The sequence below is a fragment of the Streptomyces sp. bgisy027 genome, from assembly GCF_057710365.1.
In genome coordinates, this window is record NZ_JBYIVZ010000037.1 from 55,480 (window position 1) to 103,162 (window position 47,683).

Here is a 47,683-nt window from a genome sequence, read left to right on the forward strand (position 1 = left end):
CAGTCCCCGGTAGCCCCCAGCAGCCCCCAGTAGCCCCTAGTCCAAGATCCCCAGCTCGCTGTCCGGGCGGCAGAACGCGCACGGTTCGATGTTGGGGTCGGTCAGCGCGGCGCGGGCGTCGTGGTCGCCGATCCGGTGCGGCGTGCCCTCGATCATCGTGCAGTCGCCGGTGTGGATCACGGCGGGCTCGGGGCCGTTCGGTGTGCGCTTCTGCTGGACGACGAAACCGGTCGTCTGCCGCATCTCCCGGGAGGGCGCGAACGGCGAGAGGCCCGCGGGCGCCTGCCGTGGCCGCTGCCGAGGGGACTTCGAGGGCCGGGAGGACTTCGGCGGCTCGGGGGCCTGTCGGTTCTCGACGCGTGTCAGCGCCGCCCGGACGGCTTCACGCTGAAGGTGCAGGTAGATGCCGACGGTCTCGTGACCGGCGATCTGTTCGTCGAGGTACGCGAGGATCGCCCGCAGCCGTCGTGCGTCAGGCGGTAGCTCGGCCATGGCCCGCGGCGCCCTCGTGCGGGATGCGGCCGGTCACCGCCGGCTCCTTCCTCCCCGCCCCAGGTTCCGCAGTTGCGCCCATGCCGCCGGTGTACGGCCGCCCTCCCGCCAGTACGGGTGGAAGAGCACCTCCGTCGAGAGCCGGTACAGGCGGCGGCGCAGCTCGGTCCGGCCCGGCCCGTCGGCAAGCCGGTGGTACGTGGCGCTCCACTCCTGCTGTGCCTGGACGAGGTCGTCGGGGAACGATCGCATACCCCGATTCAATCATGTGTTCGATTTTCTACGCCATCGCAGACCCTCACCGCCCACCCATGCGCGTGTTGAGCCGGGCCGCCTGCCGCGTCAGATAGTCGCGTTCGGCCAGGTTGGCGGCCTTCTGCGCGGCCTCGGCGTAGAGGCGGGCCGCCGTCGGCAGATCGCCGGCGCGTTCGTGGAGGTAGGCCTCGGCCGCGGTGCGCCGGGGCAGCGACGCGTCCAGTGGCGCCAGTGCGGCGAGGCCGGCGCGCGGGCCGTCCGCCTCGCCCACGGCGACTGCGCGGTTGAGGCGGACCACGGGGCTGTCGGTCAGGCGCAGCAACTCGTCGTACCACTCCACGATCTGCACCCAGTCGGTCTCCGCCGCGGTCTGCGCGTCCGCGTGCAGCGCCGCGACGGCGGCCTGGGCCTGGAACTCGCCCAGCCGGTCGCGGGCGAGGGCGGCCTGGAGGATGCCGACGCCCTCGGCGATCAGGGTGCGGTCCCATCGGCCGCGGTCCTGCTCCGCGAGGGGTACGAGGCTGCCGTCGGGCGCGGTCCGGCCTGCACGTCGGGCGTGGTGGAGCAGCATGAGGGCGAGCAGGCCCGCCACCTCGGGGTGGTCGATGGCGGCCGCGAGCTGCCGGGTGAGCCGGATGGCCTCGGCGGCGAGGTCCACGTCGCCGGAGTAGCCCTCGTTGAAGACCAGGTAGAGCACGCGCAGCACGGTGGCCACGTCACCGGGCCGGTCGAACCGCACGTCGGAGACGGTGCGCTTGGCCCTGCTGATGCGCTGCGCCATCGTCGCCTCGGGCACCAGGTAGGCCTGGGCGATCTGGCGGGTGGTGAGCCCGCCGACCGCGCGCAGCGTGAGCGCGACCGCGGACGACGGGGTCAGCGACGGGTGGGCGCACAGGAAGTAGATCCGCAGTGTGTCGTCCACCCCGGTCACGGGCCCGGGTGCCGGTTCCTCGTCGACGAGGTCCTCACGTCGGCGCCGGGCGGCGTCCGCCCGGTTCGCGTCGAGGAACTTGCGCCAGGCCACGGTGACCAGCCAGCCCTTCGCATCCCGCACGGGGTATCCCCTGCCCGAAGAACTTGGGGAGGGGTCGGCCGGCCACACGCGGACCGCCTCGACGAGCGCGTCCTGTACGGCGTCCTCGGCCGCCGCGAAGTCGGCTCCGCGGCGGACGAGGATGCCGAGCACGCTCGGCGTGAGGCTCCTGAGCAGGGCCTCGTCGATCTGCGTCACTTGAACGTGCACTCCGTGGTGCCGGCCTTGGCGCCGAGGAACGGGCGTACCTCCAGCCACTCGTGGATCGGCTTGCCGCCCGCACCGGGGGCCGCCGACAGTTCCCCGGCAAGTTCGACGGCGCGCTCGTGGCTGTCGACGTCGATCACCATCCAGCCGGCGATGAGGTCCTTGGTCTCGGCGAACGGGCCGTCCGTGACCGGCGGACGTCCCTCGCCGTCGTACCGGATCCACGACCCTTCGGGGGAGAGTGCCTGGCTGTCGACGAACTCACCGGTCTTCTCCAGCCGGGCCGCGAAGTCGTTCATGTACTGCACGTGGGCCGAGATCTCCTCCGGCGTCCACCGGTCCATGGGCACGTCGTTGACCGATGCCGGAGCTCCCCGGTAGTGCTTCAGCAGCAGGTACTTGGCCATCGTCCTTCTCCTCGGTGCGGGTGCGACCCATTGTGGTCGCGTTCACCTCCGGGACGGAGCCGGGCGCGGGTTCTCGACATCGCCGCCGAAAGAATCTCCACCCGTTCTCCGACCGCCCGCAGAGCCCCTAGGAGCGGGCCCGGCCGAGGACTCGGTCGCGCAGTACCGGGAGTTCGGTGCGGATGCGGGCGACCTCGGTCATGTCGAGGTCCGCCGTCACCGTCTCCTCCTGCTCCGCGGTGCGGGCCTCGGCCAGGACGGTGCCCCAGGGGTCGACGATCGCGCTGTGTCCGCCCTGCCACATGCCGCCGTGCTCGCCGGTCGCGCAGCAGGCGAGGAGGAACACCTGCTCCTCCAGGGCCCTCGTGCGGGTGAGGAGCCGCCAGTGGGCGAGGCGGGCCGCAGGCCATGCGGCGGGCACCACGACCACCTCGGCGCCGGCGTCGAGCAGGGCCCTGAAGAGTTCGGGGAAGCGGAGGTCGTAGCAGATGGCGAGGCCGACCGTGCCGAAGTCGGTGGGCACGGTGACGACGTCCTCGCCGCCGCCCATCATGGTCGCCTCGCCGGTGTCGAAGCCGTAGCGGTGGATCTTGCGGTAGTGGCCTCGCAGCTCACCGGCCGGGTCGAAGAGGAGAGCGGTGTTGTAGAGCGTCCCGTCCCGGTCCCGCTCGACGATCGAGCCGGCGTGCAGCCATGCGCCGGCCTCGCGGGCGGCGGCGGACATGGCCTCGGCGGTGGGGCCGTCGACCGCCTCGCAGTCCGCTCCCCAGCGGTCGTAGGCCCATGCGCCGGCCGTCCACAGCTCGGGAAGGACCACCAGGTCGTCGCCCTCGCGGCCGCGGACCAGCGAGGCCGCCCTGCGGCGCCGCTCGTCGGCGGATTCGGACGCGTCCACGGACAGCTGGATCAGCGACGCACGCATCGCCGTCACCTCCGAGACCGTTCACGCACGGTTCGAGGAAACCCTCTCCCACGAGCGTACGGAGCCTCACGCACATCCCGCGCCCCGGACGCCCCCTCCGCCCCGCCCGGTCGGTGTGCACCGAGCCCGCGCGCTTGTCGGATGCTGCTGCTTTCATGGGGGCATGGCCAGAACCAGCGTCGTCGTGGAGCGGCGTATCGCCGCAGGTCAAGGAAGTGTGTGGGAGTCCCTGACCGATCTGAGGGGCATGGTGCACGTGCTCAGTGGCGTGTCGGGCGTCGAGGTCCTCACCCAGGGGGCGTTCGGCGTGGGCACGCGGTGGCGGGAGACCCGGCGGATGTTCGGCAAGGAGGCCACCGAGGAGATGTGGGTGACCCTCTGCGAACCGCCGGAGCGGTATGTGGTGGAGGCCGATTCGCACGGCACCCACTACGTCTCGGAATGGGCCCTGCGGCCGGAGGGGCCGTCGGCGACGACGGTCCGGATGACGTTCACCGGCGTGACCTCCGGCGGCGTCGCGGGAGTCCTCGCGAAGCTTCTCGGCAGCCTCGGCTCCCGGGCCGTGGCCAAGGCCATCGCGAAGGACCTGGACGACATCGCCGCGGCGGTCGAGGGCCGCGCCCGCTGACCGGCGCGGTCAGGCCGACGCGCCGGTCCCCGCCTTCGTGGCGTCCGCTCCCCAGCTCGCCAGCAACCGCAATGCCTGCGCCGACGGCGAGCCCGGTTCCGCGTGGTACGTGATCAGGGTCTGTCCCGAGCCGTCGGTCAGGCGGAACGACTCGAAGTTCAGGGTCAGCTCCCCCACCAGGGGATGCCGCAGGGGCTTGACGCCGTAGCTCTTCTCCTTGACGTCGTGGACCGCCCACAGCCGCCGGAACTCCTCGCTCTTGACGGAGAGTTCACCGACCAGGGCGGACAGCCGCGGGTCGTCCGGGTGGCAGCCCGCGTCCATGCGCAGGAAGGCGACCATGTCGGACGCCTTCTGGTCCCACTCCACGAACAGCTCGCGGTACTCCGGCCGCAGGAACACCAGCCGCGCCCAGTTCCGCTCCTGCGCCGGCAGCTCCGACCAGTCGCCGAAGACAGCCGCCGCCATCCCGTTCCAGGCGAGGATGTCGGAGCGCCGGCCGGAGATGTACGCCGGGACGCCGTCGATCGAGTCCAGCAGCTGCCGCAGCACCGGCCGCACCTGCTCCGTGCGGGCCACCGGCTTCTTCTTGTGCCGCTTCGGCTTCGCCAGGTGCGTGAGGTGCGCGTGCTCGGCGTCGCTCAGGCGCAGCGCCCGCGCGATGGCGTCGAGGACCTCCGCCGAGACGTTGCGCCCGTTGCCCTGCTCCAGGCGCGTGTAGTACGCCACGGACACCCCGGCCAGCTGTGCCAGCTCCTCGCGCCGCAGGCCCGGCACCCTGCGGTGCCGCCCGTAGTCGGGCAGGCCGACGTCCTCCGGCTTCAGCCGGGCCCGCCGGGTGCGCAGGAACTCGCTCAGCTCCGCGCGCGGGTCCAGGCCGGCCCGTGGGTCGGCGGCGTTGTCCGCTGCGGGTCCCGTCGGGGAACCGGGCCGTTCGTCCATGCTTCGAGTATTCCTCGTCGTACGCACACCAGCCTGTCCCCGTCAGTGGTAGGACCCGCCTGCGTACGTACGACTGAGGTCTGGGTGGCCGCGGGCCTCTTCGGCAGGGTGAAAAACGTGCCCGGACGGAGAGCAGGACCAGAAGGCAGCCGGGCGCGAAACCCCCGCTAGGAGAACCCCGGCATGACCACCGTTGCCGCATACGCAGCTCCCGCCGCCAAGGCGCCGCTGGAGCGCACCACCATCGAACGCCGTGAGGTCGGCGAGTTCGACGTCCTGATCGACATCAAGTTCGCCGGTATCTGCCACTCCGACATCCACCAGGCCCGTGAGGGCTGGGGCGAGGCGACCTTCCCGATGGTCCCCGGCCACGAGATCGCGGGCATCGTCTCCGAGATCGGCCCGGGTGTGACGAAGTACCGGGTCGGCGACCGCGTGGGCGTCGGCTGCATGGTCGACTCCTGCCGTGAGTGCGAGAACTGCCTCGCCGGCCTGGAGCAGTACTGCCTCAAGGGCAACATCCAGACGTACAACGGCGTCGGCAAGGACGGCGAGCCGACCTACGGCGGCTACTCGCAGAAGATCGTCGTCGCGGAGAGCTTCGTCCTGCGCATCCCCGACGGCCTGTCCCTGGACGTCGCCGCGCCGCTGCTGTGCGCCGGCATCACCACGTACTCCCCGCTCCGCCACTGGAACACCGGCCCCGGCAAGAAGGTCGCGATCCTCGGCATGGGCGGCCTCGGACACATGGGCGTGAAGCTCGCGCACGCGCTCGGCGCCGAGGTGACGGTGCTGTCGCAGTCCCTGCGCAAGAAGGACGACGGCCTGAAGCTGGGCGCCGACCACTACTACGCCACCAGCGACGAGCAGACCTTCCGGGAACTGCGCGGCCGCTTCGACCTGATCCTGTCCACGGTGTCGGCGCCGCTGAACCTGGACCAGTACCTGTCCCTGCTCAAGACGGACGGCGCCTTCGTGAACGTCGGCGCCCCCGAGGAGCCCGTCGCGCTCAACCTGTTCTCGGTGATCATGGGCCGCAAGACCCTCGCCGGATCCGGCATCGGCGGCATCCGCGAGACCCAGGAGATGCTGGACTTCTGCGCGGAGCACGGCATCGGCGCCGAGATCGAGCTGATCGGCGCGGACGAGATCAACGACGCCTACGAGCGGGTGCTCGGCAGCGACGTGCGGTACCGGTTCGTGATCGACACCGCGACGATCTGAGTCCGCGACGACGGCCGCGTTCGACACGGCCGTCCCTGACCGAGGGCCCCGGAGCCGCACTGCTCCGGGGCCCTCTCGGCGGTCTGGGACGCCACGGACCCGCGGCCGAGTACCTCAGGAGTAGCGCCGCCCCCGCCCTGCGACCGATGTGCCGTACGGCGCTGCGGCCTAGCGTGAAGGGCGTAGGAGCCAGTCCGAACCGTGCACCGCGAGGAGGCAGCCCCGATGACCGTCCAGCTCAACCACACGATCGTCGCCGCGCGCGACAAGAAGGAGTCGGCGACGTTCCTGGCCGGCATCCTGGGCCTGGAGGTGAGCCCGCAGTACGGTCCCTTCATCCCGGTCGAGATCCCGAACGGTGTGACCCTGGACTACCTCGACTCACCCGGCGCGATCACGCCGCAGCACTACGCGTTCCTGGTCTCGGAGGACGAGTTCGACACCATCTTCGGCCGGATACGGGAGGCCGGCCTGACCTACTGGGCGGACCCGTACCACCGCCGCCCCGGCGAGATCAACCGCAACGACGGGGGCCGCGGCACCTACTTCGACGACCCGAACGGCCACCACCTGGAGATCCTGACGAGGCCGTACGGCAGCGGCGGCTGACGCACCCGGCGCCGCCCGCCGCCCGCCGTACCGTCAGCCCTGGTACGGCGGAGCCGCCCCCCAGTTCCACCTCGGCACCGGCTGCTCCGCCGGAGGCACCGCGTCCGGGCCCGAGAAGTACACCGCGAGGCGGGTCCCCCACTCCACGTACGCCACGAACGCCGAGCGGAACTCCGCGTCCGTCGGGAGGCCCGCCTCGTCGGCGGCGTCCTGGATGAGGTTGACCCACCGGCGGCGCTGGGGCTCGGTGATCCCGCGGCCCATGTGCTTGGCGACCATGTGGCCGTGGCCGCCCTGGGTCTCGGAGTAGGCGGGCGGGCCGCCGAAGACCTCGCCGAGCCACAGCGCCACATGCTCCGCGTGATGCGGGTCCAGGCCCTCGAACAGCGGGGCCAGGAGGTCGTCCTTGAGCACCTTGTCGTAGAAGGCCGAGGTCAGCCGGGCGAATGCCTCCGCGCCGCCCGCCCAGGCGTACAGCGTGGGCACCGCGGCGCCCGCGCCGCGGACCGCCGTCGGTTTGTAGTGGCGCATCTCCTCGATGTGCGTGATGTACGGGCGGATCTCGGCGAGGAAGTCGGGGAACAGCTCCGACTTGCGGAAACCCTCGAGGTGATCCTCCGTCGACGTCCACGTGATGCGCAGGACGAAGTGCTCGAAGTCCTCCTCGCAGCGGGCGAGTTCGTAGTCCGTGCAGTGCGGCGAGGCGGCCAGCCGGGCCGCGGCGCGGGTGTAGGCGGCGAGGAACTCCGCCGACTTCTGCTCGGGGATGCGGTACCTGACGTATTCGATCGTGTGAGCCGTCATGGCCTCACCGAAACACGAAATCCGAACGGACGCTCGCCCTCCGCCGACTCTGCCGCCGCCGGGTCCTCAGGACCGGCGCGCGCACGCGAAAGCCCCGCCGGAAGCAGCGCCTCCGGCGGGGCCTTCTTCACTCGGGTGTACGGCTACTTGCCGTAGTACGCGTTGTAGACCGAGACCGTCGCCTTGTTGCCCTTCTTGTCGGCGACCTTGGCGTGGAAGGAGATCCCCTTGCCCTCGGCCGGGTTCCTCACGGTGATCTTTCCGTCCTTGACCTCGATCTTCTTCCAGGTCTGGCCGTAGTCGTACGACACGTACACGTGCAGCGACTTGAGCTCGGCGCCCGCGGCCGCGCCCACGACGGTGACCGGGAACGTCGCCTTCTTGCCGGCCTCGACCCGGCTGTCCAGCCCGGTCTTCGCGCCGAAGCGGACCGTGGAGGCCGGGAGCCTGACCTGCTCGGCCGCCGACCTCTTGGAGCGGAAGGTCCAGCTCGCGTCGATCCGCGTGGAGGCGGCCGCGACCTTGACGCTGCGCTTGACCGAGGTCGTCAGCTTGTACTCGGCGTCCCCGGCCGGCACACGGAACATCTGCTCACCGAACAGCGGGTCGTCGTTGGTGGCGAGCCTCGTGCCGTTGCGGTACAGGCTGGTGCTGACCGCGCTGAACTCGGACGAACCCGCGTGCTTGCTGCCGTCGGCGAACAGCGGCAGGAAGCCGTAGAGGTCGTTGCCCTCGCGGAAGAGCCCGAAGTCCTTGTTGATGTGCGGGCCGAAGACGGCCGTGTTGAAGGTCTTCGTGTAGCTCTGGCCCGCCTTGAAGGTCTGCGGGTTGCCCAGCGTGTAGTACGCGTCGATGATCGGGAAGCCGTCCGCGTCCACTCCGGCGTGCTGCTCGAAGTCGAACGTCCACTGGATCTTCTCGGACGTCGACAGGTACAGCGTCCGCGCCCCGGTCAGCTTCTGCTCGATCGGCGAGCCGAACACGACGTCGTCGGGGAACACACCCAGCGGGAGCAGCGCGCCGGTCTTGTTCGACGACGAGGCACCCAGGTTGTTGGTCACCTTGGCGAGTTCGGCCGCCTTGAAGTGGCGGACCTTGTCGCCCTGGATCTTCTTGACCTTGGCGGTGGTGGCGACGTCGTACTCGGCGCCGGCGCCCTTGGTCCACTGGCCGTTCCAGGTCTGGGTCAGACCGGTCGGGACCTCCGGGCCGAGGTGGGCCATGCGCAGGTTGGCGTAGGAGTCGAGGCCGACGCCGATGCCGATGCCCGCCGGGTCGTAGAAGTAGTTGCTACTGGCGATGACCTGCTTGGCCCGCGCGTCCGGGACGGTGATGTCGGCCGACTCCGTGGTGCGGGCGTCGATCGTCACGGAGGTGTTCCTGGTGACGTTCAGCTTCGGCTGGACCAGCCAGTCGAGGCCGCCTTCGAGGTTCACCCAGTCCTTGGCGATCCAGGCGTCCAGCAGATACGAGCCCTTGGGCAGCCGCATCCTGGTGACGCCGGACTCGGCGAGCGGAACCTGGTAGCCCCGGTTGGCCGCCAGGCCCGAGAAGCCGAGCAGGGCGGTGTTGTACTCGGGGGCCGGCTTGCCGTCGCGGCCGATGTGCTTGACCGTGACGTCGTACGACTCCGGCTCACGCTGCACCGCGGCGCCGGTGCGGACGCTCTGGCCGCCGCCCGTCGCCGTGACGTACGCGGAGTAGGCGCCGTCGAGCGTGCCGCCCAGCTTGGTGTCGACGGTGAAGCCGACGGAGGCCCTGCCGCCCGCCGGGACCGTCACCTTCGTCGCCGCGAGCTTGAAGAAGCCCGCGGGAGCCGCCTGACCATTGGGGTTGGTGGCGGTCGCGGCGAGCCGGAGCGTGACGTCCTTCGTGCCGAGGTTGCGGTACGTCAGCTGCTTGGTGACGGGCTTGTCGTCGGTGTGCGGCCACTGCTGGATGCCGAAGCTCACCGACCCCGGCTCGGCGATCACGGACTGCTTGATGGCCTTGTCGACCTGGATGCGGCCCGAACCCTGCTGGAACGGCGTGTACTTGCCGCCCTTGGCGGAACCGGTCAGCGCGCCCTTCAGCTCGGCGTACGTCCAGTCCGGGTGCTGCTGCTTGAGGATCGCCGCGGCGCCCGCGACATGCGGGGTCGCCATGGACGTGCCCTCGATGGTCAGGTAGCCGGGCGGGTTCTCGCCGACCTCCTGCTCGATGAGGCTGCCCTTGGCGGACGCCGCGGTGATGGCCACGCCCGGCGCGGTCACGTCCGGCTTGATCGCGCCGTCGCCGACCCGCGGGCCGGTGCTGGACCAGGGCGCGAGCGCGTCCTTGTCGTCGACGGCGCCCACGGTGAGCGCGGCCTCGGCGCTGCCGGGCGAACCGACCGTCTCCGGACCGGAGTTGCCTGCCGCGACGGCGAACAGGATGCCCTTGTCGGCGGACAGCTTGTTGACCGCCGCCTCCAGCGGGTCGATCTCCGGCGTGTCCATGCCGCCGAGGCTGAGGTTGACGACCTGGGCGCCCTGCTCGGCGGCCCACTCCATGCCGGCGAGGATGCCGGAGTCGTCACCGGAGCCGGTGTCGTCGAGGACCTTGCCGTTGAGGATGTCCGCGCCGGGCGCGACGCCCTTGTACTTGCCGCGGGACCCGGCGGGAGATGCAGCGCCGGTGCCGGCCGCGATGGACGCGACGTGCGTGCCGTGCCCGACCTTGTCCTGGGCGGTGGCGGCCGGCGTGAAGTTCTTGGCCGCGATCACCTGGCCCTTGAGGTCCGGGTGGGTCGCGTCGACGCCGGTGTCCAGGACGGCGATCTTGACGCCCTTGCCGTCGTAGCCGGCCGCCCATGCCTTGGGGGCGCCGATCTGCGGCACGGACTTGTCGAGGCTGGCCTTGCGGACGCCGTCCAGCCAGATGTGCGCGATGCCGGAGGCCGTCCGGTCGCCGTTGGTGAGCGCGTCCCACAGCTCGGGCGCGTCCCGGTGCGGGGTCTGCACCGCGTCCGCGTTGAGGGACTTCAGGGTCCGGCGCAGCTTGCCCGCGTCACGGACGTCGGCCTTGGCGCCGGCCGCGGCGCCCTGGTAGCCGACGATGACCTTCAGGCCCTTGGCCTGGGAGGCGCGGGTCGCGGACCTGCTCAGCTCGGTGATGTCGAAGAGGCGCTGGTCGAGCCTGCCGCCGGCGAGCAGCCGGGCGGCGTCGGCCGGGATCACGAGGGTGTGTCCGTAGGCCTGGCGTATCTGTACGGGTATGCGCTCGCGCCCCTTCGCCCGCTCCAGGCCGACCACCCGGCCCCTGGAGTCGACGGAGACCCGGTCACCCGTGATCAGGGTGATGCGGTGGGGGGACGTGAGGGAGGCGGCGGCGCCGGTGGGGCGCTGCTCCGGTTCGGCCGACGCCGGGCTGGTCATTCCCGCGGCGAGGGCGACGGCGACGGCTGTGGCGACCGTGGCCGCGCCGGCTCTGTTGAATTTTCTGCGCAAGTTTCCCCCTTGCAGAAGGTCCGGGCGAAGTTCCCCGTTCACCCGGCCGGGGGTGGTCCCGTGCGCATGCGCGTCACCCCCCGGAATACGCAGTATGCCGAGGGGTGATCAGGCTCCTCAATAGAGGAGAGGAGAAGGAGAAGCGCGCCTGCCCTCTGTTACGCGACGGCGCGAACTCCGTTACGCAGTCGCGGGGTTACGCCCCCGCGTTCTCCTTGACACTGATGCGGCCCTTGCGGATGGTGGCCAGCCGCGGGGCCTTCTTCGCGATCGCGGAGTCGTGGGTGACCATGATGAAGGTCAACCCCAGTTCCTTCCACATGCGTTCGAGTACGTCCATGATCTCGTCGCGCATCGACTCGTCGAGGTTTCCGGTGGGTTCGTCGGCCAGCAGCACCTTCGGTTCCTTGACGAGTGCGCGGGCGATGGCGACGCGCTGCTGCTGGCCGCCGGACATCTCGGACGGCAGATGAGTGAGGCGTTCGCCGAGGCCGACCGACTTCAGTGCCTCGGCGGCCCGTTCGCGCCGCTCCTTCGTCTTCAGGCCGAGCGGGACGAGGGCGGTCTCGACGTTCTCCTGGGCGGTGAGGGTGGGGATGAGGTTGAAGGACTGGAAGACGAAGCCGATGCTTTCGCTGCGGACCCTGGTGAGTCGTGCCTCGGGGAGCTTGGCCAGGTCGGTGCCGTCGAGGACGACTTCACCGGAGGTGGGCCGGTCGAGGCCGCCGAGCATCTGGAGCAGGGTGGACTTGCCACCGCCGGTCGGGCCCTGGATGACGAGCCGGTCGCCGTCGGCGATGGTGAGGTCGACACCGTCGAGGGCGTTGATGGTCTCCTTGCCCCGGGTGTAGCGCTTGGTGACGTTTCTGAGTTCGTACATGGTGGGTGGCTCCTGGGAGAGGTTCCGGGTGGTGCGAGTCGTTCTCGGCCGCGGGCCGATGGGGGCTGGTCGCGCAGTTCCCCGCGCCCCTGAGGGCGTTGCGGCGACGCGTCCGCTACTCGACGCGCCTGAGCGCGTCCGCCGGCCGCAGCCGCGACGCGCGCCAGCCGCCGAACGCGCCGGCGATCAGGCCGCCGGCCACCGCCAGGCCCACTGCCAGCGCGACCGTCGTCAGGCTCACCGGCGCCGTCAGCGCGACGTCCAGCGTCGAACTCGCCGTCTGCCGCATGGGCCCGCCGCCACCGAAGCCGCCGCCACCGGGTCCGCCGCCCGCACCGCCGCCACCGCCCAGCTGTGCCTCCAGGGTCGGGCTGATCGCCGTGACCGCGTACGCGCCGGCCAGTCCGACCGCGATGCCCAGCGCGCCGCCGAGCAGCCCGTTCACGATCGCCTCGCCGACCACCTGCCGGGTCACCCGGCCCGACTTCCAGCCCAGCGCCTTGAGCGTGCCGAACTCCCGCACCCGGCGCGAGACCGCCGAGGAGGTGAGCAGGCCGGCCACCAGGAAAGCGGCCACGAGCACCGCGATCGACAGCCACTTGCCGACGCTCGTCGCGAGGGAGGAGGCCGTGGACAGGGAGCCGGACACCGTGTCCGCGAGGTCCGCGGAGGTCGTCACCGTCGTACCGGAGATGTTCTTCTGGATGGCCGACTTGACGGAGTCGATCCGCTGGGAGTCGGTCGCCTTGACGTAGATCGTGGTGACCTTGTCCTTGGCGTCGGCGAGCGTCTGCGCCTGCTTCAGCGGGATGTACAGGTTGGCGGCCGCGTCCCCGCTGTCCGGCGTGGCGATGCCGATGACCTTGAACTTGGTGCCCTTGACCGTGACGGTCGAGCCGACCTTGAGCTTCTTCTCCTTGGCGTAGGACGTGTCGGCGACGACGACCTTCGCGTTCGTCTCCGTCGACTTGAACGTACGGCCGCTGGTGATCTTCGACGAGGTCAGCGGGCCGAGCGCCGGCTTGGTGACGTCGGCGCCGTAGACGGAGTAGTTGTTGACGTCGAAGTCGGCGCCGCCGCCGCGTACTTCACCCTGCGGCTGCCCGGTGCCGCCGGCACCCCCGGGGCCGCCCTGCTGGCCGCCGCCGCTCTGGTCCTGCTGGAACTGGCCGCGCGTGAACTGCCCGCTGACCTTGATGACCTGGAGGCTCAGCCCGCCGACGGCGTCGGAGACCCCGCTCTGCGAGCCGACCTCGGTGACGGTCGAGCTCGACAGCGTCTGGAAGCCCTGGACCATGACGCGGTCGGTGGACTGCTCCTCGTCGGAGCCGTCGGCCTGCGCGTCGAACTGGAAGCGCGGACGCTCCGAGGAGCTCGCCGCCGGTTCGGCGGCCTTGGTGACGGTCATGTCCGTGCCGAGGCCGTACAGCGACTCGAGGACCTTGTCCTGGGCCTTGCTCATGCCGGAGGACACGGAGGTGACCACGATGACCAGCGCGATGCCCAGCGCGAGTCCGGAGGCGACGACGAGGGCCGCCTTTCTGCGGCGGCGCAGCTCGCGCCTCAGGTAGGTGAAGAACATGGGCCGCAAGTTAAGGACGGCTCGTGATGAAGGGATAAGGCCGAAATAAGAGATGGATGAGAAGGCTGGGGCCGCCCCCGGAAACACCGATGCCGCCCCTGGGGGCGGCATCGGTCAGCTGTGCACGAGCTGTGGCGCGGCTACGCGCCCGGGTCCGGGTCCGGTCAGACGGCCGAACCGGCCTTCCACTGCGCCCAGTCCATGTTCCAGCCGTTGAGGCCGTTGTCCGGCGCGATCGTCTTGTCGCCGGTGTTCTGGACGACCACGACGTCACCGACGATGGAGTTGTTGAAGAACCAGTAGCCCGCGGTGCCCTTGTCGTTGGCGCCCTTGGTGTCGGACAGGCCCACGCAGCCGTGGCTGGTGTTCACGCTGCCGAAGATGGACTTGGCACCCCAGTAGTTGCCGTGGATGAAGGTGCCGGAGCTGGACAGGCGGATGGCGTGCGGCACGTCCTTGATGTCGTACTCGCCCTTGCCGTCGTCGTCCGTGAAGCCCACGGTCGCGCCGTTCATGCGCGTCTCCTTGAACTTCTCGGACATCACCATGACGCCCTGGTAGGTCTTGTTCTCCGGGGACCCGGCGGAGATCGGGATGGTCTTGACGGTCTTGCCGTCCTGCGTGACCTTCATCTGCTTGGTCTTCGCGTCGACGTAGGAGATCTGGTTGCGGCCGATCTTGAAGGTGACCGTCTTGGCCTGGACGCCGTACACACCCTTGGCGCCCTCGACGCCGTCCAGGGCCAGCTTCAGGGTGACGGTCGAGCCCTCCTGCCAGTACTCGTCGGGCCGGCAGTCCATGCGGGTGTCGTTGAACCAGTGGCAGGCGACTTCCTGGCCGCTGGTCGAGGTGACGGTGACGCCCTTCTGGACGTCCGCCTTGTTGCTGATCGACTTGTCGAAGTTGATCGAGACGGGCATGCCCACGCCGACCGTGGAGCCGTCCTCCGGCGTGAAGTAGCCGAGGAAGCTGTTGTCCGGGGAGACCGTGGTGAAGGAGGCGTTCTCGTGGGCCTCCAGGCCCTTGGAGTCCTTCGCCGTGACCGCGACCTTGTAGGTCGTGGAGCGGTCCAGCTGGGCGCTGGGCTTCCAGCTGGTCCTGTCGGCGGATATCTGGCCCTCGACGGCCTCGCCGTCGGCGGTCTTCATCGTCACCTCGGTGAGCGAGCCCTTGCTCACGGTGACGGCGGAGCTGTTGATGGAGGCGTTGTCGCTGCCGTCCTCCGGCGTGATCTTGATCTGCGCCTCGGAGGTCTTCTTGGCCGCCGCCTCGTCGACCTTGGCCTGCGAGGTGTCGTCATCGCTCGCGGAGGCGTCACCGCCGCTGGAGCAGGCCGAGAGCACCAGGACACCGCCGAGCAGTGCGGACGCGACCGTCAGGCCCTTGCGCCGCCTACTGTTCGTCATCACACGCTTCTCCATCTTCCCCGAATCCCCAAAAAGCCCGAGAGTCCCCGTAAGAATCTTCAACGCTACGACCGGTTCGTCCCGTTCCCCATCCCTTGGATGTGTGGGGCACACCACGTTCGTCGTGGCGGGTGGTGCGGATGTCGGTCAGTGCGCCCCATGAGACGACGAAACCCCGGGCGGCGGTTGCCGTCCGGGGTCACGAATTCCCCAAGACGTCTCAGCCGACCCGCGCGGCCCCTTCGCCGTCGAAGTCCTCCTCGCCATCATCCTCGTCGAGATCCCAGTCCGGCGAATCCGGGTCGTACTCGATGCGCTCGCTGGACCAGGAGGCCTGGACGAGCTCGACACCGGGCACCTCACTGACCAGGTCGAACGGATCGACCAGATAGGCGAGGGCCTCCGCAGTGTCTTCCGTCACAGCGCTTTCGGCGTGGACCCGTTCGTCGACCGGCACGGTGCTGTCGCCGGCGATTCGCGCCAGCGCGGCCGTGGTGACGGCATCCGCGTCGTCCACTTCGAGGACGAGCTCAACGCGAAGCCGCACAAAACGTGATGTTTCTGGAGTACTCATGCCCGGAGAGTACGACTCATTTCTCCCGTGACTTTCCCGTGACCCGCGACTTTCACTAACATCGCCCCACACGGCCAATTCGCCAGCACCACAAGGGGATCGATATTCCGTGCCCGCCGCTCACCGATCGTCGTCCACCGCACGCCGATCGCTGCTGACCGCCACCGCCGCGGGTGCCCTGCTGGGCGCCCTGTGGTTCGTTCCCTCGGCCAACGCGACGGGCGACGAGCCGACGAGAACGGATCCCTCGGCGACGCCCACCACGCAGGTCACCCAGCAGGCACGGGCCGCCTCGGAGAGTACCGACGGCAGCACCGCGGACGACACCCGGCTCGCCGACACCGGAAGCTTCGACACCACGCCGTACGTCGTCGGCGGCACGCTCTTCCTGTCCCTCGGCGCGGGCTTCATCGCCTACTCGGTGCGCCGCGAACGCCTCGGTTTCTAAATTCGTTTGACGCCCCGTTGACCTGGGCTTCATAGTCCGCCCATGAAGAGATCATCGGGCGTGCGTGCAGCCGCCACGGTTGTCGTGAGCGCGCTGTCGCTCGCCCTTGTCACGGGCTGCGGGGGTGACTCCGGCGGTTCCGACGCGAAGGCGCTCAGTGCCGCGGAGCTGAAGAAGTCGATCATCGCCCAGGGCGATGTCGAGGGTTACAAGGTGGACGCGTCCGGCAAGCAGCTGCCGAAGTCCAAGGACCAGGTCAAGAGCGGCGAGGAGAAGTGCGCGCCGCTGGCCTACGCCATGGGCGGCCAGGCTCCGGGCGAGGCCGCCTCGGAGACGTCCGTCATGGTCACGCAGGACAAGAAGAAGCCCACCGACACCGCCTCCAAGTCCCTGGAGGACCTCTCGGAGAGCGACATCGAGGACTCCATCACCAGCGCGATGGACATGACCCTGACGGTCGTCGGGCTCTCCTCGTACGACGGTGACAGCGCCGAGAAGACCTTCAAGTCCGTGTCGGACGCGGTGCAGAGCTGCTCCGGCGGCTTCCCTGTCACCATGCAGGGCACCGACCAGAAGGTCACCGGGATCGCCGCGGAGAAGGCGTCCGGCAGCGGTGACGAGTCGGTCGGGTTCACCGCGAAGAGCGACGCGGAGGACGGCGACGTGGCCACCACGCACGTCGAGGTGGTGCGGCACGGCAGCACCATCGCCACGTACTACACGATGAACCTCGGTCTGATGATCACGGACAAGCCGTACGACGTCCCGGCCGCGGTCATCGACGCGCAGACCGCCAAGCTGAAGTAACCCGCACCCGCCGAACCGGGGCCCTGTCGGTCGTACGACAGGGCCCCGTCCAGGTCACCGGAGCGGTCCGGTGACCTTCTCGGCGGAGTTGACGAGCTCCCCGGCCCGCACGAACGCCTCGGCGGCGGCGAGGTCGGGCGCCAGGAAGCGGTCCGGGCCCGCGCCCCGGACGCCGGCGGCCCGCGCGGCGTCGATGACCGCCTGCGAGGCCGGAGCGGGGGCGAGACCCTCGCGCAGTTCTATGGCACGGGTGGCGGCGTACAGCTCGATCGCGAGGACGCGCGTGAGGTTGTCGACCACCGTGCGCAGCTTGCGGGCGGCGGACCAGCCCATGGAGACGTGGTCCTCCTGCATCGCCGACGACGGGATCGAGTCGGCGGAGGCGGGCACGGCCAGCCGCTTCAACTCACTGACCAGCGCGGCCTGCGTGTACTGGGCGATCATCAGCCCGGAGTCGACACCCGCGTCGTCGGCCAGGAACGGCGGCAGGCCGTGGCTGCGGTTCTTGTCCAGCAGCCGGTCGGTGCGGCGCTCGGCGATGGAGGCGAGGTCGGCGGCGGCGATCGCGAGGAAGTCGAGGACGTAGGCGACGGGCGCCCCGTGGAAGTTGCCGTTGGACTCCACGCGGCCTCCCCCAGTGCCGAAAGCCTGGGAGGTGCCCCCAGGCAGCACGACCGGGTTGTCGACGGCGGAGGCGAGCTCGCGCTCGGCGACGAGCCGGGCGTGCGCCATGGTGTCCCGCCCGGCACCGGCGACCTGCGGCGCACAGCGCACGGAGTACGCGTCCTGCACGCGGGGCGCGTCGTCCTGGTGGTGCCCGGTCAGCTCCGAACCCTCCAGCACCGCCAGCATGTTGGCGGCGGAGGCGCCCTGTCCGGGGTGCGGCCGGATGGCGTGCAGTTCGGGCGCGAGGACCTTGTCCGTGCCGAGCAGCGCCTCGAGGCTGAGGGCGGCGGTGATGTCGGCGGACTTGTAGAGGGTGTCGAGGTCGGCGAGGGCCATGACCAGCATGCCGAGCATGCCGTCGGTGCCGTTGAGGAGGGCGAGCCCCTCCTTCTCGCGCAGCTCGACGGGCGCGATGCCGTGCGCGGCGAGCAGCTCGCCGGCGGGCCGCACGACCCCGTCCGGACCTTCGGCGTCCCCTTCGCCCATCAGGGTCAGCGCGCAGTGCGAGAGGGGGGCGAGGTCGCCGGAGCAGCCGAGCGAGCCGTACTCGTGGACGACGGGTGTGATGCCGGCGTTGAGCACGTCGGCCATGGTCTGCGCGACCTCGGGCCGCACGCCGGTGTGTCCCGAGCAGACGGTCTTGAGCCGCAGGAACATCAGGGCCCGGACGACCTCCCGCTCCACGCGCGGCCCCATGCCCGCGGCGTGCGAGCGGACGATGTTGCGCTGCAGCTGGGCCCGCAGCTCCTGGCTGATGTGCCGGGTCGCCAGGGCGCCGAAGCCGGTGGAGACGCCGTAGACGGGATCGGGCTTGGCCGCCAGCGCGTCCACGATCTCGCGGGCCGCGGTGAGCGCCGCGACCGCGTCGGCCGACAGCTCGACGCGGGCCCCGCCCCGCGCCACGGCAAGAACGTCGGACGCGGTGACCCCGGACGTCCTCACCACCACAGTGTGCATATCCATATTCAGGAGCGTACGCAGTGAAGACGAAGATGTCACTAGTGGGTGAGCGGTACACCCCTTACAGCGCCGGGCGCGCACAACCGCGGGCGTCCGGCCGTGGCGCCGGGGCGCAGGACCACGGGCGTCCCGCCGGTGTCACGGGAGGCGGCCCCGGAAGCGTCGCCGCTCCACGGCGCCCTCGCCCGACGGCTCCGCGTCGGCGAGCCGCACCACCGGGTCGTCCTCGCCCTCCCGCCCCGCCACCACGGGCCGGTCCGCGCGCACCGCCTTGGCCTGGTACTGGGCCGCGTCGGCGAGCCGGAACAGCCGCCGGGCGGAGCGCACAGGCCCGATGGGGTCCTCGGTCGACGCGACCCCGCACGCCACTCCCTCGCCCAGCTCCAACTCCGCGGCGCGGCGGCACAGTTCGTCCGCGGCCTTCACCACGTCATCGGCCGGCGACCCGATGACCAGCAGACAGAACTCGTCGCCGCCGAGGCGCGCGGCCAGGGCGCCCGGCAGCATCGCGCCGCACAGCGACAGCACCGAACCGAACCGCTCCAGCAGCCGGTCCCCGACGGCGTGCCCGCGGGTGTCGTTGACGTGCTTGAGTCCGTTGAGGTCGCAGACCACGAGGCTGACGACGACGCCCTGGTCGCGATGACGCTCGATGGCCTCCTCCAGCCGCACATCGACGGCACGCCGGTTCGCGAGCCCGGTCAGCGCGTCGGTGAACGCCAGCCGCCGCGCCTCCTCCAGCCGCTCGCTCTGCGCCAGCCCGGCGGCCACGACGGAGGCGAGCACGGTCGCGAAGTCGGCGTCCCCGCGGTCGAAGACCGGCACCCCGGCGGACCGGGCGACGTACAGCTCGCCCCAGGCCCGCCCGTTCAGCACGATCGGCGCGACCACACAGCAGCCCCGGCCACGACGGCGGAGGGCGGCGACCCGCTGATGGCAGTACCCGGGCTGTCCGGCGGCGGGGCCCGCGGCCGTCTCGACCCAGGCGTTGGGCTCACCGCCGGCGACCCAGCGCTCGTGCAGGAACTCGGTGATCTCCGGGAACTGGTGCACGGGATAGGTCTCGTCGCCCGGGAACTCCTCCTCCCCGCGGGCACGGTCCCCCACGTTCACCAGCACCCGCAGCCGCCCGAGCTCCCGCTCCCACACCGACAGCGCGGCGAAACTCCCGCCCAACGCCCGGCACGCCCCGAGGGCCGCCGCCCGCCAGGACTCGCGCGGGGTGTGTGCCGCCGCCATCCCCTGCGCCAACGCCACCACGGCCGTGAGCCGTCCGTCCTCACCCATCACTCCAGGTTAGGGAGTTTTGCCCAGATTTGGGACGTTGGCGTGGCGAACGGGGAGGTCACGGGCGGACGGAGGGCCACCAGGCGGAACTCGTCACTCCCCGGGCCACTCGGCCTTCCGCTTCTCGTTGAAGGCGGCCACACCCTCCGCCCGGTCGCCCGAGAAGGCCGTGGCGCGCCACGCCGCGTCCTCGACCTCCAGGCCGGCCCGCAGATCCAGCCCGTGCCCGAGGCGCAGGGCGCGCTTGGCGGCACGCAGGCCCACCGGCGAGTTCGCCGCCATCCGGGACCCCAGCGCCAGGGCCTCCTCCCGGTCGCGCCCGTCCTCCACGAGCACGTCCACCAGCCCCAGCTCCCGGGCCTCGGCGGCCTCGACCCGGCGCGCCGTGAAGATCAGCTCCGCGGCCCGCGCCGCCCCGACCCGGCGGGGCAGCAACTGCGTACCGCCGCCGCCCGGAATGACGCCGACGGACACCTCGGGCAGCCCCACCACGGCCGTGCCGTCGGCGACGATCACATCGCACGACAGCGCCAGTTCGAAGCCACCGCCCAGCGCGAAGCCGTGCACGGCCGCGATCGTGGGCACCGGCAGCTCCAGCACGCCGGTGTAGGCACCCCGCGCGACCGGTCGCTGGCGCACCAGGTCCGCATCACTGAAGGAGTTCCGCTCCTTCAGGTCCGCCCCGACACAGAACGCCCGCTCGTGCGTCGAGGTCAGCACCACCACGCGTACGCCGCGGTCGGCGCCGAGCGCGGTGCAGGCCGCCGCGATCGAGCGGGCCATCTCCGTGGAGACGGCGTTCATGGCCTTGGGCCGGTCGAGGGCGAGCTCCGCGACATGCCCGGCACCTCCGGCACCCCCCGCACCGTGTCGCCGCACCAGCACGAACTCCCCGAACCGCTCCTCAGTCATGACGCCCTCCGGTTAACGCGGGTTAACAACACTCGCCCCGATCATCGCAGCCGGGTCCCTCGGAGGAAAGAGCCACCACGACCGCCAGTCCTGTCCAGGCCCGACACCCCGTTCGAGTGACATCCCACCCAACCCCCACCCGATCACCCATGCCACCGCATAACGTGCGCGACGCCACGGCGCATCGGGGGCGCGAGCGCAAGACGTCACGGCGCATCGGGGGCGCGAGCGCAAGGGGAGGGGCGAGATGAGCGGAACAGCACGAGGTCCGAGAACACGGGAGAAGGCAGGGATCGCGGAGACCACAGCGACCGCGCAGACCCTGCGGGCCGGGACCGGGTCCGCCGCGGAGACCCGGCGGCAGGCACAGCGGGCCGTTGCAGAGGCTCGCCGGCAGGAGGCCGCGGCTGCCGCAGAGGCTCGACGCAAAGAAGCCGGGACCGCCGCGGAAACTCGGCAGCAGGCACAGCAGGCCGCTGCAGAGGCTCGCCAACAGGAGGCAGCGGCTGCCGCGGGAGCCAGACGCAAGAAGGCCGGGACCGCCGCGGAAACACTGCGACAGACACAGCAGGCCACCACGAAGACGCGACCGCGACCCGCCGCGGCTGCCGCGAAGGTGGGACCGAAGACGACCGGGACCGCGGCACAGGCTGGGCGGGAAGTGCGGGAAACCCCTGCGGAGGCCCCACCGAACGCCCCCGCCGCCACCCGTCTCTTCGGCCCCCGCGGCCGGCACCGGCGTCCCCGCCCCCGCAAGGTCCTCCTCGCGGCCGGTGGCCTCGCCCTGGCTGCCGGTGCCCTGAGCCTCGTACGCATGTCACCGGACTCCGGTGTCAGCGGCCTCGGCGCGGCGGAGTCGGATCCCGCCCCGGCCCCCGGAACGGACGCGGAACCGGACCGCTCGTCGAACGCCGCCAACCTCACGCCGGACGCGCCGAAGGCGTCCCCGTCGGCGACCTCGGCCATGGGCGGACTGGGCACGGCACCGACGACGGACTCGATCGTCGTACCGACCCCGGCTCGGACCACGACGACGACCCCACCGCACCTCCCGGGCGGTGTCCCGGCGCCCACGCAGCCCGCCGCCCAGCCGGGCAAGTCGACCACCGAATCACCGACGACGACCCCCGGGGCACCCCGCCCGACCTCACCCGCTCCCGAGACAACCGCCCGACCACCGACGAGCCCGACCCCCACTCAGCAGCCCCAGCCCGACGACAACTCCGTCTGCATCCCGATCATCGGCCTGTGCGTGGACCCACTACCCTCTGCCGACTGAACCGCCCGGACTGCAACACCCCCTAGGGGCGCGGGGAACTGCGCGACCAGCCACGACGGGCCCGCGGCCACAAGACAACCGCAACACACCCCAGGGGCGCGGGGAACTGCGCAACCAGCCACGACGAGCCCGCAGCCGCCCAACGACACCCACCCATCCCCGCGACCCTCACCCCCGCGGCGCTCACCCCCGCGACGCTCACCCCCGCAGCGCTCACTCCCCGTCCGAGGAAGCCCTCCGGGTCAGCAACCACGGCTCCACGACACCCAGCCCACGCACCGGCCGCTGCCACATCGGCTGAAGCGCGAAGCGGTACACCGGAGGCTCCTCGCCCTCCTTCTCGGCCGTCGCCGCGGCCTCGGCCGCCTCCGCCTCGGACGCCGGCGCCTCACCCGTTCGAATCAGGTCCTCCGCGAACGCCGTGTCGACGAGGACGGCGTCACGAGGGGCTATCGACGTCAGCCGGGAGGCGAGATTCACGGTCGTACCGAACACATCGCCCATCCGGGTGGTCACCGTGCCGAACGCGATGCCGACCCGCAGCTCCGGCATCGTCTCGTCGCCCGCCATCGTCTCGATCAGACGCAGCGCGATCTCGGCCGCGACCCCGGCGTCGTCGGCCGCGTACAGCACCTCGTCGCCGAGGGTCTTGATCAGCCGTCCGCCGCGCGCGGCCACCAGGTCGGCCGCCGTGGTCTCGAAGGCCTCGACGAGCTCACCGAGTTCCTCCTCCTCCATGCGCCGGGTCAGCCGGGTGAAGCCGACCAGGTCGGCGAAGCCCACGGCCAGACGCCGGTCGACCATCTCCTCGTCGTCGGCGGCCTGGATGACCCGGCCCGCCGAGGCGGCGAGCTGGCGCCGCCAGACGTAGACGAGGAACTCCTCCAGCTCGGGCAGGAGCAGCTCGATGATCGGGTACGTCACCTCGGTGCGCGTCATCCCCGGTTCCGGCGGCTCGGTCAAGCCCTCCAGGAACGAGTCGATCTGCCACTCCGCCAGCCGGGCGGTGGTCTGCCCGGTGGACCGCGCCACCTGCACGGCCATGGCCTCGCTGAGCAGCCCCGCCTCGACGAGACCGGCCAGGCGCCGCAGCGCCAGCACGTCGGCCTCGGTCAGCGCCTTGGCCTGCCCGATGTCGGCGAAGCCCATCGCCCGCCAGAAGCGCGACGCCAGCTCCATGGAGACGCCGGCGCTGCGGGCCGCCTGAAACGGGGTGTAGCGCCGCTCAGCGCCGAGGATCAGCTGCTCCAGACGCAGGGCGAGCGGATCCTCGCCGGTATCGGCGGGCTGGGGGTCCCCCCGGTCGAGCGGAGTCGAGACTGGGGGAGGGTCCACCCGGCCGTCCGCGCCCGTGCCGGAGCCCGAATCGTCGACGGTCACGCCTAGCTGCCCTTCCGATCTGCCGCGGTCGGTCATCGACCGGCCCTTCACTTTACGGCAGGTGTGGGCCAGCTCACTCCGTAAGGGAAAGCCCACAATGCCGTACTACCGCTGGTGAGGTGCCCGACGCGGGTGCGGGGCCGCGTCCCCGCTCACGGGACGGGCCACGGCCGGCAGCCGCACGCCGGCCGCTCCTCACGCCGGCCGCAGATGCACGATGTCTCCCGCCCCCACCGGCTCCTGCACGCCCTCCTCCGTCGCCAGCACGAGCCGTCCGTCGCCGTCGATGGCGACCGCCTCCCCGGTGATCGACCGATCACCCGGCAGCTCGGCCCGCACCGTCTTACCCAGCGTCGCGCACCCCGCCGCATACGTCTCCTGGAGCCCGCTGACCAACGGGTCCCCCACGGCTGCCCGCCAACGCCCGTACCAGTCCTCCAGGGACCGCAGCATCCCCCGCAGCAGCGGATCCCGGTCCGTGCTCGCCGCGCCGGCCAGCACGAGGGAGGCCGCCTGGGGCACCGGGAGCTCGTCCGCGCGCAGGGTGACGTTGATGCCGACGCCGATGACCACGCCGGCCTCCCCGGCCCGCTCGGCCAGGATGCCGCCGGTCTTGCGTTCCTCGCCGCCGACGGTCACCAGCACGTCGTTCGGCCACTTGAGTGCCATGTCGACGCCGGCCGCCCGGGACAGCCCGGTCGCGACGGCGACCCCGGTGAGCAGCGGCAGCCATCCCCACCGGGTCACCGGCACCTCGGAGGGGTTCAGCAGCACGGAGAAGAACAGCCCGGAGCGGGGCGGTGCCGTCCAGTCGCGGTCCAGGCGGCCCCGTCCCGCGGTCTGCTCCTCGGCGACCAGGACGGTGCCCTCCTCCGCCTTGCCCGCGGTCGCCAGGTCCACGAGGTCGGTGTTGGTGGAGCCGGTGCGCTCCACCACCTCCACCCGGCGCCACAGGCCACCCTCCCGGACGAGCCCCCGCCGCAGCGCGGCGATGTTGAGCGGTGGCCGTTCCAGATCGGACCAACGGCTGTCGTCTGATGCATCTCGCGGCGTCATGCAACCCACCCTAGGTGTGGTAAACGCCGCACTGCCGATTGATAGGCACCCCACTACTCTACGGATGAGTAACCGTCCCCCCTTTTGAGCAGGCAGGGAGCCACATCCCGATGTCCGAGCCGGAAGAGCGTCACGAGATCCAAGGGACCCCTGGGATCGACATCCACACCACCGCGGGCAAGCTCGCGGACCTCCAGCGCCGTATCGAGGAAGCGACGCACGCCGGCTCCGCACGCGCCGTCGAAAAGCAGCACGCCAAAGGCAAGTTGACGGCCCGTGAGCGGGTCGAGCTGCTTCTCGACGAGGGCTCCTTCGTCGAGCTCGACGAGTTCGCCCGGCACCGCTCCACCAACTTCGGCCTGGAGAAGAACCGCCCCTACGGCGACGGCGTCGTCACCGGCTACGGCACCGTCGACGGCCGTCCCGTCGCCGTCTTCTCCCAGGACTTCACCGTCTTCGGCGGCGCGCTGGGCGAGGTCTACGGCCAGAAGATCGTCAAGGTGATGGACTTCGCGCTGAAGACCGGCTGCCCGGTCATCGGCATCAACGACTCCGGCGGCGCCCGCATCCAGGAAGGCGTGGCCTCCCTCGGTGCCTACGGCGAGATCTTCCGCCGCAACACCCACGCCTCCGGTGTCATCCCGCAGATCAGCCTGGTCGTCGGGCCCTGCGCGGGCGGCGCGGTCTACTCCCCCGCCATCACCGACTTCACGGTCATGGTCGACCAGACCTCGCACATGTTCATCACCGGCCCGGACGTCATCAAGACGGTCACCGGCGAGGACGTCGGCTTCGAGGAGCTCGGTGGCGCCCGCACCCACAACTCGACCTCCGGTGTGGCACATCACATGGCCGGGGACGAGAAGGACGCCATCGAGTACGTCAAGCAGCTGCTGTCGTACCTGCCGTCCAACAACCTCTCCGAGCCCCCGGTGTTCGAGGAGGAGGCGGACCTCTCCCTCACCGACGAGGACCGCGAGCTGGACACGATCGTGCCGGACAGCGCGAACCAGCCGTACGACATGCACACGGTGATCGAACACGTCCTGGACGACGCCGAGTTCTTCGAGACGCAGCCGCTGTTCGCGCCGAACATCATCACCGGCTTCGGCCGGGTCGAGGGGCGCCCCGTCGGCATCGTCGCCAACCAGCCGATGCAGTTCGCGGGCTGCCTGGACATCGACGCCTCCGAGAAGGCCGCGCGCTTCGTGCGCACCTGCGACGCCTTCAACGTCCCGGTCCTCACCTTCGTCGACGTCCCCGGCTTCCTGCCGGGCGTGGACCAGGAGCACACCGGCATCATCCGGCGCGGCGCCAAGCTGATCTACGCCTACGCCGAGGCCACGGTCCCGCTGATCACGATCATCACGCGCAAGGCCTTCGGCGGCGCCTACGACGTCATGGGCTCCAAGCACCTGGGCGCCGACATCAACCTCGCCTGGCCCACCGCCCAGATCGCCGTCATGGGCGCCCAGGGCGCGGTCAACATCCTGCACCGGCGCACCCTCGCGGAGGCGGAGGCGAGCGGCGCGAACCCCGAAAACGCCGAGGCGGTGCGCGCGCGGCTGATCCAGGAGTACGAGGACGCCCTCCTCAACCCCTACGTGGCGGCCGAGCGCGGCTACATCGACGCGGTGATCATGCCGTCCGAGACCCGCCGCCACGTCGTGCGCGGCCTGCGTCAGCTGCGTACCAAGCGGGAATCCCTGCCTCCGAAGAAGCACGGCAACATCCCCCTCTAGGCCCGCTGGGAGCCGCCATGAACATCAAGGTCCTACGGGGCAACCCGACAGCGGAGGAGCTGGCCGCCGCACTGGCGGTGGTCCGCGCCCGCGCCGCGGCGGAAGCAGCCCTTCCGCCCGGCGCACCCAAGCCGCGGGACGGGTGGTCGGACCCGTCCCGCATCGCACGGCAACGACTGCCGCAACCGGGCCCGACGACGTGGGCTCGCACCTACTGGCCCGGCTAGAGAGCGGTCGCCAGAACTTCGGCCATCACCTCGTACCCCGCGTCGTTGGGGTGCAGGTGATCGCCGAAGTCGTACGCCGGCCCGAGCCGATCCGGATCCCCCGGATCGGCCAGCGCCCGGTTCAGATCGACCACCGCGTCGTACTCCCCGGCGCACCGGATCCACTCGTTGAGCTCGTGGCTCACCTTGGCCGCGTGCTCGCCCCAGTGGTCCGAGCCCCCGAACGGCAGCAGCGTGCCGCCGATCACCCGCAGCCCGGCCGCCCTGCCCTGCCGCAGCAACTCCCGGTGCCCGGCGATCAGCTCCGCCGTCTCCAGCACCGGCGCCGGTCTGTACGTCGGCTGCTCGTCCGTCTCGCTGAAGCCGATGTCGTTCAGCCCGAGCAGAACGACCAGCGTGTCCACCCCGGGCATTTCGAGGACGTCCCGGCGCAGCCGTCGGACGCCCCCGTCGCCGTACCAGGCCGAGTCGTTGAGCAGCAGGTTCCCGCCGATGCCGGCGTTGAGGACGGGCCGCCCGGTGCGCCGGGCGAGCGTGTCGGACCAGCGCCGGTCCGCGCCCACCGTGGAACCGAACCCGTCCGTGATCGAGTCGCCGAGGAGCGCTACGGCGTCCGTGCGGCCGGCGTCGGTCTCCACCGCCGACAGGAAGTACCAGGACTCGCTCACGGCGTCGAAGCCCTCACCGCCGGACGCCCGCGACAGGTCGCCCTCGCCCCGGTGACCGGGCGCGAAGGCCTGCGCGTGGAAGGTCGCGGGACCGGTGGCGGCTTCGAAGTACAGCGTGACGGCCACCGGCTCCCCGGCGGCGACGGCGAGCCGTACGGCGTCGCTGACGAGCTCGCCCCGCGCCGGTATCGCGGCTCCCGCGGCGCCCCCGAAGGTGAGCGGTGTCAGCGACCCCGGCCGTACCGCCGCTCCTCCTCCCGCGCGCCCCACGCTCGCGCCCGCGACCCGGACCGGCGATTCGCCGTACGCGTTGGACAGCCGTACCCGTACCAGGCCGCCGCCCGCCGACAGCCGGACGACCTGCCGCAGCGACTGGCGCCAGAAACCCTCGCGGGACCAGTTGGGCGTGAAGCCCTCGCTGGGGCGCTGAGGTGACGCGGTCCAGGAAGCGGTGAACATGACACACCCTCCAAACGGAACTGAAGCCCCATTAATTAATGGAATCGTAGCACCGTTTACGGTGAAGTTGAGTATGCGTACTCAGGCGCCGCCCCGGATCCCCGACCGACGATGGAAGGCATGCTGTGGTCCGACCCCGAGAACGAGCCGCCCAAAGAACTGCGCGACATGCAGGAGATGTTGCGGCGGCTGGGCGTTCTCATGGCGCTGGCCATGGTCCTCACGATGATCGTGCTCGGACTGAGGTGAGACCGGCCGGGCCCGCCGATACGCTGACGGCATGACTGATCAGCCCCGCCGTCGGCTCGTCCTCGCCTCCCAGTCCCCCGCCCGCCTCAATCTGCTCCGGCAGGCGGGGCTGGCCCCCGAGGTCATCGTGAGCGGCGTCGACGAGGACGCCGTGAGCGCACCCACCCCCGCCGAGCTGGCGCTGGCCCTGGCCGAGGCGAAGGCCTCCGTCGTCGCCGCCCGGCCCGAGATCAAGGGCGCCATCGTGATCGGCTGCGACTCGGTCCTCGACCTGGACGGCGAGGCCCTGGGCAAGCCGGCCGACGCCGAGGAGGCCACGTCCCGCTGGAAGTCGATGCGCGGGCGGGCCGGCACGCTCCAGACCGGCCACTGCGTCTACGACACGCTCAGCGGCCGGTACGCCTCCGCCACCGCCTCCACGGTCGTCCGCTTCGGCGAGCCGACCGACGAGGAGATCGCCGCGTACGTCGCCTCCGGCGAACCCCTCTACGTCGCCGGGGCGTTCACCCTGGACGGCCGCTCGGCGCCGTTCATCGACGGCATCGACGGCGACCACGGCAATGTGATCGGCATCAGTCTGCCGATGGTGCGGCGCCTGCTGGCCCAACTGGGCATCGGCATCACGGAGTTGTGGGAGCCGGCGGAGGGGTGACGGGCGAGCCGCCGGCCGGGGGGCTCCCCGCCGGGGAACCGTCGGCCGGGGAGCCGTCGCCGCCCTTGCCTCCGTCGGGCGCGGCGTCGGCGGGCCGCCCGGGCGCGGCCTGGCCGTCGTAGGTCATCAGCAGCAGCACGACGAGGCCGAGCACGGCGATCATGAACACGAACGCCGTCCAGCCCACCAGCCCCCAGGCGAACGCGCCCAGCAGACCGTGCACCACGGCCGCGCTGATCAGCAGGATGCGCCCGAGGCCGGCCGGTGCGCGGTCGCGCAGGGCGACCAGCAGCGCGACCAGAGCGCACAGCGCGAAGTAGCCGCCGAAGACCAGGCCGCCGACCTTCGAGGACACCGACATCACGTCAGGATCCAGACCCGCCAAGGACATGTCCTGCCGGTCCACGACGACGCCGAGGAACCAGTTCAGCGCGGCGATGCCGAACGCCTCCACGAAGAGCACGACCGCCACCACCCACGCCACCGGCCTGCGCACCACCGGTCCCACCCACTTCCGAGCCGTTACCCCAAGTACGCCCACCCGCCGCCCGACCACCACCCCTCAAGGGAGGCCCTTCGGGCCGCAGCGCTTGATTCAGCATCGCGAACGCTACTAACGGGTAAACCCCGGGACAAGGGTTCGGGAGACAGCAAAGATGCATTGGGCCATTCGTAGGGATTCCACAAAGAAACCGAGTGGCCCGCAGCACGTGATGACAGAGACCTTGACCACAGAGGGGAGCTAGGGTTTTCCGGGAGAGACCTGCGTACCGTGGCGCGACAAGGGATTTCGCAGGTCGGGCGAGCCTGGAATCACGCTCCGTGTGGGCAAGCTCACCACTGGGGACGGGTCGAAGTGTCGTGTCGGCAGTCCCTAAACTCGGCTTGTTTCAAGGAGGGAGCCTCAATCGTGCGCAAGGTGCTCATCGCCAACCGTGGCGAAATCGCTGTCCGCGTGGCCCGGGCCTGTCGGGATGCCGGGATCGCGAGCGTGGCCGTCTACGCGGAGCCGGACCGTGACGCTCTGCATGTCCGCGCCGCGGATGAGGCGTTCGCCCTGGGCGGTGACACCCCGGCCACCAGCTACCTGGACATCGACAAGGTCCTCAAGGCGGCACGCGAGTCCGGGGCGGACGCGATCCACCCCGGCTACGGCTTCCTGTCGGAGAACGCCGACTTCGCCCAGGCCGTCCTGGACGCCGATCTGATCTGGATCGGCCCGCCCCCGCAGGCGATCCGCGACCTCGGCGACAAGGTCGCCGCCCGCCACATCGCCCAGCGCGCCGGCGCCCCGCTGGTCGCCGGCACCCCCGACCCGGTCTCCGGGGCGGAGGAGGTCGTCGCGTTCGCCGAGCAGCACGGCCTGCCGATCGCGATCAAGGCGGCCTTCGGCGGCGGCGGACGCGGCCTGAAGGTCGCCCGCACCCTCGAAGAGGTGCCGGAGCTGTACGAGTCGGCGGTGCGTGAGGCGGTCGCCGCGTTCGGGCGCGGGGAGTGCTTCGTCGAGCGCTACCTCGACAAGCCCCGGCACGTGGAGACCCAGTGCCTGGCCGACACCCACGGCAACGTCGTCGTGGTCTCCACGCGTGACTGCTCGCTGCAGCGCCGCCACCAGAAGCTGGTGGAGGAGGCCCCCGCGCCGTTCCTGTCCGAGGCGCAGGTCGCGGAGCTGTACTCGTCGTCGAAGGCGATCCTGAAGGAAGCCGGCTACGTCGGCGCCGGCACGGTGGAGTTCCTCGTCGGCAACGACGGCACGATCTCCTTCCTGGAGGTCAACACCCGCCTGCAGGTCGAGCACCCGGTCACCGAGGAAGTCGCCGGGATCGACCTGGTGCGGGAGATGTTCCGCATCGCCGACGGCGAGGCCCTCGGCTACGACGACCCGCCGCTGCGCGGACACTCCTTCGAGTTCCGTATCAACGGCGAGGACCCCGGCCGCAACTTCCTGCCCGCCCCGGGCACGGTGACCGCGTTCGCCCCGCCGTCGGGCCCGGGTGTGCGTCTGGACGCGGGCGTGGAGTCCGGCAGCGTCATCGGCCCCGCCTGGGACTCCCTGCTGGCCAAGCTGATCGTCACCGGCGCCACCCGCGAACAAGCACTCCAGCGCGCCTCCCGCGCCCTGGAGGAGTTCCAGGTCGAGGGCATGGCCACCGCCATCCCCTTCCACCGCGCGGTCGTCAAGGACCCGGCCTTCGCACCGGAACTGACCGGCTCCGCCGACCCGTTCACGGTCCACACCCGCTGGATCGAGACCGAGTTCGTCAACGAGATCAAGCCCTTCGCCGCCCCCGCCGACACCGACGCGGAGGAGGACACCGGCCGCGAGACCGTCGTCGTCGAGGTCGGCGGCAAGCGCCTGGAGGTCTCCCTGCCGGCCTCCCTCGGCATGACCCTCGCCCGCACCGGCCTCGCCGCCGGCGCCAAGCCCAAGCGCCGCGCCGCCAAGAAGTCCGGCCCCGCCGCCTCCGGCGACACCCTCGCCTCCCCCATGCAGGGCACCATCGTCAAGATCGCCGTCGAGGAAGGCCAGGAGGTCAAGGAGGGCGACCTGGTCGTCGTCCTGGAGGCCATGAAGATGGAACAGCCGCTCAACGCGCACAGGTCCGGCACCATCAAGGGCCTGTCCGCCGAGGTCGGCGCGTCCCTCACTTCCGGTGCCGTCATCTGCGAGATCAAGGACTGACGCATACGGCGGCCGAGGCGCCCGGTGGACTGGAGCAGTCAGTCCACCGGGCGCCTCGTCCTATGCTCGGTGGCATCGTGGAAGCACACCGGCGGGCGAGAGGGCAGGTGAGAGGGATGGTGGGCGCGACTGCCGGCGAGGGGGCGGGAAGCGGCGGCACGACGGCACCGCCGGCTGCGGCACGCGCCATGCGCGCCGACGCCCGCCGCAATCACGAGCGCCTGCTGGCCGAGGCCCGCTCCGCCTTCGCCGAGCACGGCACGGACGCGTCCCTGGAGGACGTGGCCCGGCGAGCGGGCGTGGGCATCGGCACCCTCTACCGTCACTTCCCCAACCGCGACGCCCTGTTGAGCGCGGTCTTCGAGGAGGCGGTCGGCGACCTGCTGACCCGCTCCCGGGAACTCCTGCGCTCGCCGGAGCCGTGCGCGGCCCTGGTGACATGGCTGCGCGAGATGGTCACCCACGCGGGCGAGTACCGCGGCCTGGCCCGCTCCCTGATGTCCGTCTCCTACGACGGCACCTCGGCCCTGGCCCGGTGCAGCGGCCCCATCACAGAGGCGGGCGGCGCGCTGCTGTCACGGGCCCAGGAGGCCGGCACCGTCCGCCCGGACGTGGCCATCACCGATCTGCTCCAACTCACCCACGCGATCGCGCTGGCGGCGGAGGAGACCCCGGGCGACCCGGACCTGGCGGACAGGTTGCTGCACCTGACGCTCCGGGGCCTGAAAGCCTCGTAGGGCAACGCCCCGGGGGCGCGGGGCACGATCGACATGCGGCTCCGCCGCGTGGGCGCGACCAGCCACACCCCACCCGCACCCGCACGTCCACGCGAAGCCCTACGGCGACCGGGCGAACCGAACCTACCGCCGCCGCAGGTCCGCGACGCGGGCCCGCTCCCGCTCGGCCCCTTGCTCCCCGAGCACCGCCGCCCCGGCCGGCCGCAACCCCGGCCCGCCCCCGGAGGGCCCCCGTCGCGGTCCCGGCAGCGCACGCTGCTGACGCCGCGCCGGGACCTCGTCACCCCCCGGCGCCCCGCTCGCCCCGGCCACGGCGATCTGCACCCCCTGATCGGCAAGGGCCTGCAACTCGGTGTGCGCACGGTCGTCGTGAGCGGGCGGTTCGTCGGTGACGAGCCGCGTGATGACGTCCGTCGGCACCGTCTGGAACATCGTGTCCGTGCCGAGCTTGGTGTGATCGGCGAGGACGACGACCTCCGCGGCCGCCTGGACGAGTGCCCGGTCGACGGACGCCGAGAGCATGTTGGACGTGGACAGCCCGCGCTCGGCGGTCAGGCCACTGCCGGAGAGGAAGGCACGCGACACCCGCAGCCCTTGCAGGGACTGCTCGGCTCCGCTGCCGACGAGGGCGTAGTTGGAGCCGCGGAGCGTGCCGCCGGTCATGACGACCTCGACCCGGTTGGCATGGGCCAACGCCTGTGCGACCAGGAGGGAGTTGGTGACGACGGTCAGTCCGGGCACGCGTGCGAGCCGGCGGGCCAGCTCCTGCGTGGTGGTTCCCGCCCCGACGACGATCGCCTCGCCCTCCTCCACGAAGTTCGCGGCGAGGTCGGCGATGGCCGTCTTCTCGGCGGTCGCGAGATGTGACTTCTGCGGAAAGCCGGACTCCCGCGTGAACCCGCCCGGCAATACCGCACCGCCGTGCCGGCGGTCGAGGAGTCCTTCTGCCTCCAGTGCGCGCACGTCCCGCCGTACGGTCACTTCGGAGGTCTGGACGACGCGGGCGAGCTCACGGAGCGACACGGCCCCGTTCGCTCGCACCATTTCGAGGATCAATTGGCGACGTTCTGCAGCGAACACGAAACTGACAGTAACCCCAACGACCGTCTGGTTTCAGCAGTTTGCGCCGAATAACAGAAGTTGTTCGCACGCAAGGGCGAGAAGTGGTATAGGGCCTAGTCCCGCCGCCTATGCCGCACGCATGCTCGACAACTCCCCGTGACCAGCGGGGAATCAGTTCCGGCCGTCAGAGTTCAGCACCGGACTTGCGTGTGTGCAACTGCCGTGCCACCTCGGCGATCGAGCCCGAAAGAGAGGGGTACACGGTGAAGGCGTTCGCGATCTGTTCGACCGTCAGATTGTTGTCGACCGCGATCGAGATCGGGTGGATGAGTTCCGAGGCGCGCGGGGAGACGACCACACCGCCGACCACGATGCCGGTGCCGGGGCGGCAGAAGATCTTGACGAAGCCGTCCCGGATGCCCTGCATCTTCGCGCGCGGGTTGCGCAGCAACGGCAGCTTGACGACCCGGGCGTCGATCTTGCCCGCGTCCACGTCGGCCTGCGAGTAGCCGACGGTGGCGATCTCGGGGTCGGTGAAGACGTTCGAGGACACCGTCTTCAGGTTCAGCGGGGCCACCGCGTCGCCCAGGAAGTGGTACATGGCGATACGTCCCTGCATCGCCGCCACCGAGGCGAGGGCGAAGACGCCGGTGACGTCACCGGCGGCGTACACGCCCGGCGCGGTCGTCCGCGACACCTTGTCGGTCCAGATGTGCCCGGAGTCGCGCAGCTTGACGCCGGCCTCCTCCAGGCCCATGCCCTCGCTGTTGGGGATGGCGCCGACGGCCATGAGGCAGTGGGTGCCGCTGATGACGCGCCCGTCGGCGAGGGTGACCTCGACCCGGTCACCGACCCGCTTGGCGGCGGCGGCACGCGAGCGGGCCATGACGTTCATGCCACGACGCCGGAAGACGTCCTCCAGGACGGCCGCGGCGTCCGGGTCCTCGCCCGGCAGCACGCGGTCCCGCGACGACACGAGGGTCACCCGCGAACCGAGTGCCTGGTAGGCACCGGCGAACTCGGCGCCGGTGACACCCGAGCCGACCACGATGAGCTCCTCGGGCAGCTCGTCGAGGTCGTAGACCTGGGTCCAGTTCAGGATGCGCTCGCCGTCGGGCTGGGCGTCGGGCAGCTCGCGCGGATGACCACCGGTGGCGATCAGGACCGCGTCCGCGACGAGCGTCTCCTCGCTCCCGTCGGCGGCCCGCACGACGACCTTCCGCGACCCGTCGAGGCCCTGCATGCCCTCCAGTCGCCCCCGGCCGCGCATCACCCGCGCACCGGCACGCGTGACGGAGGCGGTGATGTCATGGGACTGGGCGAGCGCGAGCCGCTTCACACGCCGGTTGACCTTGCCCAGATCGACGCCCACCACGCGCGCCGGCGTGTCGATGTGCGGCGTGTCGTCGGCGACGATGATCCCCAGCTCCTCGTAGGAGGAGTCGAAGGTGGTCATCACCTCGGCCGTGGCGATCAGGGTCTTGGACGGCACGCAGTCGGTGAGCACCGACGCCCCGCCCAGACCGTCGCAGTCGACGACGGTCACCTCCGCGCCGAGTTGAGCGGCGACCAGCGCCGCTTCGTATCCGCCGGGTCCGCCACCGATGATCACGATCCGAGTCACGTACTCCATTGTCCCGCACGCATCACCGTGGTACCGCCTGGGGGCCCGCCCGAGACACCACCGTTACGGGAGGGGCACAGGATGCACCTGCCGTACCCTCTCCCCATGTCGCTCTACGCCGCGTACGCCGGCAATCTCGACGCGCGGCTGATGACCCGCCGCGCCCCGCACTCGCCGCTGCGTGCCACGGGCTGGCTGAACGGGTGGCGGCTGACGTTCGGCGGCGAGCAGCTGGGCTGGGAGGGTGCGCTGGCGACGCTCGTCGAGGACCCCATGGAGCAGGTCTTCGTCGCGCTGTACGACATCGCCCCCATGGACGAGGACTCCCTGGACCGCTGGGAGGGCGTCGGCCTCGGCATCTACCGCCGCCTGCGGGTCCGGGTGCACACGCTGGAGGGCGAGGAGCCGGCCTGGACGTATGTGCTGAACGCCTACGAGGGCGGGCTGCCGTCGGCGCGCTACCTGGGCGAGATCGCGGACGCCGCGGAGTCGGCCGGGGCGCCCCACGACTACGTGATGGAGCTGCGCAAGCGCCCGTGCTGAGGCTCACCGGCCTCACACATCCCTCCAGTCCCCGCGTTCACAGGTTTCGTTGGAAACGACAAGACAACGATCGCCATCCCGTGAGCTCTGTCATCTACGCGCGTAGGCCCAAACCGGCTACCCTCAGTCGCGTGAACGCATCTCTTCTTCCGGACGACATCCAGGGCGACCCCCACGCCGCCGCCGACGCCGCCGCCGCGCGCCTGCGCGAACTCACCGGCGCCGAGACCCACGACGTCGCCCTCGTGATGGGCTCCGGCTGGGCTCCGGCCGTGGACGCCCTCGGCGCACCCGAGGCCGAGTTCCAGGTCACCGAGCTGCCCGGGTTCCCCCCGCCGGCGGTGGAAGGGCACGGCGGCAAGGTCCGCTCCTACCGGATCGGCAACAAGCGCGCCCTGGTCTTCCTCGGCCGCACCCACTACTACGAGGGCCGCGGCGTGGCCGCCGTCTCGCACGGCGTCCGCACCGCGGTGGCGGCCGGCTGCAAGACGATCGTCCTGACCAACGGCTGCGGCGGCCTGCGCGAGGGCATGCGCCCCGGCCAGCCGGTCCTGATCAGCGACCACATCAACCTGACGGCCACGTCGCCCATCATCGGCGCCAACTTCGTCGACCTCACCGACCTCTACTCCCCCCGCCTGCGCGCCCTGTGCAAGGAGATCGACCCCACCCTCGAAGAGGGCGTCTACGCCCAGTTCCCCGGCCCGCACTACGAGACGCCGGCCGAGATCCGCATGGCCCGCGTCATCGGCGCGGACCTGGTGGGCATGTCGACGGTCCTCGAAGCGATCGCCGCGCGCGAGGCGGGCGCGGAGGTGCTGGGCATCTCCCTGGTGACCAACCTCGCCGCGGGCATGACGGGCGAGCCCCTCAACCACGAGGAGGTCCTCCAGGCGGGCCGCGACAGCGCGACGCAGATGGGTGCACTGCTGGCGCAGGTGCTCGGCCGCCTGTAGTCGAGGGCCGGCGCCTACGGATACACGCCCGCGTGTCGTCCGGCGGGTCGCGCAGTTCCCCGCACCCCCAAAAGAGGGACGTCGCCCCCGCCAAGCCGTGACCGCGGCCGTCACAACCGTTCGCGCACTTCCCCGCGCCCCTGGGGCTCGCAGTCGCCCACGGCGGCAAGGGGACGTGCCGGGGGGTGTCCGCCCGCAGCGGCGGGCGTCAACACAGGGCACCCTTCTTCATGCCGGGCAACCGCCCGACCGAGGACGGACACCCCCCGGCACGGCCCCGACCCACAACGCACCCACAGGCGCCACACACGCCCCCACAGCCCGCAACGGGCCGCCGCAGGCACCACGACCGACAACGAGAGGCTGACCCCGACGTGCACGACGACCTCATCGCCCGCGCCAAGGCATGGCTCGCCGAGGACCCGGACCCGGAGACCCGCGACGAGCTCGCCGGCCTCATCGACACGGCGGACGTGGAAGAGCTCACCGCCCGCTTCAGCGGCACCCTCCAGTTCGGCACCGCGGGCCTGCGAGGCGAACTCGGCGCCGGCCCCATGCGCATGAACCGCACCGTCGTCATCCGCGCCGCCGCCGGCCTCGCCGCCTACCTCAAGAGCCAGGGCCACACCGACGGCCTCGTCGTCATCGGCTACGACGCCCGCCACAAGTCGGAGGACTTCGCCCGCGACACCGCCGCCGTCATGACCGGCGCGGGCCTGCGCGCAGCCGTACTTCCCCGCCCCCTCCCCACCCCGGTCCTCGCGTACGCGATAAGGCACCTCGGCGCGGCAGCCGGCGTAGAGGTCACCGCCAGCCACAACCCGCCCCGCGACAACGGCTACAAGGTCTACCTCGGCGACGGCTCCCAGATCGTCCCGCCCGCCGACGCCGGCATCGCCTCCGAGATCGACGCCGTAAGGTCCCTGAACGACGTCCCGCGCCCCGCCTCCGGCTGGGAAACCCTCGGCGACGAGGTCCTCGACGCCTACCTCGCCCGCACCGACGCGGTCCTCGCGCCCGGCTCCCCCCGCACCGCCCGCACCGTCTACACGCCGATGCACGGCGTCGGGAAGGACGTCCTCCTCGCTGCCTTCGAGCGCGCCGGCTTCCCCGTCCCCGCCCTCGTCGCCGAGCAGGCCGACCCCGACCCGGACTTCCCCACCGTCGCGTTCCCCAACCCGGAGGAACCCGGCGCGATGGACCTGGCCTTCGCGAAGGCCCGCGAGACGGACCCGGACCTCGTCATCGCCAACGACCCCGACGCGGACCGCTGCGCCGTGGCCGTCAAGGAGAACGCCGAGTGGCGCATGCTGCGCGGCGACGAGGTGGGGGCTCTCCTCGCCGCCCACCTGGTCAACCGCGGAGCGCGCGGCACGTTCGCCGAGTCGATCGTCTCCTCCTCCCTCCTCGGCCGGATCGCCGAGAAGGCGGGTCTGCCGTACGAGGAGACCCTCACCGGCTTCAAGTGGATCGCCCGCGTCGACGGCCTGCGCTACGGCTACGAGGAGGCCCTCGGCTACTGCGTGGACCCCGAGGGCGTACGCGACAAGGACGGCATCACGGCCGCCCTGCTGATCACCGAGCTCGCCTCCGCCCTCAAGGAGGAGGGCCGCAGCCTCCTCGGCCTCCTCGACGACATCGCCGTGGAGCACGGCCTGCACGCCACGGACCAGCTCTCGGTGCGCGTCGAGGACCTGTCGGTCATCGCCGACGCCATGCGCCGGCTGCGCGAGCAGCCGCCGACGGAGCTGGCCGGCCTGGCCATCACCCGGGCCGAGGACCTCACCCGGGGCACCGAGACGCTCCCGCCCACCGACGGTCTGCGCTACACCCTCGAAGGCGCCCGCGTCATCGTCCGCCCCAGCGGCACCGAGCCCAAGCTGAAGTGCTACCTGGAGGTCGTGGTGCCGGTGGCGACGCACGCCGACCTCCCGGCCGCCCGCGCCGAGGCGGCCGGCCTGCTGGCGACGATCAAGCGGGACCTGTCGACGGCGGCGGGCATCTGAGCCGTACGCCGCCTTCCTGATCGTTCCCGGAAGGGTGCCCCCATGCGGAGGCACCCTTCCGGGCGTGCCGCTCCCCCTGCGCCTGTCCCGCGCCTCCCGCCGCTACCGGGCGCCGGCACTCACGGTGGCGGTGGCTCGGCGTACAGGGGCGGGTACATGGCGCTGGTGTGGTCGCGGACACGTACATGACGCTGCTGCGGTCGCGGACACGTACATGACGCTGCTGCGGACACGCTCATGGCGCCGGTGCGGTCACAGACCCCCTGAAGCACGGCAAGCCGATCGCCGGCGCCCGAGCCCACAGCCAGCTCAATTAGCCGATCATCGGCACCCGGGCCCACAGCTCACTCAGCCGATCATCGGCACTCGGGCCCGCGGTCCGCGGACCCCTCAGCCGATCGCCAGCAGGATCACCAGCAGCACGGCGCCCGCGACGACCGGTCCCGCCACCTCGTAGGCCCAGCGCACGGTCACCTCACCCTGCGCGGACTCCGCGTGTTCCCCTTGCTCCAGCAGTTCCCGCAGGTCGTCCATGACCTTGTCGGTCTCGGCCCGCATCGGACCGTCCGCGTCGACGTCCCCGCGCGGCGCGCCGAACCCGAGCCCGCCGAATCCCGCGCTGCCGCCCGTACGGCCGCCGCGGTCACCGCGTCCCGAGGCCGCGCGGGCCGAACGCTGCGCGGCCTTCTTGCGGGCCCGCAGCGAGACCGGAATCGCCCACAGCTGGAACTTGGTGCCGGACTTGGCGACGACCTCGTTCGAGTAGCCGGAGCGCAGCGCGGCGACCTGTCCCCAGGGCAGCACGATCACGCGAAGCGGATTGCGGATGCGCAGCCGGTCCTCGTTGGCGTGGACGGCGGGGCGCATGGTGAACGCCGTCACCAGCGGCACGAGGAGGATGAGCGCCGCGAGGGCCAGCCACTGGGTGTGTCCCTCGCCGCGCAGCAGGGCGTCGAGGCCGAGCCAGAGCACGATGACCAGCAGGGCGACTCCACCGACGATGCCCATGGGTGAGCGGTACACCCGGTCCTTCGACGTGGGGTCCGGGGAGGGGGACGGGTGTTCGGGGGTCGTCATGGGGCCGATTGTGCCGTACGGCTGTGCCGCTCGGCCGATCGCCCACTCGCCGTGAGGGAGCATGTCCGGTGCGCGAGCGCGAGTCGACCGTGGCCGGTCGCGCGGTTCCCCGCTCCCCCGAGGGCATGACGGCCCCGGACTTTCCAGTCATCCGTCCCCTCGGGGTGTACAGCCGCTACGCGCGTAGATATGCTCGTCTGGTGACCATGCCCACCAATGCATCTGCCGCAGCTCACGCACTCACGGACGTCACCGCGTCCGACAGCACGCTGCGCCGCTTCCTCCACGGGCTGCCGGGTGTCGACGCGGTCGGCCTGGAGGGGCGGGCCGCGTCCCTCGGTACCCGTTCCATCAAGACGACCGCCAAGGCGTACGCCATCGACCTCGCCATCTCGATGGTCGACCTGACGACGCTGGAAGGCGCGGACACCCCGGGCAAGGTCCGGGCGCTCGGCGCCAAGGCGGTCCACCCCGACCCGACCGACCGCACGACGCCCTCGACGGCCGCCGTCTGCGTCTACCCCGACATGGTGGCCACCGCCAAGGAGGCCGTCGCCGCCTCGACCGTGAAGGTCGCCTCCGTCGCCACCGCCTTCCCCGCGGGCCGCGCACCCCTGGCGGTGAAGCTGGCCGACGTCCGTGAGGCCGTCGCCGCCGGCGCCGACGAGATCGACATGGTCATCGACCGGGGCGCGTTCCTCGCCGGGAACTACATGAAGGTGTACGACGAGATCGTCGCCGTGAAGGAGGCCTCCGGGGCGGCCCGCCTCAAGGTCATCTTCGAGACCGGCGAGCTGTCGACGTACGACAACATCCGGCGGGCCAGCTGGCTCGGCATGCTGGGCGGCGCCGACTTCATCAAGACGTCCACCGGCAAGGTCGCCGTGAACGCCACGCCCGCGAACACCCTCCTTATGCTGGAAGCGGTGCGGGACTTCCGCGCCCAGACCGGCATCCAGGTCGGTGTGAAGCCGGCCGGCGGGATCAGGACGACCAAGGACGCCATCAAGTTCCTCGTGCTGGTCAACGAGACCGCCGGCGAGGACTGGCTGGACAACCACTGGTTCCGCTTCGGCGCCTCCTCGCTTCTGAACGACCTGCTGATGCAGCGGCAGAAGCTGGCCACCGGCCGCTACTCCGGCCCCGACTACGTGACGGTGGACTGATCACCATGGCATCGGTATTCGAATACGCACCGGCCCCCGAGTCCCGCTCGATCGTCGACATCGCGCCGTCGTACGGCCTGTTCATCGACGGCGAGTTCGTGGAGGCGGCCGACGGCAAGGTCTTCAAGACCGTCTCGCCGTCCTCCGAGGAGGTCCTCTCCGAGATCGCCCAGGCCGGCGAGGCGGACGTGGACCGTGCCGTGAAGGCCGCCCGCAAAGCGTTCGAGAAGTGGTCGGCGCTGCCGGGCTCCGAGCGCGCGAAGTACCTCTTCCGCATCGCCCGGATCATCCAGGAGCGCAGCCGCGAGCTGGCCGTCCTGGAGACCCTGGACAACGGCAAGCCGATCAAGGAGACCCGCGACGCGGACCTCCCGCTGGTCGCCGCGCACTTCTTCTACTACGCGGGCTGGGCCGACAAGCTCGACCACGCCGGCTTCGGCGCGAACCCGCAGCCGCTGGGCGTGGCCGGCCAGGTCATCCCCTGGAACTTCCCCCTCCTCATGCTGGCGTGGAAGATCGCCCCCGCGCTCGCCACCGGGAACACGGTGGTGCTGAAGCCCGCCGAGACGACCCCGCTGTCGGCCCTGTTCTTCGCCGACATCTGCCGGCAGGCGGGCCTGCCCAAGGGCGTCGTCAACATCCTTCCCGGATACGGCGACGCGGGCGCCGCGGTCGTCGCGCACCCCGACGTGAACAAGGTCGCCTTCACCGGCTCCACGGCCGTCGGCAAGGAGATCGCCCGCACGGTCGCCGGCACCCGCAAGAAGGTCACCCTGGAACTGGGCGGCAAGGGCGCCAACATCGTCTTCGACGACGCCCCGATCGACCAGGCCGTCGAGGGCATCGTCAACGGCATCTTCTTCAACCAGGGCCAGGTCTGCTGCGCCGGCAGCCGGCTGCTGGTCCAGGAGTCGGTCGAGGAGGAGCTGCTGGAGTCCCTCAAGCGCAGGCTCTCCACGCTCCGGCTGGGCGACCCGCTGGACAAGAACACCGACATCGGCGCGATCAACTCCGAGGAGCAGCTGACCCGCATCACCTCGCTCGTCGAGCAGGGCGAGGCGGAGGGCGCCGAGCGCTGGTCGCCGGCCTGCGAGATCCCGACCGCCGGCTACTGGTTCGCCCCGACGCTCTTCACCAACGTCACCCAGGCGCACCGCATCGCCCGCGACGAGATCTTCGGCCCGGTCCTGTCGGTCCTCACCTTCCGCACGCCGGACGAGGCCGTCGCCAAGGCCAACAACACGCCGTACGGCCTGTCGGCGGGCATCTGGACGGAGAAGGGGTCGCGGATCCTCGCGGTCGCGAACAAGCTCCGGGCCGGCGTCGTCTGGTCCAACACGTTCAACAAGTTCGACCCGGCCTCGCCGTTCGGCGGTTACAAGGAGTCGGGCTTCGGCCGCGAGGGCGGCCGCCACGGACTGGAGGCGTACCTCGCCCCGTCGAGCCCGGAGGGCGAGCGATGAAAAACACAGTTGACGCGACCCGACTCTCCGTCCTCAAGACCTACAAGCTGTACGTCGGGGGCAAGTTCCCCCGCTCCGAAAGCGGCCGGGTGTACGAAGTGACCGACTCCAAGGGCAACTGGCTGGCGAACGTACCGCTGTCGTCGCGCAAGGACGCCCGTGACGCGGTCGTCGCGGCCCGCAAGGCGTTCGGGGCGTGGTCCGGGGCGACGGCGTACAACCGCGGTCAGATCCTGTACCGCATCGCCGAGATGCTGGAGGGCCGGCGCGAGCAGTACGTCCGCGAAGTCGCCGACGCCGAGGGCCTGTCGAAGTCGAAGGCGGCGGCGCAGGTCGACGCGGCGATCGACCGCTGGGTCTGGTACGCGGGCTGGACGGACAAGATCGCCCAGGTCGTGGGCGGCGGCAACCCGGTCGCGGGCCCGTTCTTCAACCTGTCCTCGCCCGAGCCGACGGGCGTGGTGGCCGTCCTGGCCCCCCAGGAGTCCTCCTTCCTGGGCCTGGTCTCGGTCCTCGCCCCGGTGATCGCGACCGGCAACACGGCGATCGTGGTGGCGTCGGAGAAGTCCCCGCTGCCCGCCCTGTCCCTGGGCGAGGTCCTGGCCACCTCCGACCTGCCGGGCGGTGTCGTCAACGTCCTGTCCGGCCGTACGGCGGAGATCGCCACGCCGCTCGCCGCGCACCAGGACGTCAACGCGATCGACCTGGCCGGTGCCGGCGAGGAGCTCGCGAAGGAGCTGGAGATCGCGGCGGCGGACAACCTCAAGCGCGTCCTGCGTCCACAGCCTGTGGACCACACCGCCACGCCCGGCATCGACCGTATGACGGCGTTCCTGGAGACGAAGACGGTCTGGCACCCGACGGGTTCGCTGGGCGCGTCCGGCTCGTCGTACTGAGAACCGGCCGGCACGAGGACCGGAGAGCCGCGCTTCCCCGCCGTCCCGGGGAGGCGCGGCTCTCTGCCGCACGCCGGCACGGGGCAGCCGGGTGAACGCCACCTGCAGTCGAGGTGTGATCCGCGCATCAAACGTGGTCCGCCGGGTCGTTCACCGGCCCGTCGATGCCGCACACTGGTGTCCCGTGAGTTCCCAACCGCCCATACCGACGCGAGTCGTGCTGCTCTGCGGCCCCTCCGGCTCCGGCAAGTCCCTTCTCGCCGCCCGCTCCGGCCTTCCGGTCCTGCGGCTCGACGACTTCTACAAAGAGGGCGACGACCCGACCCTGCCCCTGGTCCCGGGGAGCTCCGACATCGACTGGGACCACCCCGGCTCCTGGGACGCCGACACGGCCGTCGCGGCGATCACCGAGCTGTGCCGCACGGGCCGCACCGACGTGCCGGTGTACGACATCTCGCTGAGCGCGCGCACCGGCGCGGAGACCGTCGACATCGGGCGCACCCCGCTCTTCCTCGCCGAGGGGATCTTCGCGGCCGAGATCGTCGACCGCTGCCGTGAACTCGGCGTCCTGGCCGACGCGCTGTGCCTGAGCCGCGGTCCGCTGCGCACCTTCCGCCGCCGCTTCCTGCGCGACCTGAAGGAGGGCCGCAAGTCGGTGCCCTTCCTGCTGCGCCGCGGCTGGCGCCTGATGCGCCTGGAGCGCTCGATCATCGCCCACCAGACGTCCCTGGGCGCCTACGCCTGCGACCGTGACGAGGCCCTCGGCCGGCTCACGGCGGCCGCCGCGGGCCGCTGTCCGGCGGCCACCCCGGCAGCCTGAACGAAGCCGGCGCCCACCCCGTCGTAGGACCGTGAAGAAACGCTCCTGTGTCCCGTGGAAGATGATGAAGGTCCGCTGAGCACACAGCGAAGCGGGACTGGACGGACCCCCCGGCCCTCCAGCCCCGCTGTCGTTGTGCTCCGCCCACGTCCCCCGTGGCGGAGCACCCCCCGTTCCCCCGTGGGTTCCCCGTGGGCCCCCCAGCCCCCGTGGATCCCCCCACTTGTGACCGCTCCCCCGCGGTCCCCCCCAGACCTTCAGGCGACAAGCTCCCCGAAGGCGTCCTCCTCGTCACGGCCGAAGCTGAGGACCTCGTCCTCGCGCAGCCGGCGGAGCGACCGCCAGATGCTGGACTTCACCGTGCCGACACTGATGTCGAGGATGTCCGCGATCTCCGGGTCGGTGCGGCCCTCGTAGTAACGAAGGACCAGCATCGTCCGCTGGAGTTCGGGCAGCCGGGCCAGCGCCTGCCACAGGACCGCGCGCAGTTCGGTGCCGCGCATCGCGTCCGTGTCGCCGGGCGTCTCCGGCAGCTCCTCGGTCGGGTACTCGTTCAGCTTGCGGCGGCGCCACGCGCTGATGTGCAGGTTCGTCATCGTCCGCCGCAGGTAGCCCCCTACGGCGGCCTTGTCGCTGATCCGGTCCCACGCCTTGTACGTCGAGAACAGCGCGCTCTGGAGCAGGTCCTCGGCCTCGAAGCGGTCTCCGGTCAGGTGGTAGGCGGTCGCGTACAGGGAGGCGCGGCGCTCCTGGACGTAGGCGGTGAACTCCGCCTCCGACAGCGAGCGACGACGCTCCCCCGAGTCCTCCCTGTACGCGCTTCCCCCGTGCGGTTCCCCCGTGAAACCGTCAACCACCGTCATGTACGCGGTGTGCTGACGCCCGGTGCCGCGAGCGCACCCCCGCCCTCCCCCACGCTCGAATCCGCTCGCGCGGGAGGGACCCCCATCAGCACCGGACTTCTCCGAACCCCGGCCCCCGTTCACGTCGTGCAGACGCGTGATCACTGCGCTGGTGCTGGTGCCGTGCAGCGTGTTCATCTCGCGCCCCCCGTCGTGGACTTCCGGTGTTCTGCCTGGTGCGTCCTGCTGTGTTGCGTCCTGCTGTGTTGCCTGTGCCGAAAAGCTTGCCCGGGCACTTTCATCGCCGTGTCCGCCGACTGTCACAGAGCTGTCACAGGGGCCTGTGTCAGAGCCCGCCCCCAGCGCCGGCACAGCGCGAACACAGCCGGCAGCGCTACGCACACGTATCCCTACTGCTCGTACAGGAGTCGAAAGACCACCCCCGCATGGGCCAGAATGACCCCCGTGCCTTCCCTGTTGCTGATCGAGGACGACGACGCCATCCGTACGGCCCTGGAGCTCTCACTGACGCGCCAGGGACACCGTGTGGCCACCGCTGCCACCGGCGAGGACGGTCTCAAACTGCTGCGTGAACAGCGGCCGGACCTGATCGTGCTGGACGTGATGCTGCCCGGCATCGACGGGTTCGAGGTGTGCCGGCGCATCCGGCGCACGGACCAGCTGCCGATCATCCTGCTGACCGCGCGCAGCGACGACATCGACGTCGTGGTCGGACTGGAGTCCGGCGCCGACGACTACGTCGTCAAACCCGTACAGGGGCGCGTCCTCGACGCCCGGATCCGGGCCGTGCTGCGGCGCGGCGAGCGGGAGTCGAACGACGCCGCGGCCTTCGGCAGCCTGGTCATCGACCGCGCGGCCATGACCGTCACCAAGAACGGCGAGGACCTCCAGCTCACCCCGACCGAGCTGCGTCTGCTGCTCGAACTGAGCCGCCGCCCGGGCCAGGCCCTGTCCCGCCAGCAGCTGCTGCGCCTCGTCTGGGAGCACGACTACCTGGGTGACTCCCGTCTGGTGGACGCCTGCGTGCAGCGCCTGCGCGCCAAGGTCGAGGACGTCCCCTCCTCCCCCACGCTCATCCGTACCGTCCGTGGTGTCGGCTACCGCCTGGACGCGCCTCAGTGACACAAGCGCAAGGGGGGGTCCGCGGCTGGTTCGCGGCTCGCAAGGGGGTGTGGTCGAGGCTGCGTTTCACGAGCCTGCGCCTGCGCCTGGTCGTCGTCTTCGGCCTCGTCGCGCTCACGGCCGCCGTGTCCGCGTCCGGCATCGCCTACTGGCTCAACCGCGAGGCGGTGCTGACCCGCACGCAGGACGCGGTGCTGCGCGACTTCGAGCAGGAGATGCAGAACCGCGCGGGCCTGCTGCCCGAGGAGCCCACGCAGGACGAGCTCCAGCACACCGCCGGTCAGATGGCCAGCAGCAGCCAGCGCTTCAGCGTGCTCCTGGTGGCCCAGGACGCCTACGGCAGCTCCGGCGGCCTGGACGGCTTCACCCTGGCGGACGTACCGAAGTCCCTGCGCACGGCGGTGAACGAGAAGCAGGAGGTCAACTCCTCCAACAAGGCCGAGTACCACCTGTACTGGCAGCGGATAGTGGAGGACGACACCCCGTATCTGATCGCCGGCACCAAGGTCAACGGCGGCGGTCCGACCGGCTACATGCTCAGGTCCCTGGAGCAGGAGGCGAAGGACCTCAACTCCCTCGCCTGGTCCCTCGGCATCGCCACCGGCCTGGCCCTGATCGGCTCCGCGCTGCTCGCGCAGGCCGCCGCCACGACCGTACTGAAGCCGGTCCAGCGGCTCGGCGTCGCGGCCCGCCGCCTCGGCGAGGGCAAACTCGACACCCGCCTGCGCGTCTCGGGCACCGACGAACTGGCCGACCTGTCCCGGACGTTCAACAACGCCGCGGCCGCACTGGAGAAAAGGGTCGCCGACATGGCCTCCCGCGACGAGTCGTCCCGCCGTTTCGTGGCAGACATGTCCCACGAACTGCGCACCCCCCTCACCGCGATCACGGCCGTGACCGAGGTCCTGGAGGAGGAGCTGGAAGCGGAGTCCGGCTCGATGGACCCCATGATCGAGCCGGCCGTACGCCTCGTGGTCAGCGAGACCCGCCGCCTGAACGACCTGGTCGAGAACCTCATGGAGGTCACCCGCTTCGACGCGGGCACGGCCCGCCTGGTCCTCGACCACGTCGACATCGCCGACCAGATCACGGCCTGCATCGACGCCCGGGCCTGGCTGGACGCGGTCGACCTGGACGCCGAGCGCGGCATCATGGCCCGCCTCGACCCCCGCCGCCTGGACGTCATCCTCGCCAACCTCATCGGCAACGCCCTCAAGCACGGCGGCTCACCGGTACGCGTGGCGGTCCGGGTGACGGACGACGAGATCGTCATCGCCGTACGCGACCACGGCCCCGGCATCCCCGAGGACGTCCTGCCGCACGTCTTCGACCGCTTCTACAAGGCCAGCGCGTCCCGCCCCCGCTCCGAGGGCAGCGGCCTGGGCCTCTCCATCGCCCTGGAGAACGCCCACATCCACGGCGGCGAGATCACGGCCGCCAACTCCCCCGAGGGCGGCGCGGTCTTCACCCTGCGCCTCCCCAGGGACACCTCGGAGGCAACGACCAACGCGGACGAGAACCCCGAGCACAATCCACAAAAGGGAGACGCGTAATGCCAAGGCGCCGCCTCCTGACCCTGACCGCCCTCTCCGCCACGCTCCTCACGGCCTGCGGCATACGCTCCACGGAGGTCCCGACCGACTTCGGTCCGGCCCCGTCCCGCGTGCACTGCTCCCTCTCCGAACCGAACGTCTCGACGCAGGCCGCACGGGGCCTGCCGGTCCAGGTGTTCCTGCTGTGCGGCTCCCAACTGGTGGCGGTGGACCGGACGGTACGCGTACCCGACGGCACGGCGGACTCCGCCCGCCGCGTCCTGGTGGCCCAGGGCCTCCTGGACGAACTGGAGGCGACCCCGTCGGCCGCGGAGAAGGAGGCCGGCTTCACCACGGACGTCCGGGGCGCCATGGGAGTCACCGGCCCACGCCCCGACGACCCCGACGAGACCCTCCGCCTGAGCACACCCCCCGACGACCTCACGTCGTACGCCCTGGCCCAGATCGTCTGTACCTTCTCCGACTCCTCGGCGGCCGAGGGCGACGGCTCGGTGATCCTGGGCGGCCCGACCCGGGACACCCCCCGCCGCTACGAGTGCACCGACGAGGTCCGCACCCGCCCCGGCAGCAACGAGCCCCCCTCGACCGAAGTGACCGACGGCTGACCCCGGTACGACGTCCGCGGCCGCATCGTGGCCGCTCGCGCAGTTCCCCGCGCCCCTCAAGGCAGGGCGTTGCAGAGGGCCCGCGCCAAGCCGTGACCCCCGCCGCCACAACCGCTCGCGCAGTTCCCCGCGCCCCTGAAAGCAGGGCGTTGCAGAGGGCCCGCGCCAAACCGTGACCCCCGCCGCCACAACCGTTCACGCAGTTCCCCGCGCCCCTGGGGCGTTCCAGCCGCGTACGGCGGCAAGGGGACGTGCCGGGGGGTGTCCGCCCGCAGCGGCGGGC

General features: G+C 71.2%; 45 protein-coding genes. 22 read left to right on the top strand and 23 right to left on the bottom strand.

What is annotated here, in order from left to right; all coding sequences use genetic code 11:
* Positions 1–36: 36 nt before the first annotated feature.
* The 5 genes from AC3ETA_RS32210 to AC3ETA_RS32230 form a co-directional block, all read right to left on the bottom strand.
* Entirely contained in the window at positions 37–492 is a 456-nt protein-coding gene (locus AC3ETA_RS32210; protein WP_432196422.1) for a DUF6233 domain-containing protein, read from the bottom strand.
* 33 nt (positions 493–525) lie between these two features.
* The gene (locus AC3ETA_RS32215) at positions 526–744 is read right to left on the bottom strand and encodes a hypothetical protein (protein WP_432196423.1); all 219 of its coding nucleotides are present in this window, start codon (positions 742–744) and stop codon (positions 526–528) included.
* Positions 745–790: 46 nt separating this feature from the next.
* A complete protein-coding gene (locus tag AC3ETA_RS32220) occupies positions 791–1,969 on the bottom strand; it encodes an RNA polymerase sigma factor (RefSeq protein ID WP_432196464.1) in 1,179 nt (392 codons plus the stop codon).
* 5 nt (positions 1,970–1,974) lie between these two features.
* The gene (locus tag AC3ETA_RS32225) at positions 1,975–2,394 is read right to left on the bottom strand and encodes a YciI family protein (RefSeq protein WP_432196424.1); all 420 of its coding nucleotides are present in this window, start codon (positions 2,392–2,394) and stop codon (positions 1,975–1,977) included.
* A 127-nt stretch (positions 2,395–2,521) separates the two neighbouring features.
* Entirely contained in the window at positions 2,522–3,316 is a 795-nt protein-coding gene (locus AC3ETA_RS32230; RefSeq protein WP_432196425.1) for a carbon-nitrogen family hydrolase, read from the bottom strand.
* 163 nt (positions 3,317–3,479) lie between these two features.
* On the opposite strand from AC3ETA_RS32230, the gene AC3ETA_RS32235 reads away from it, so the two are divergent.
* Positions 3,480–3,944 carry an SRPBCC family protein gene (locus AC3ETA_RS32235; protein ID WP_432196426.1) on the top strand — a complete coding sequence of 155 codons (465 nt, stop codon included), beginning with the start codon at positions 3,480–3,482 and terminating at the stop codon, positions 3,942–3,944.
* A 9-nt stretch (positions 3,945–3,953) separates the two neighbouring features.
* Here the strand turns inward: AC3ETA_RS32235 and AC3ETA_RS32240 are convergent, their stop codons facing one another.
* A complete protein-coding gene (locus AC3ETA_RS32240) occupies positions 3,954–4,886 on the bottom strand; it encodes a helix-turn-helix domain-containing protein (RefSeq protein WP_432196427.1) in 933 nt (310 codons plus the stop codon).
* Between the two features lie 183 nt (positions 4,887–5,069).
* Here AC3ETA_RS32240 and AC3ETA_RS32245 point away from each other — a divergent pair, with 183 nt between their 5' ends.
* Together AC3ETA_RS32245 and AC3ETA_RS32250 are read left to right on the top strand one after the other, a co-directional pair.
* Complete coding sequence (locus AC3ETA_RS32245) at positions 5,070–6,110, top strand: NAD(P)-dependent alcohol dehydrogenase (protein WP_432196428.1); 1,041 nt, start codon at positions 5,070–5,072, stop codon at positions 6,108–6,110.
* Between the two features lie 225 nt (positions 6,111–6,335).
* Entirely contained in the window at positions 6,336–6,719 is a 384-nt protein-coding gene (locus AC3ETA_RS32250; RefSeq protein WP_432196429.1) for a VOC family protein, read from the top strand.
* A 33-nt stretch (positions 6,720–6,752) separates the two neighbouring features.
* Here the strand turns inward: AC3ETA_RS32250 and AC3ETA_RS32255 are convergent, their stop codons facing one another.
* The 6 genes from AC3ETA_RS32255 to AC3ETA_RS32280 form a co-directional block, all read right to left on the bottom strand.
* Positions 6,753–7,523: a group II truncated hemoglobin gene (locus tag AC3ETA_RS32255; RefSeq protein WP_432196430.1), complete on the bottom strand. Its 771-nt coding sequence runs from the start codon at positions 7,521–7,523 to the stop codon at positions 6,753–6,755.
* Between the two features lie 143 nt (positions 7,524–7,666).
* Positions 7,667–10,918, bottom strand: coding sequence for a S8 family peptidase (locus AC3ETA_RS32260; protein WP_432196465.1), 3,252 nt, complete (start codon positions 10,916–10,918; stop codon positions 7,667–7,669).
* A 268-nt stretch (positions 10,919–11,186) separates the two neighbouring features.
* Positions 11,187–11,870 carry an ABC transporter ATP-binding protein gene (locus AC3ETA_RS32265; protein ID WP_432196431.1) on the bottom strand — a complete coding sequence of 228 codons (684 nt, stop codon included), beginning with the start codon at positions 11,868–11,870 and terminating at the stop codon, positions 11,187–11,189.
* Positions 11,871–11,985: 115 nt separating this feature from the next.
* Positions 11,986–13,452: an ABC transporter permease gene (locus tag AC3ETA_RS32270; protein ID WP_432196432.1), complete on the bottom strand. Its 1,467-nt coding sequence runs from the start codon at positions 13,450–13,452 to the stop codon at positions 11,986–11,988.
* Between the two features lie 164 nt (positions 13,453–13,616).
* Complete coding sequence (locus AC3ETA_RS32275; protein WP_432196433.1) at positions 13,617–14,858, bottom strand: L,D-transpeptidase; 1,242 nt, start codon at positions 14,856–14,858, stop codon at positions 13,617–13,619.
* Positions 14,859–15,078: 220 nt separating this feature from the next.
* On the bottom strand, positions 15,079–15,432 hold the full coding sequence (locus tag AC3ETA_RS32280) for a hypothetical protein (protein ID WP_432196434.1): 354 nt from the start codon (positions 15,430–15,432) through the stop codon (positions 15,079–15,081).
* Positions 15,433–15,541: 109 nt separating this feature from the next.
* On the opposite strand from AC3ETA_RS32280, the gene AC3ETA_RS32285 reads away from it, so the two are divergent.
* Together AC3ETA_RS32285 and AC3ETA_RS32290 are read left to right on the top strand one after the other, a co-directional pair.
* Positions 15,542–15,880, top strand: a complete 339-nt coding sequence (locus AC3ETA_RS32285) for a hypothetical protein (RefSeq protein WP_432196435.1) — start codon at positions 15,542–15,544, stop codon at positions 15,878–15,880.
* A 42-nt stretch (positions 15,881–15,922) separates the two neighbouring features.
* On the top strand, positions 15,923–16,687 hold the full coding sequence (locus AC3ETA_RS32290; RefSeq protein WP_432196436.1) for a hypothetical protein: 765 nt from the start codon (positions 15,923–15,925) through the stop codon (positions 16,685–16,687).
* A gap of 54 nt (positions 16,688–16,741) precedes the next feature.
* Here the strand turns inward: AC3ETA_RS32290 and hutH are convergent, their stop codons facing one another.
* The 3 genes from hutH to AC3ETA_RS32305 form a co-directional block, all read right to left on the bottom strand.
* Positions 16,742–18,310: a histidine ammonia-lyase gene (gene hutH / locus AC3ETA_RS32295; protein ID WP_432196466.1), complete on the bottom strand. Its 1,569-nt coding sequence runs from the start codon at positions 18,308–18,310 to the stop codon at positions 16,742–16,744.
* 141 nt (positions 18,311–18,451) lie between these two features.
* The gene (locus tag AC3ETA_RS32300) at positions 18,452–19,600 is read right to left on the bottom strand and encodes a GGDEF domain-containing protein (protein WP_432196437.1); all 1,149 of its coding nucleotides are present in this window, start codon (positions 19,598–19,600) and stop codon (positions 18,452–18,454) included.
* Positions 19,601–19,693: 93 nt separating this feature from the next.
* A complete protein-coding gene (locus tag AC3ETA_RS32305; RefSeq protein ID WP_432196438.1) occupies positions 19,694–20,512 on the bottom strand; it encodes an enoyl-CoA hydratase/isomerase family protein in 819 nt (272 codons plus the stop codon).
* A gap of 661 nt (positions 20,513–21,173) precedes the next feature.
* Here AC3ETA_RS32305 and AC3ETA_RS32310 point away from each other — a divergent pair.
* Positions 21,174–21,791: a hypothetical protein gene (locus AC3ETA_RS32310; RefSeq protein ID WP_432196439.1), complete on the top strand. Its 618-nt coding sequence runs from the start codon at positions 21,174–21,176 to the stop codon at positions 21,789–21,791.
* 213 nt (positions 21,792–22,004) lie between these two features.
* Here the strand turns inward: AC3ETA_RS32310 and AC3ETA_RS32315 are convergent, their stop codons facing one another.
* Both AC3ETA_RS32315 and AC3ETA_RS32320 read right to left on the bottom strand, forming a co-directional pair.
* Complete coding sequence (locus tag AC3ETA_RS32315; protein WP_432196440.1) at positions 22,005–23,171, bottom strand: adenylate/guanylate cyclase domain-containing protein; 1,167 nt, start codon at positions 23,169–23,171, stop codon at positions 22,005–22,007.
* Positions 23,172–23,366: 195 nt separating this feature from the next.
* Positions 23,367–24,227: a biotin--[acetyl-CoA-carboxylase] ligase gene (locus tag AC3ETA_RS32320; RefSeq protein ID WP_432196441.1), complete on the bottom strand. Its 861-nt coding sequence runs from the start codon at positions 24,225–24,227 to the stop codon at positions 23,367–23,369.
* Positions 24,228–24,337: 110 nt separating this feature from the next.
* Here AC3ETA_RS32320 and AC3ETA_RS32325 point away from each other — a divergent pair, with 110 nt between their 5' ends.
* Entirely contained in the window at positions 24,338–25,969 is a 1,632-nt protein-coding gene (locus AC3ETA_RS32325) for an acyl-CoA carboxylase subunit beta (RefSeq protein WP_432196442.1), read from the top strand.
* A gap of 17 nt (positions 25,970–25,986) precedes the next feature.
* A complete protein-coding gene (locus AC3ETA_RS32330; protein ID WP_432196443.1) occupies positions 25,987–26,196 on the top strand; it encodes an acyl-CoA carboxylase epsilon subunit in 210 nt (69 codons plus the stop codon).
* Here AC3ETA_RS32330 and AC3ETA_RS32335 read toward each other — a convergent pair.
* Entirely contained in the window at positions 26,193–27,323 is a 1,131-nt protein-coding gene (locus AC3ETA_RS32335) for an SGNH/GDSL hydrolase family protein (protein WP_432196444.1), read from the bottom strand. The two genes, AC3ETA_RS32330 and AC3ETA_RS32335, sit on opposite strands and share 4 nt — an antisense overlap.
* A gap of 120 nt (positions 27,324–27,443) precedes the next feature.
* Between AC3ETA_RS32335 and mmpB the strand changes: the two genes are divergently transcribed.
* Positions 27,444–27,572, top strand: a complete 129-nt coding sequence (gene mmpB / locus AC3ETA_RS32340; RefSeq protein ID WP_093747104.1) for a morphogenic membrane protein MmpB — start codon at positions 27,444–27,446, stop codon at positions 27,570–27,572.
* A gap of 31 nt (positions 27,573–27,603) precedes the next feature.
* Positions 27,604–28,224 (top strand): Maf family protein, encoded by a 621-nt coding sequence (locus tag AC3ETA_RS32345; protein WP_432196445.1) that lies wholly within the window; start codon positions 27,604–27,606, stop codon positions 28,222–28,224.
* Here AC3ETA_RS32345 and AC3ETA_RS32350 read toward each other — a convergent pair.
* Positions 28,193–28,723, bottom strand: a complete 531-nt coding sequence (locus AC3ETA_RS32350) for a hypothetical protein (RefSeq protein WP_432196446.1) — start codon at positions 28,721–28,723, stop codon at positions 28,193–28,195. The genes AC3ETA_RS32345 and AC3ETA_RS32350 overlap by 32 nt on opposite strands.
* Before the next feature lie 411 nt (positions 28,724–29,134).
* Between AC3ETA_RS32350 and AC3ETA_RS32355 the strand changes: the two genes are divergently transcribed.
* On the top strand, positions 29,135–30,907 hold the full coding sequence (locus tag AC3ETA_RS32355) for an acetyl/propionyl/methylcrotonyl-CoA carboxylase subunit alpha (RefSeq protein WP_432196447.1): 1,773 nt from the start codon (positions 29,135–29,137) through the stop codon (positions 30,905–30,907).
* Positions 30,908–31,095: 188 nt separating this feature from the next.
* Complete coding sequence (locus tag AC3ETA_RS32360) at positions 31,096–31,644, top strand: TetR/AcrR family transcriptional regulator (RefSeq protein ID WP_488187192.1); 549 nt, start codon at positions 31,096–31,098, stop codon at positions 31,642–31,644.
* 123 nt (positions 31,645–31,767) lie between these two features.
* Here AC3ETA_RS32360 and AC3ETA_RS32365 read toward each other — a convergent pair whose 3' ends face one another.
* Positions 31,768–32,724, bottom strand: coding sequence for a DeoR/GlpR family DNA-binding transcription regulator (locus AC3ETA_RS32365; protein ID WP_432196449.1), 957 nt, complete (start codon positions 32,722–32,724; stop codon positions 31,768–31,770).
* A gap of 166 nt (positions 32,725–32,890) precedes the next feature.
* Positions 32,891–34,339, bottom strand: a complete 1,449-nt coding sequence (locus AC3ETA_RS32370; RefSeq protein WP_432196450.1) for an NAD(P)H-quinone dehydrogenase — start codon at positions 34,337–34,339, stop codon at positions 32,891–32,893.
* Between the two features lie 96 nt (positions 34,340–34,435).
* Between AC3ETA_RS32370 and AC3ETA_RS32375 the strand changes: the two genes are divergently transcribed.
* The 3 genes from AC3ETA_RS32375 (at position 34,436) to AC3ETA_RS32385 (ending at position 37,835) form a co-directional block, all read left to right on the top strand.
* Positions 34,436–34,873 carry a gamma-glutamylcyclotransferase family protein gene (locus tag AC3ETA_RS32375; RefSeq protein ID WP_432196451.1) on the top strand — a complete coding sequence of 146 codons (438 nt, stop codon included), beginning with the start codon at positions 34,436–34,438 and terminating at the stop codon, positions 34,871–34,873.
* Between the two features lie 131 nt (positions 34,874–35,004).
* Positions 35,005–35,829, top strand: a complete 825-nt coding sequence (locus AC3ETA_RS32380; RefSeq protein WP_432196452.1) for a purine-nucleoside phosphorylase — start codon at positions 35,005–35,007, stop codon at positions 35,827–35,829.
* Positions 35,830–36,203: 374 nt separating this feature from the next.
* On the top strand, positions 36,204–37,835 hold the full coding sequence (locus AC3ETA_RS32385) for a phospho-sugar mutase (RefSeq protein ID WP_432196453.1): 1,632 nt from the start codon (positions 36,204–36,206) through the stop codon (positions 37,833–37,835).
* Between the two features lie 390 nt (positions 37,836–38,225).
* On the opposite strand, the gene AC3ETA_RS32390 is transcribed toward AC3ETA_RS32385, so the two are convergent.
* Positions 38,226–38,912, bottom strand: coding sequence for a PH domain-containing protein (locus AC3ETA_RS32390; RefSeq protein ID WP_432196454.1), 687 nt, complete (start codon positions 38,910–38,912; stop codon positions 38,226–38,228).
* Between the two features lie 200 nt (positions 38,913–39,112).
* Here AC3ETA_RS32390 and deoC point away from each other — a divergent pair, with 200 nt between their 5' ends.
* The 4 genes from deoC (at position 39,113) to AC3ETA_RS32410 (ending at position 43,257) form a co-directional block, all read left to right on the top strand.
* Positions 39,113–40,078, top strand: a complete 966-nt coding sequence (gene deoC, locus AC3ETA_RS32395) for a deoxyribose-phosphate aldolase (protein WP_432196455.1) — start codon at positions 39,113–39,115, stop codon at positions 40,076–40,078.
* A 5-nt stretch (positions 40,079–40,083) separates the two neighbouring features.
* Positions 40,084–41,541: an aldehyde dehydrogenase family protein gene (locus tag AC3ETA_RS32400; protein ID WP_432196456.1), complete on the top strand. Its 1,458-nt coding sequence runs from the start codon at positions 40,084–40,086 to the stop codon at positions 41,539–41,541.
* Complete coding sequence (locus AC3ETA_RS32405; protein ID WP_432196457.1) at positions 41,538–42,437, top strand: aldehyde dehydrogenase family protein; 900 nt, start codon at positions 41,538–41,540, stop codon at positions 42,435–42,437. Before AC3ETA_RS32400 ends, AC3ETA_RS32405 begins: the two co-directional genes overlap by 4 nt.
* Positions 42,438–42,621: 184 nt before the next feature.
* A complete protein-coding gene (locus tag AC3ETA_RS32410; protein WP_432196458.1) occupies positions 42,622–43,257 on the top strand; it encodes a uridine kinase family protein in 636 nt (211 codons plus the stop codon).
* Between the two features lie 257 nt (positions 43,258–43,514).
* Here the strand turns inward: AC3ETA_RS32410 and AC3ETA_RS32415 are convergent, their stop codons facing one another.
* Positions 43,515–44,297, bottom strand: coding sequence for a SigE family RNA polymerase sigma factor (locus AC3ETA_RS32415; RefSeq protein ID WP_432196459.1), 783 nt, complete (start codon positions 44,295–44,297; stop codon positions 43,515–43,517).
* 267 nt (positions 44,298–44,564) lie between these two features.
* Between AC3ETA_RS32415 and afsQ1 the strand changes: the two genes are divergently transcribed.
* Genes afsQ1 through AC3ETA_RS32430 form a run of 3 tightly spaced genes read left to right on the top strand, consistent with a single transcriptional unit; the run spans position 44,565 to position 47,400 of the window.
* Complete coding sequence (gene afsQ1, locus AC3ETA_RS32420; RefSeq protein WP_041819431.1) at positions 44,565–45,242, top strand: two-component system response regulator AfsQ1; 678 nt, start codon at positions 44,565–44,567, stop codon at positions 45,240–45,242.
* On the top strand, positions 45,239–46,795 hold the full coding sequence (locus tag AC3ETA_RS32425) for an ATP-binding protein (protein ID WP_432196460.1): 1,557 nt from the start codon (positions 45,239–45,241) through the stop codon (positions 46,793–46,795). Before afsQ1 ends, AC3ETA_RS32425 begins: the two co-directional genes overlap by 4 nt.
* On the top strand, positions 46,795–47,400 hold the full coding sequence (locus AC3ETA_RS32430; RefSeq protein WP_432196461.1) for a hypothetical protein: 606 nt from the start codon (positions 46,795–46,797) through the stop codon (positions 47,398–47,400). The genes AC3ETA_RS32425 and AC3ETA_RS32430 overlap by 1 nt, the downstream gene beginning before the upstream one ends.
* Positions 47,401–47,683 lie beyond the last annotated feature (283 nt).

Bases quoted from the DNA above. Each gene is read 5' to 3' on its own strand.
- AC3ETA_RS32210 (WP_432196422.1), bottom strand. From the start codon at position 492: ATGGCCGAGCTACCGCCTGACGCACGACGGCTGCGGGCGATCCTCGCG.
- AC3ETA_RS32215 (WP_432196423.1), bottom strand. From the start codon at position 744: ATGCGATCGTTCCCCGACGACCTCGTCCAGGCACAGCAGGAGTGGAGC.
- AC3ETA_RS32225 (WP_432196424.1), bottom strand. From the start codon at position 2,394: ATGGCCAAGTACCTGCTGCTGAAGCACTACCGGGGAGCTCCGGCATCG.
- AC3ETA_RS32230 (WP_432196425.1), bottom strand. From the start codon at position 3,316: ATGCGTGCGTCGCTGATCCAGCTGTCCGTGGACGCGTCCGAATCCGCC.
- AC3ETA_RS32235 (WP_432196426.1), top strand. From the start codon at position 3,480: ATGGCCAGAACCAGCGTCGTCGTGGAGCGGCGTATCGCCGCAGGTCAA.
- AC3ETA_RS32240 (WP_432196427.1), bottom strand. From the start codon at position 4,886: ATGGACGAACGGCCCGGTTCCCCGACGGGACCCGCAGCGGACAACGCC.
- AC3ETA_RS32245 (WP_432196428.1), top strand. From the start codon at position 5,070: ATGACCACCGTTGCCGCATACGCAGCTCCCGCCGCCAAGGCGCCGCTG.
- AC3ETA_RS32250 (WP_432196429.1), top strand. From the start codon at position 6,336: ATGACCGTCCAGCTCAACCACACGATCGTCGCCGCGCGCGACAAGAAG.
- AC3ETA_RS32255 (WP_432196430.1), bottom strand. From the start codon at position 7,523: ATGACGGCTCACACGATCGAATACGTCAGGTACCGCATCCCCGAGCAG.
- AC3ETA_RS32260 (WP_432196465.1), bottom strand. From the start codon at position 10,918: ATGACCAGCCCGGCGTCGGCCGAACCGGAGCAGCGCCCCACCGGCGCC.
- AC3ETA_RS32265 (WP_432196431.1), bottom strand. From the start codon at position 11,870: ATGTACGAACTCAGAAACGTCACCAAGCGCTACACCCGGGGCAAGGAG.
- AC3ETA_RS32270 (WP_432196432.1), bottom strand. From the start codon at position 13,452: ATGTTCTTCACCTACCTGAGGCGCGAGCTGCGCCGCCGCAGAAAGGCG.
- AC3ETA_RS32275 (WP_432196433.1), bottom strand. From the start codon at position 14,858: ATGACGAACAGTAGGCGGCGCAAGGGCCTGACGGTCGCGTCCGCACTG.
- AC3ETA_RS32280 (WP_432196434.1), bottom strand. From the start codon at position 15,432: ATGAGTACTCCAGAAACATCACGTTTTGTGCGGCTTCGCGTTGAGCTC.
- AC3ETA_RS32290 (WP_432196436.1), top strand. From the start codon at position 15,923: ATGAAGAGATCATCGGGCGTGCGTGCAGCCGCCACGGTTGTCGTGAGC.
- hutH (WP_432196466.1), bottom strand. From the start codon at position 18,310: ATGCACACTGTGGTGGTGAGGACGTCCGGGGTCACCGCGTCCGACGTT.
- AC3ETA_RS32300 (WP_432196437.1), bottom strand. From the start codon at position 19,600: ATGGGTGAGGACGGACGGCTCACGGCCGTGGTGGCGTTGGCGCAGGGG.
- AC3ETA_RS32305 (WP_432196438.1), bottom strand. From the start codon at position 20,512: ATGACTGAGGAGCGGTTCGGGGAGTTCGTGCTGGTGCGGCGACACGGT.
- AC3ETA_RS32320 (WP_432196441.1), bottom strand. From the start codon at position 24,227: ATGACGCCGCGAGATGCATCAGACGACAGCCGTTGGTCCGATCTGGAA.
- AC3ETA_RS32325 (WP_432196442.1), top strand. From the start codon at position 24,338: ATGTCCGAGCCGGAAGAGCGTCACGAGATCCAAGGGACCCCTGGGATC.
- AC3ETA_RS32330 (WP_432196443.1), top strand. From the start codon at position 25,987: ATGAACATCAAGGTCCTACGGGGCAACCCGACAGCGGAGGAGCTGGCC.
- AC3ETA_RS32335 (WP_432196444.1), bottom strand. From the start codon at position 27,323: ATGTTCACCGCTTCCTGGACCGCGTCACCTCAGCGCCCCAGCGAGGGC.
- mmpB (WP_093747104.1), top strand. From the start codon at position 27,444: ATGCTGTGGTCCGACCCCGAGAACGAGCCGCCCAAAGAACTGCGCGAC.
- AC3ETA_RS32345 (WP_432196445.1), top strand. From the start codon at position 27,604: ATGACTGATCAGCCCCGCCGTCGGCTCGTCCTCGCCTCCCAGTCCCCC.
- AC3ETA_RS32360 (WP_488187192.1), top strand. From the start codon at position 31,096: ATGCGCGCCGACGCCCGCCGCAATCACGAGCGCCTGCTGGCCGAGGCC.
- AC3ETA_RS32370 (WP_432196450.1), bottom strand. From the start codon at position 34,339: ATGGAGTACGTGACTCGGATCGTGATCATCGGTGGCGGACCCGGCGGA.
- AC3ETA_RS32375 (WP_432196451.1), top strand. From the start codon at position 34,436: ATGTCGCTCTACGCCGCGTACGCCGGCAATCTCGACGCGCGGCTGATG.
- AC3ETA_RS32390 (WP_432196454.1), bottom strand. From the start codon at position 38,912: ATGACGACCCCCGAACACCCGTCCCCCTCCCCGGACCCCACGTCGAAG.
- AC3ETA_RS32400 (WP_432196456.1), top strand. From the start codon at position 40,084: ATGGCATCGGTATTCGAATACGCACCGGCCCCCGAGTCCCGCTCGATC.
- AC3ETA_RS32405 (WP_432196457.1), top strand. From the start codon at position 41,538: ATGAAAAACACAGTTGACGCGACCCGACTCTCCGTCCTCAAGACCTAC.
- AC3ETA_RS32415 (WP_432196459.1), bottom strand. From the start codon at position 44,297: ATGAACACGCTGCACGGCACCAGCACCAGCGCAGTGATCACGCGTCTG.
- AC3ETA_RS32430 (WP_432196461.1), top strand. From the start codon at position 46,795: ATGCCAAGGCGCCGCCTCCTGACCCTGACCGCCCTCTCCGCCACGCTC.